Raw genomic sequence first — 57671 nt, 5'->3', positions numbered from 1 at the left:
GCTGTTTATTTATTTGTTGCTCTACTCGTTGGATATGTCATTGATCGTAAACATTTAAGAGAGGAAACCGCAAAAAGTGAATTGCAGTTATTTCAAGATAAGTATCAATTGCTTGATGATATTTATACGGAAACCCGGAAAGTAAAGGACGAATTACAAACTCAAATCCTATATTCTGAGGATAGTGTTGGAGAAATATATTCGATTATCAAGAAGATTGATAGTCTTGAACCTGATGATGTATTCAATGGAGTTATTAGTGTACTAGAACAAATTATGAAAACAAAGGAAGCATCTATCTATCTAGTTGGTAAAGGAAATCGTTTTTTACGACTAGTTTCAAAGTCCAATGTTGAGAATTCTCAATTTCCAACATCGATAGAGATCATTCCAAATACTCCTTATGCGAGAGCAGTAGAAGAAAATAAAACTTTTATTAATCGAGAAATGGATCCGAATTTTCCGATGATGATTGCACCAATATGGAAAGATGATCATGCGGTTGCTGTTATATGTACGAATGAAATGAATTTTGACCATCTAACCTTATATTATGAGAATCTATTTCATGTAGTGACCAATCTAATTACTGCATCTGTTGCAAGGGCATATGAGTTTGTCAATGCTACACATCATGAACGCTATATAGAAGGAACAAATATTCTGAAGCCAGACTATTTTAAAATGGCAATAGAGAGTAAGAAGAAAGCAAAAGAACAACTCAATATCCCTTATTACTTATTGCGTATTGTACCTATAGAGAATATGGTAAATGTCATAAATCGAATACATGCTTCATTAAGAGATTCTGACAGCATAGGCAAGGCTGAGGACGGCACCTACTGGATTCTTCTTTCTAATACAGATAAAGAGAATGCGAAATCAGTGATCAATCGTATCCAAAAGGTTATTGAACAACACCATTATAAAGAGGGAGAAGTTCATGTTTAGTGCTTTATTTGTATATTACCTTGCTGCTGTTATTTACTTGATGGTTGAATATCGGAAAAGTAAAAGAAATTTTCCTGTCAAGTTAGTGATGACGTTTTTCAGTCCTTTTGTCGGCTTCATCATTTTGTATTTTATGTTTCATCAATTAAGAAATGAAGGTCAAGTTATTCCAGATAGCTTGATAATAAAAAATAAAGAACAAGTGAAAATTTTACAAAAGGTTGATTTTGAAAAAGAGACTAGCATTGTTCCAATGAAGGATGCTTTGTTATTGAATGATAATCAGACGAAGCGCAGAATGCTAATGGATCTATTAAAAAATGATACATTTAATCATATTGGAATATTGCAAACAGCACTACAAAATGACGATACAGAGACATCGCACTATGCTGCTACAGCGATACAGGATATAAAGGGAAAGCTGTTAAATACTATTGGACAGATGGAATATCAATTAGAGGAAAATCCGAATGACTTGGAGCTTTTGATTGCATTTGGACAAGTGATTAAAAACTATTTAAATACAGGATTCTTGGATGATCGAACAGTGAAACAGTATTCCTATCGATATTCACAAATTCTAGAAAAAATAATTGAAATCATGCCAATTGAAAAAGAGTTTTATATTGAAAAGATTAATTGTGACCTTCAGCTAGGAGAGCTCGAAACAGCTGAAAAATACAGTCAAATCTTTTTACAGCACTGTTCAAATGAAGAGGAAGCCTATTTTATGTCAATGAAACTCTACTATTCAGTTAAAAATCAAAAGAAGTTTCATGAAATTTTACAGGTGCTTAGACAATCATCTGTTAGACTTACTCCCCAAGGATTAAATAAAATAAGATTTTGGTTATATGGTGAGACAAATGGATTATAAATTTAAATTGGAAAAAACAATATACCTTCTTATCTTGTTTGTATTAATTATTGGAGTGTTTCTAGGGGTATTTAACTCAAATTATATTCTTAAATACTTGCCTAATAAGGCAATCATCGGTGTAAATGACAACGTATCAAGTATTTCAAGACTTTCAGATGAAACGTTAAAAGGATTAAAAGAAGAAGAGTACTTACTCCTCTATAATGAAAAGGATTCTTCAAGTATTCATTTGAAGGATAATATTGCGCAAACACTCAGCTATATGAAGAAAAAATCAACGGCTGTCACACTTTCAAATATTCCAGCTTCATTCGATCAATATAAGAATGTTGTTGTTACATTTGAAGAAATTAGTGCACTGCCAAATATGAAGATGCTTGAAGAATACACGGCTGAAGGCGGGAAAGTGTTTTTCGCAATTCGTCCTGAAATAAAAGGTTCTTTGCAAAATTTATATCGAAAATTAGGCATCTATGAGATTGGAGAATTTATCATTCCTAATGGGTTGAAACTTACTTCCAATCTATTAATTAAACAGGACAACCTAGTCATGAAGAACGGGGAGATACCAGAGAATTCCTCTTTATCTGTCGGCCTAGATGAGCGATCTACTATTTATGCTGAATCGATTGATCATGTTCCTTTGTTATGGGATACAACTTATAAAAAAGGAAAATTTATGGTCTTCAATGGGACGATGCTCGAAACAAAAGAAAATAGAGGGATAATCACAGGTGCCTTTAGTTTGTTAAATGAAGACTTTATTTATCCAATTATGGATATGAAGGTCGTGTATATTGATGATTTCCCTGCACCTATTCCGGAAGGAAAGAACAAGATTATCTATGATGAGTATCGAAGAGATACCCCGAGTTTTTACGAGGATATATGGTGGCCAGAAATGCAAAAAAGTGCCGCTAATTATGATGTGAAATATACGGGGCTTGTGATTCAAACATATACTGATAAGGTCACCCCTCCCTTTAAAGTAGAAGAACATGACCGGAATACATATGTTCAATTCGGTCGTGAGTTGTTAAAGATGGGAGGAGAAATTGGCATCCATGGCTATAACCATCAATCTTTAACAGTGGACCCTAAAGCTGTAGAAGATTTAGGGTATCATGAATGGGAAAATCAGGAAGACATGGAGGCATCACTGAACACAGTGGAAAACTATGTAAAGTCTTTATTTCCTAATTATGAAATAAAGACTTATGTCCCTCCTTCTAATCGGATTGACGAAGTAGGGGAAGCAGCACTTAACAATGCGATTCCATCAATAAGTATTCTGTCATCCATATATATTCCAGATAGCGTAGAATATACAACTGTACATGAATTTAGCAAAGGAGATCCCTTTATTTACTTTCCAAGAATCACATCTGGCTATGAATACACGAAGAAAAAGAAATGGGCCATGGCAAATGCTATGACATCGCTTGGCGTATTTTCTCATTTTATCCATCCTGATGATATTTTAGATGATGACCGTTCAGCGAAGAAAAAATGGAGCAAGCTTGGGAAGGAATATTACCAATTCATGAGTGAAGTTCATACAGATTATCCTTGGCTAAGGAGTATTACGGCAAGTAATGCAGGAAAACAGCTTACTAACTATTTACAAGCTGATGTATATATTGAAGAGAAAAAAGATCGATTAACTATCCAAATAGATAAATTCTCTGGTGAGTTACATTTTATCCTTCGAACGAAGAAGAAAATTGGGAAGCTGGAAAATTGCGAGGTACAAAGAATTGATGATGATGTGTACTTCGTGAAAGCAAAAAAACCAACGATTGAGTTAGGGTTGATTGAGTAAATGAAAATATGCATCATTGCGGAAGGCTCCTATCCATATGTAACGGGAGGGGTGTCAAGTTGGGTTCAAACGATATTAACAAATATGTCAGAGCATGAATTTATTATTTATGCGATTGGCGCAGAAAAAAAATCAAAGGGGAAATTTAAGTATCAGCTTCCCCCTAATGTCAGTCATGTGGAGGAAGTATTCTTAGATGACTTTACTGAGGAAGAAGACAAGTGGGGCCGTGACTATAAATTAACAGAAAAAGAGAAAAAGGCACTTAAATCGTTGTTAGATAGCAGAAAGCCTGATTGGGACACACTGTTATCTATGTTTTCAGGGGAAAGAATTGATTCAGCGGTCAATTTTTTAAAGAGCAAGGATTTCTTTGATATTGTTCATGAAATATGTTTAGAAAAATATGACCAGATCCCGTTTACAGATATGTTTTGGTCGATGCGATCCATGGTTTTGCCGTTGTTAATATGTATTAAGCACCCCCTTCCAGAGGCAGACCTCTATCATAGTGTTTCAACTGGCTATGCGGGAGTCCTTGGCAGCCTAGGGAAATACATGTACCAAAAGCCTTTTCTAATGACTGAACATGGGATCTATACAAGAGAAAGAGAAGAAGAGATCATTAAAGCCCAATGGGTAAAAGGGTACTTTAAAGATTTATGGATTCAATATTTCTACAATATGTCAACTTGTGCATATGATACTGCGGATAAAGTCATCACATTATTTCAAAAGAATATGGAGATACAAGAAGAACTCGGATGTTCTCCAAGCAAAATATCCATCATCCCAAATGGGGTGAATTCCGAAGATTATCATCAGCTGCCAACTGGGAATGCAATTAATCAGAATGGATTAAACATTGGTGCAATTGTACGTGTGGTGCAGATAAAGGATATTAAAACGATGATACAAAGTTTTGCCATCGTAAAACAAGAACTGCCAAGCTCAAAATTCTTTATTATGGGTCCAACCGATGAGGACGAAGAATACTATGAGGAATGCATCCAATTAGCCGAAAATTTGCAAGTAGAAGATGTGATATTCACGGGTGAGGTGAATGTTCGTGAATATATTAACCGAATGGATGTTCTCGTGCTATCAAGTATTAGTGAAGGACAGCCACTTGTGCTTCTCGAAGGCATGGCCAGTGGAAAGCCTTTTGTAGCAACAGATGTAGGAAATTGCAGAGGTATATTGATGGGAGAACGTGATGATTTAGGACAAGCGGGGATCGTCGTTCCAGTCATGCAATATGTTGAAATGGCTAGGGCTATTATTCAATTATGTAAAGATGATCAGAAAAGGCAAAGTATGGGGGCAATAGGAAGGGAACGAGCGATTCTTTTTTATTCGAAAAAAAGCTTTATTGCTCAATACAAACAACTCTACAAAGATATGGTGGATAGCATATGGCAGGGATAGGTTTTCAATTAAAAAAAATGTTTAATGAACGAGGGCTTTTGGCTAATGTCCGTGCATATAGCTATTCTGCAATCGTTACAGTCGGACCGCTTGCATTATGCATTTTACTCATGACTGTCGCACAGCAGCTGCTTATTTCTGTGAATACCCCATATGCTGAAAGAGAATTGTTTTTGGCTGCAACCCAGTATGCCTTGATTTTTTCTCAAATAATTACTGGCGGCTTTAACTTAATTGTATCAAGGTATATAGCAGATCAACTATTCTTAGAAAAATACGAGAATATATTAGCTTCGATGTTTGGTGTGATTGCCATATGCGTGTTCCTTGGCGGTATGAGTGCATTCGTATTTTTTTCCTTTTCTCCATTGGACATAACGTTTAAAATTGTTTCCTACATTCTTTTTGTTGAATTGATTATCGTCTGGATCCAATGCATGTATGTGTCTGCATTGAAGGATTATATGAAAATTGTTAAAAGTTTTTTAATCGGTGTGATTATTTCAGGTTTGGCTGTTTATATCTGTATTAAGTTTCTTCATATTTATAGTGCGACAGCGATGATGATTTGTTTGGATATTGGATTCTTTTTCATGCTGATAAAGTTTACGCAGTATATTCGAGATTTCTTTAAGGTGAATAATTTCAAATACTTTCTTTTCCTATCGTATATGAAGAAGTATCCTTTGCTGTTTATATGCGGCTTTTGCTATACATTAGGGCTATATGGTCATAATTTTATTGTCTGGCAGGGGAAGCATCAGCATATCGTTGAAGATACATTCGTGATTGCACCTTTTTATGATGTACCCGTGTTCTTTGCATACTTAAGTGTCCTTCCCGCGATGGTATTATTTGTTGTTTCTGTTGAAACGAACTTTTATACAGCATATAAAACCTACTATAATCGTATATTAAACTCATTTCCTCTAAAGGATATCTTATCTGCAAAGAGAGATATGTTTAAGGTTTTATCGCTTGAACTGTCTTTTATTGCAGAAATTCAATTATTTGTAGCGATATGCTCTATTGCATTAGGGTTAAAATTTCTTCCCTTATTAGGACTAACCTATGACCAAATTCAATTATTTATCTTTTTCGTTTTAGGATTTCTCTTTTTTATTATAATGTATACCGTTGTTTTATTACTTCTCTACTATGATGATCAAAAAGGGGCAAGCTGGACAACGATTATTTATACAGTAGGGAGTATGCTTTTAACTTTCATTTTCTTGAATATTGGAAATTATGGCTTTTCGATATTTATCACTGCATTTATTGGTTTATCGTTTGCATTATGGAAATTATCCAAATACTTAAATAGAATTGATTATTACACGTTTTGCTCACAACCGCTTATACCGAAGAAAAAAATAAAACAATTCTAGTTTGGCAAATAAGAGTTGTGAGTTGGAGGAATTAGGAAAATGAAAAAATATATTTTATGGTTCTCTTTGATCGCTTCCATACTGATGATTTCTGGATGTACGGACGATATTGGAATGAATAAGGAAGATAAAAATGAGATCCCGCCAGTTCAAACAGAGGATAGTGAAGAAAAAGTTTTTGGTGAGGATCCACGACTGTACGAATTTGAGAAAAAGGATTCTGTCGTTACTTTTTACATTACGATTGGGAAAGAAAATGAAGCATCATTTTATGAACTGAATAATTGGTATAGTATTCATAATAGTGAGACTACCTCACCTAAACTAGATATTATGATTCAGGAGGGGACAGCTAAGGGGATAAAAGAGGGCTTGTTCGGATTCGATGAAACAGAAATGAATGCATCGATTCAATTAAGGGGAAAGTCAACACGTGTCGCTGCTCAAAAATCCTTTAAAATAAAATTGTATGATAGTGCTGGCCTTTGGAGAGGACAAAAAACGTTAAATTTAAATAAACACCCGTATGATGCGACCAGAGTCCGCAATAAACTATCATTTGATTATTTTACGAAAATTCCTGGTTTGACAAGCATGCGTACACAGTTTGTACATTTATATGTAAAGGATTTAACGAAAAAAGATTCAAACGGTAAATTTGAAGACTATGGGTTATACACACAAATTGAGCAGGCGAATGAACGCTTTCTTGCAGCACATGGGCTGGATTCAAATGGGAATCTCTATAAAGCAACAAATTTTGAGTTTTTCCGCTATCATGACCAATTGAAGCTAGAAACGGATTCATTATTTAACAAAGATGAATTTGAAATGGTACTAGAAAGCAAGGGGAGTAATGATCATCGTAAATTACTCACTATGTTAGATGATGTTAACAACCAAAAATTAAATATTAATGAGGTAGTTGAGCGTCATTTTGATAAAGAAAATTATTTAACATGGATAGCAACCAACATACTTATGGGAAATAGTGATGTAACCACACAGAACTTTTATTTGTATTGTCCATCTAATTCAGAAAAATGGTACTTCCTCCCTTGGGATTATGATGGCGCTTGGAGGTCTTCACCTACAGCAGAAAAACATTCAGAACTGGCAGATTGGCAGGATGGATTATCAAATTACTGGGGCTCTGTCCTTCATAAGCGCTTCTTCAAGGATCCAAAAAATGTGGAAGTGTTAACGAAGAAAATCGAAGAACTAACAGCAATTATTAATCCCGAAACCACAAAGAAATTATTAGATCAATACTACCAAACAGTTAGTCAATTTGTGAAAAAGTCACCTGATAAAGATTACTTAGATGTAGAAATTGCTGATTTTGATGATGTATATTACGGAATTGTAAATGAATCACTGCTTAATAAGGAAGTTTACTACAAAAACCTTGAGAAACCCATGCCATTTTTCTTAGATGATTACAAAAATGAGAAAAATCAACATGTATTTACATGGGACCCATCCTACGATATCCAAGGAGATGATTTATTCTATACGCTGCAAATAAGTACAGATCCAGCATTTTCACATATCGTTCACGAGAAAAAAGATATGATAGAAACGCAATACGCTTATCAGCTATCAAAAGGGACTTATTATTGGCGAGTTGTTGCAAAAGATGCAAAAAATAATGTTCAAACAGCCTTTGATCTTTATGAGGATGAGGATGGATCAAAATATTTTGGGGTCAAAAAAATGATCGTTAATTAATTTATTAATGACTAAAGGGAAGTAAAGAATGAAAAAGTTACGACATGAATTGAAGTTTTATATTAATGTCAGAGAGTATGAGCTTTTAAGAAAAAAATTACAAATAGTACTTAAAAGAGACGTGAACATGGTGAATGAAGAGGGATATCACATTCGCAGTCTTTATTTTGACAATGTGTATGATAGTGACTTGTTTGAAAAAAATTATGGCATTTATAAGAGGAAAAAGTTGCGGGTCCGTATATATAATCAAAGTGATCACATCATCAAGCTTGAAAAAAAGAATCGGTATGGAGAGATGATTAACAAAGAATCCATATCTATATCAAGAGATGAATATGAGCGGTTATTAATGTGGGATTATGATTTTTTACTTGATAAAAATAACAGTGTTGCAAAGGATTTTTATCTATTTATGAGAACCCAGCATATGTCGCCCAAAATCATTGTCGATTATGTGAGAGAGGCTTATAAGGAAGATATCGAGGATGTACGAATCACCTTTGATAAGTATTTAAGTGCGGGTATTAATTCGATCGATATCTTTGAAAAGGATATCGTTACAATTGAAGCGCTACACGAACCTTTAATGATTATGGAAGTAAAATTTAATACTTATTTGCCAGACTACATTCGAGATATTCTGCAGCTCGATAGCCATCAGCGCTCAGCCATTTCCAAGTATGTGATTTGCCGGGAAGCAGGCATGACCTATTATAAGCAATAGTGTAGAGAGAGGACATATTTATATGAGTGATCGGATAAATTTTGATGACATTATCAAAAAAAGTATTTTAAATTCAGATACATTTACAAGTGTATCGGTTCTAGAAATTTTCTTTGGAACACTTGCTTCATTCATTGTTGGACTATTTATTTATTATGTGTATAAGAAAACGTTTCGAAGTGTTGTTTATAGTCATAATTTCAATGTAACACTCGTTTTAATGACGATGATTACTTCTCTTGTCATTATGACAATAAGCACGAATATCGTTCTGTCCTTAGGGATGGTTGGAGCATTAAGTATCGTACGTTTTCGGACAGCACTGAAGGACCCGCTGGATATCGTGTTTTTGTTTTGGGCGATTACAGCAGGTATTGCGATTGGAGCAAACGTATATCCAGTAGCGATTTTTGGATCCATTTTTATTTCCATCGCTGTCTTCTTCCTTTCAAAAAAGAAATGGAAGGACGAAACGTATTTATTAGTGATTCATTATGACGAAATGGCCTACGATGAGATTAAAGCACAGGTTGTTAAGTTCAATTATGATCTGAAATCGAAAATTGTTCGAAATAATTGGACAGAGCTAACATTAAAAATCAAGCTTAAGGTGGATAATACCGCATTTGTTCATAAATTATCGAATCTAGAAGGGGTTAAAGATGTATCGCTTGTTCAATACAGCGGTGATTATGCATCTTAATTTCATAATATGAAAGGTCAGCCTCGGGAAAAAAGGCAGACCTTTTATTAATTATAGATACTATTTTTGTTCTCGTATGAAACGAAGCCTTGCTTTTTACTGTAATTTGCACTGCTTTTATTAGGTGCCACAGTAAATACTGCAATATTATCTTCCTTTTGCAGGGTTTGGAAATATTTGATCCAATTTTGTCCCCATCTGCTATTCGTTAAACGCTCTTTATTAAAGCCTTCCCACATAATCGCATCCACGTAATCCTTTGAAGCAGTTTTCAAAGTTTCGAATCCCCAATTTTGCAGTAACAGCAATTCTTTATGTTTACTTGTTATGACTTGAAGAAGCTCGACATACCCATTACGGAGGTCTGCGGCCAATTCCTCGTTATCGCTGTAAAAATCATCAATATCGCCAACAGTGTCTAAAATGATCCCGTCAAACTGCTTTTGAATAATTTCTTCTTCAATTTCTTCAAGCAATAATTGTTGATAATGCTTATTAGTGATATCCATTAGATAGGTATCCCAATCCTCAACATAGACCTTTTGACCGTTAACTTTTAAATAGTCATCTTCCTGTATTTTGGCTACAAACGCCTCATCCCAGTCCTGCAATTCCATAATGCTAATATAACCGAGTGTTATTGTGCCGCTTTTTTTCAATTCAGCCACTTGTTCTTTTGTTGTTTCGTGAGGCTCAATAACAACCAGATCATTTTTGCCAAGCTGTTTGGTTTTTACATCATTTACATGACCATAGTAAATTTGATAATTATTAACGTCCAATAAAGGGTTTTGTGCTTGTCCCATTGCAGGAAAGCATTGGGTTAATAGAAGTGGAAAAATAAACTGAAGAGCGAGAAAGGTTTTCTTAAACATAGGGTAGAGCTCCTTTACGATTTATCTTATGTAAGAGTAAATACGGCAACCCAGCCATCATAGTATGACTACCTTAGATCTGTGGTTTTGCGTCTCAATTTTTCAATTGATTTGCTATTGCTTTTATTATAGTTCAAAAGTCTTTTTCATTAAAGTGACTTTTGACATCTTTACTCAAAGATTGTTGTTAAGCAATTTCGTATAAAGTTGTATGGAGAAGAATTTTGGTCATACTAAAAATGAAGGAAATTGATTCACTTACTCAATAGATGAAAAAATGGGGTATGCAAAATGGCTGAAGATATGACTAAAAAACAGGATAGCAAAGTGAAGAACACGAAAAAACCAAATATGGGTGACATGATACAAATTATTAAAGGGGAGGCAAAAGGGAAAAAAGGAAAAGTAATTGTCCTTCGGGATAACTCAGTCATTGTAGAAATCGGAGTAAATACAAAAACGGACGAACCGATAAAAACGGTTGTCAATCACAAGAACTATAAATTGATTTAGTAAGAAGCAACAAAAAATAATGTTAAAGGTCTACACATTATTTTTGTTGCGTAGAAAATGATACAAAATAGTTTATTGTTAATGATTTCCCATCATCCCCTAATCTATCTATTTTTGTATCAAGTTTTACTGTAAGATAAGAGAGTGTGCAGATGGTCTATTCAATGATTAAGATTTTCTGTACCGTAAGAAAATAGAAAAATAATTACGAATAGGGGAAAATGTTCATGCAAGGTTTGCCAAAATGTCCACAATGTCATTCTGAATATACATATGAGGATGGGAGTCTTTTCGTTTGTCCCGAGTGTGCTCATGAGTGGAGTTTAAACACTGAAAATGACCATACCGAGGAAAATAAATTGATTAAAGATGTAAATGGAAATGTCTTAAATGATGGCGATTCAATAACTATTATTAAAGACCTAAAGGTAAAAGGGAGCTCATCCATTTTAAAAATAGGTACAAAAGTAAAAAATATTCGTTTAGTCGATGGAGCTCATAATATTGACTGCAAAATTGATGGATTTGGTGCAATGAAGTTAAAATCAGAATTTGTTAAAAAGCTATAAAATCGGTACAGCTAGGTGAAATAAAAATAACAGCTAGAATGGCAGTATTTGAAGCAACATATCATTCAACTGGCAATCAGCGGGGATGGTGGAGAACCCTCGCTGATTATGTTTCACTTTATAGATCAAGAAATGCACTCTCTACACTGTGATATCCTTTTAGATCTGTTTTTTGCGGTTCATCTGATTCGATCGTCCATTCGTTTATTATGGGAGAAAGCCCACCGTGTGTGTCTTTTTTATACGGGCTATGAATATGATGCGTTTTCCCATCCTTTTTAATTGTGTAGCCAAAATAGTAAAGATCATCCTGGCCTTCTTCTTCAAAAACTCCAATATCATCCAATCCATATTGATTTATATACATCTGAAACGATTTTTGCATATTATTAATAAGCTGTTCACGGGATAAAGATTCCATCAAATTGACTCCTTTCCAAACACTAAACTCTATCTATAATATGGCTTTCTTTTCTTTTTATAAACACACGTTTCTTGATGAACTCGTTATTCTTCAATAATAAAATCTGCTTTTCCAATGCCCAATTCTGCGTTGACATTGATTTTTATCTTGGCATTTTCATAAGCCTCGTTCACATAGACATCATCTCCCATTGAAATAAATCCTCTAAATTCAGAATGACCGATTCCCTTGGAAGATTTAACTTGAACGCCGACATCTTTAGGTAAAATAATGGTTGATTTTCCAACACCCATTGATAATTGAACATCGAAATCCTGCTCCCAATCACCTGACAGATCAATGGTTGTATCTCCTACACCTACATTCACATTCAAATCACTTAATTGTAGTCCCTGCAAATCAAGGTGTGTTTCAGATGCACCTGTATTTACATTTAAATCAATTGGAACTTTGTTTGAAAGTTGAAGATCCCAGTTACTCTTCATATTTGGACCTTTAAGATCAGAAAATTTTTTATTAGTATGTTCGATTACGATCTTTCCTTTTTTGCCTGACTGTTTGTAGGAAACATTAGGTCTCAATATATCAGTAGTATATTCAAGCTCCCCTTCGACCCATTCTTTTGCACCTTCCGAAACATGTAATTTTCCAGCAGCGATGTTCAAGGACACATCTAATTGTTCAGCCTTGTCCTTTTCTATAAGAACGTTGGCGTGATCTTCTTTTGTAATCACATTAGTGCTGCAGCCAGCTAGTACGAATGAACTAACAAGTATTGATCCAGTGAAAAATAAGCTTTTCATTTTAAGTCCTCCTCTAAATACATTCCTTACTTAAATAGTAAATGAAATAGAGGATGGGCTAAAAAGGCTCTGGAATGATTTTCCACTAAGGCTTAAGACTTAGATGCAGGAATCCAGTGCATAAGAAAGTGAACTTCAACTGTATGTTGAAAAAAAAAATTTATATGTTTGTTATGCGATTAACTCGCTCCTCTAATGAACTTTAGTTTTCTGAATGGAATGTTCTATCAGAAATACTAGCCAAAACTAAAAAGCAAATGATAAGCCTATCTGGTTTTATCATTTGCCTTTTATTTATTTGGTATATAAGCGATAACATATTAAATAGGGGAACCCTTACTGTCAGAGTAGTATCACATTATGCTGGACAATAATCTATTTCAAATCCAAGATCTGTCAACATCTGATGGTCGGCAGTTTCTTCTTGCCCAGCTGTTGTAAGATAATCACCAACAAAGATTGAATTGGCAGGGAATAGTCCAAGTGGCTGCAAGCTTCGCAGGTTAACTTCTCGACCGCCTGAAATTCTTATTTCTTTCGTTGGATTGATAAAGCGCATAAAGCAAAGGACCTTTAAACAGTATCTTGGATTTAATTCGTTCGTTCCTTCCAGCGGTGTTCCATCGATTGCATGCAGAAAGTTAACAGGAATGGAGTCAGCATCCAGTACTTTTAAGCTTCTTGCCATTGCTATTACATCATCCTTCGTTTCCTTCATTCCTATGATAACGCCAGAGCAGGGAGATATCCCAGCTTGCTTAATTAATTCAACAGTTTTCACACGGTCTTGGTATGTATGAGAGGTAGTAATGTTCTCGTGATGGTTTGCTGAGGTATTGATATTATGGTTATACCGATCAACTCCAGCTTCTTTTAATTTCGCTGCTTGCTCTGGTTTTAGCAAACCTAAGCAAGCACAAACCTTCATTTGATATTGTGCTTTTATGTCTTTAACTGCCGAAGCCACTTCATCAATTTCTTTGTTAAAAGGGCCTCTGCCACTAGCAACAATGCAATAGGTGCCAACATTTAAGTCATGGGCCTGGGCGGCACCTTTTATAATAGATGCTTTATCCATCATTCGGTATTTGTCAATCGGTGCGTTTGAGACACTTGATTGTGAGCAATAGCCGCAATTTTCGGGGCAAAGACCAGATTTCGTATTGATAATCATATTTAGTTTTACCTTATTCCCGTAATAGTGATTGCGAATCTTATAAGCACTTTGCAGGAGAGATAATAGCTCCTCGTCGGGGCAGTCTAATATATTCAATGCTTCAACATCTGTTAACTCGTATCCTTGAAGTACTCTTTCCGCAAGATCATCCCAATTTTTCATTTTTTACTCCCCCATTCAAATTAGTACTCTGAAGCTTTCTGAGTTGACTCCGCGACAGTACACGTTTTTCCAATCGATACGCCATTAAACCGGCACATACAGCCAGAATGATATCCTTTGGCAGCGGCGGAATCATCCATAGCCAAGCCATTTGATAGGTAAAGCCATCAGGAGCAGAAGCCCATAGCTTATAAGCAAAAAACATCCAATTGGTTCCAAATAAATAATTAACTGTCATCCCAACTAAAGCAGCTATTATGTAGATTGAAACACTTTTATTCCGCTCAATTAATTTTCCAGTTATATAAGCAGTAAAAATAAATGAAATAATAAATCCAAAAGTTGGACTTAGAAAATGGCTAACTCCTCCGCCGAATTTAGCAAAAACCGGTGCTCCAGCTAATCCGATAAAGGAGTAGACAAGCATGGAAATTGCACCTAAACGACTCCCTAGAATGGCTCCAGCTAAAATGGCAAAGAACGTCTGCAGTGTAATAGGCACACCTCCAACGACCATAAACGGCACGATGGAGGTAATATTTGCACCAATACACATTAGTGCTACAAACATCCCCGCAATGGTTAATTCAAAAGTACTTAAATTTTTTTTCATAAACTACCTCCATATGAAGAATATAAAAAAAGAGTAATAGATTTATAGTTACATTGTCAACTTAAAATCATGAATGGTTAACATAAATTGTGCCATTAGAAATCAAATAAGGGTTTCCTAAAGTGTCTTTAAGGAATTTGTCATGTATTTAAGTAGGGGATTGAAGCAGAAAATTACTTATTGATTGATAGTTTTGTTTTGGGGGTTCAATTTATTCTCTTTAGTTGGTTCACAAGGTGGACAGGGCGATATGAGCATAAAAGAAAGAAAGCCATAAAAAAGTATTACTAACTTGCGTATTTACTAAGCAATGGATTTAGAAACCTGAGTAAAAAGAAACATTACAATTCAAAAAGGTATGTGTTTTTAACTAAATTATGTTATATTTGTAGGTATTAAACATTAATTTCAATTGTACTCATGTGGTTTTATGTGGGAGGAGACGTATGTATGCAACATTTAAGTGTGGGTAAAAAAATAATGACTGGTTTTGGGATTGTACTTATTTTACTCGTTGTATTTGCTGTTGTAACAATAAATAGGATGTTTCATATGCAAGATAAAACAACTTCCATTGTTGATGAGTGGATGCCTTCAGTGGAGCTAATCAACTCGATAGGCTTCCAAACTGAGCATGTTATTACACTTTCATTAAGATATATCCAGTCAGATGATGGACAAGAAAAAGAAATGCTCAATAAAGAAAGAACGATTTTCATAGATGAAGCGGAAAAAACGATGGCTTCCTATGAAAAGCTTATAAACTCAAAAGAAACAAGAGAAAACTTCGATAAATTGACATACAAATGGGCATTCTTTCTAAAGGTAAATGAGGAGACACTAAAGCTTAGTGACAAAGGAAAATCAGAATTCGCCTATCTATATTTTAAGAAAAGTGCGAAAGCCTTTGATTCCATGAAACAAAATATGGATCATCTCGTTTCCATTAATAAAATGGGTGCGGAGCAAGCTGGGGAGGATTCTAAAAAGGTATTTGACCAAACGGTTATTACGATTATAACTTGTATCATCATCTCTTTGATATTAGGAATTGGTGCTGCTCTATTTATAACTAGAATGATAGCGAAGCCTTTACGATTAGTTACAAAAAGAATCGATGAAATATCGAAAGGAAACTTATCCATACCATCTATTGAAATAAACAGCAAAGATGAAATTGGGATTTTAGCAAAATCTGTAAATGAAATGAAAAACAGTCTACATAAAATCGTTACAGAGGTTGTCAATGTTTCTGGATTTGTTAATAAGCAAAGTGATGAGCTTACTGTGTCGTCAGAGGAAGTGAAACTAGGCAGTCAACAAATCGCAACAACCATGCATGAATTATCTTATGGAGCCGAGGAACAAGCAAACTCTGCATCTGAATCGGCTAGGGCGGTTGAGGATGTGAATGTTCAGATTAAACAAGCTGATTTCGCGGGGAAAAACTTGAAGGAAGCTTCAAATGAAGTTCTGGAAAAAGCACAAGAAGGAACAAAATTAATGAATCAATCTGTTCACCAAATTGAGACAATCAGTCAAATTGTATCTGAATCAATGGAAAAAGTAGTTAATTTAGATTTGAAAAATGAAAATATTTACCAGTTGGTCCACGTGATACAAGATGTTGCTGCACAAACCAACTTATTGGCGCTGAATGCGGCAATTGAGGCAGCGAGAGCAGGGGAGTATGGGAAAGGCTTTGCGGTTGTAGCTGATGAAGTGAGAAAATTAGCAGAGCAAGTTTCAAACTCAGTTCAAGATATTACTCATATTACACAAGATATCCAAAGTGATTCCAAACAAGTTGTAGAAACACTTCAAAATGGTGTTTTACAGTCAGAGATTGGAAATAAGCAAATAAAAACTACTGGTGAAACGTTCCATGCGATTTCTAATCTAGTTTTACTTATGGTTGAAAAAATTGACCAAGTAGCTGCCAACTTAGACCAGATTCAACAAGGCAGTGAACAATTAAGCGCGTTCAGTGAAGAAATTTCGGCGGTAACTGAGCAATCTGCTGCTGGGGTACAGCAAGTGTCAGCATCAGCAGAACAACAAGTTGCTTCAATGGAAACAATTTCAGCGAGCACTCAATCACTTAAAGTCCTATCTGTTCAATTGGAGAGCTTAGTTAAGCATTTTAAAATCCAATAAGAAATCTAACTTTAAAAATGGATACGTCAAATTCAAATCGACTGTTAGAAACTATTATTGGTTGAAAAGGGAGATAAGAAAAGATGAAGGAAGGCAGAATAAGATTTATAACCATTAGTTTTATTGCATTAATCATGCTTTTAACTGGATGTGCAAGCAAGAGTGATAAAGTAGTCACGAAAGAAGCAAGTAATCAAGATGGTGTGGGATCACTGGAAAATATTCCTGAAAAGTTTAAAAGTGGTGATAAAATTAAAATCAAGGTTATTCGTAAAATTGGCGGAGATGATCATACAAAACAATTTCTTGCAGGGGCCAAAGAAGAGGGCGAGGCAATGGGGTTGCAGGTAGATGTTTTTTCTGCTGATGGGGATAACCAAAAATTTCATAATGAGATCAAGAAAGCTTTGGATGAAGGATACGATGGATTTATCATTTCCCATGGGGATGATCCTGAAACAATAGATAGTGTGAAAAATTTAGTAGAAAAAGGCAAGAGTGTTGTAACGTTCGATTCAAATATGGAATTAGAAAAAATAGATAGTGTTACGTCTACCTCTCAAAACGATGAGGTATTAGCTACATTTGCGATGGAGCAATTAATTGAGGATTATGATGGACAAGCAAATATTGCTTATTTATGGGTAGATGGATTTCCGCCAATGATCAGACGTAATGCTGTCTACATTGAAAAACTGAAAAATAATCCAGGGATTAAAGAAGTAGCAAGATTTGGGGTTGCATCAGCAGATACATCAGGGGAAACGAAAGCAGCTGTTGCTGAAATGCTAAAAAAGCACCCTAAAGGAGAGCTTGATGCTATATTTGCCACATGGGATGCTTTTGCAATAGGCGCAGTTGAGGCTATTAAAGAAGCAGGTAGAGATGAAGTGAAAATTTATGGCATAGATGTATCGAATTCAGATTTAAAATTGATGAAAGAAAATGGGAGTCCTTGGGAATATACAGCTGCGGTAGATCCGAAATTAATTGGCGCATTAAATATGAGACTTGTTGCCAAAAAAATAGCTGGAGAAGAAACGCCCAAAAATTATAATCTTGAAGCTTATTTGATTGGACAAGATGAACTACAAGTTTCTAAAAAAGATGTAACTATGGATAATCTAGGTGAAGTACTGCCTGGCTGGGGTTTGTCAACCGAATTAGAAGAAGACTGGATGAAAGCTTTAAAAATGATGAACGAGTAGGTCCGGATAAAATACCGATATTCTTTCTAGAATATCGGTATTTTTTTATTATAAGGAAAACATGTTGGTTTTAAAGGGATTTTTGTTGTTTTGACTACAATAATGACTAATAAGGGAAGTGTTATATTGAATATTAAATAGAATTATCATTAAACAAATAAGATATAGGGGTAATTTCCGGTTCGTAATATAAGAATTACGTATAAAACCAAAAAAACTATGAATAATTCAAAATAAATATTGTATAAGATTTGCTCACATGATAAAATTTAGTTAATTTAGAAATGAAAGCGCTATACAATTTCTATCCGCCTATTATTCTATCGGAAAATAAGGAGGATGGACATACTATCAAAGAAGGAGAATTATAGAATGAAAAACTTTTTAAAGAGTGCATTAGTCCTATTGTTAGCTGTTTCACTTCTTTTAACGGGCTGTGCTTCGGGTGAAGAAAGCTCTAAGCCTAAAGAAGGAAACAAGAATGTTTCACTTGATAATGTGCCTGATCGCTTCAAAGATGGCAAAGAAGTAAAAATTAAAGTAGTAAGAAAAATTGGTGGAGACGATCATACTGCTCAATTCTTAGCTGGTGCAAAAGAAGAGGGAGAAGCACTTGGATTTAAAGTAGATGTTTTCACTGCTAACGGAGACACTGCAAAATTCCATGATGCGATTGCTCAAGCATTACAAGAGGATTTTGATGGATTTATTATTTCGCATGGCGATGATGCTGCTACAGTAGAAGATGTAAAGAAAATTGTAGAAGCTGGAAAGAGTGTAGTAACATTTGATTCCAATGGAGATATTGCCTCAATAAATGGAGTGACATTAACTTCACAGGATGATGAAGCATTGGCAACATTATCATTAGACCAATTAATTAAGGATACAAATGGGGAAGCGAATATTGTTTATTTATGGGTAGACGGTTTCCCGCCGATGGTAAGACGTAATGCAGTTTATCAAGAAAAACTAAAAAGCAACCCTGGTATTAAAGAAATTGAGAGATTTGGTGTAGCGGCAGCTGATACATCTGTTCAGACACAAAACGCTGTGGCTGCGATGTTAAACAAACATAAAAAAGGTGAAATTGATGCGATTTTTGCTACTTGGGATGCATTTGCGATTGGTGCGGCACGAGCAATTAAAGAGGCAGGAAGAGATGAAATTGCCCTTTATGGTATTGATGTATCGAATGCAGACCTTCAAATAATGCAAGAAGAAAAAAGCCCGTGGAAATATACGGCGGCTGTTGATCCAAAACTAATTGGTTCTGTAAACATGAGAATTCTTGCTAAGAAAATTGCTGGTGAGGAAACGCCTGCGACATTCGATTTAGAGGCATCTATAATTTCACAAGAAGCGCTGCAAAAATCAAGCTCTCCTGTAAATATGGTAAACCTTGCAGAGGTTGTTGAAGGCTGGGGAGTATCAAGTGCATTTGAAGAAGAATGGATGAAGACTTTAAAAGAATACTATAAATAATAAAATTTGAAACCTTATATCAGAGATAAACAGCTGGTATAGGGTTTCAAAACCATTATAGGCCTTAAATTGTTGAGAATACTGATTGAAATAGAAGGAGGCTTATGTGCGTGACAATATTATTAGAAATGAAAAATATATCTATAGAGTTCCCTGGGGTAAAAGCGCTTAATGAAGTCTATTTTTCTACTAAAACGGGAATGACTCATGCATTGATTGGTGCAAATGGGGCTGGTAAATCAACATTAATGAAAGTTCTTTCCGGAGCCTATGGACACTATACGGGTGAAATCTATATTGATGGAAAGAAAATCGACATACGTACACCGAAGGATGCCCAGGATAATGGGATACAAATCGTTTATCAAGAAGTGGATACAGCATTAATTCCATACTTAACGGTTGGAGAAAATATTATGTTAAATGAAACCGTTAATGATATGGGAAAAAGACAGTTTGTCAAATGGAACCAAATTCACAAAAGAGCTACAGAGATACTTACGCGAATGAATGTGAATATCTCTTCGAAAACACTTGTAAGTGAATTAACTTTAGCTCAAAAACAAATGGTCCTTATTGCTAGATCCATCTCTAAGCAATGTAAATTTTTGATTTTGGATGAACCAACTGCGCCTCTCAGTCATTCTGAAACGACTGAACTATTTAGAATCGTTCGTGAGCTGGTAAAAGAAGATGTAGGCATAATCTTTATTTCTCACCGATTACCGGAGTTATTTGATATTTGCGAAGAGATCACCGTTATGAAAAACGGCGAATTTGTCATTAAGGAAACGATTGCTGAAACAAATCAAAACAGAATCGTGGAGTATATGCTTGGTGAAAAGCTTGAGGAACAATTTCCGAAGTACCACGTTGAAATCGGAGAAACTGTCCTTTCTGTTGAAGGGCTTCATGATATAGGATTAGTGAAAAATTTTAGTATGCATGTAAATGAAGGAGAAATCGTTGGAATTGCCGGTTTAGTCGGGGCTGGAAAAACAGAGATATGTAAAGCGTTATTTGGTGCCTCTAAGGTAACTAAAGGTGAAATAAAAATTAAAGGAAAAAATGTAAAAATTAAGGATCCAAGTGATGCGGTAAGGAAAGGCGTTGCTCTCGTGCCGGAAGAGCGGAGAAAAGAAGGGATTCTCGTTCAAGAATCTGTTTCTACAAATCTTACATCAGCTAGTCTAAGTAAATTCTCGAAGTTTCTCAGCTTTGTAAATACAAAGGAAGAAAAGAAAATCTCAATAGAAATGATAAAAGATTTAGGAATAAAGACACCATCGGAAGAAGCCAAAGTGCAAAATCTTTCGGGGGGGAATCAACAAAAAGTGGCTATTGGAAAATGGCTGATTTCGGATGCTGAGGTGTACATTTTTGATGAACCTACAAAGGGCGTAGACGTAGGGGCAAAAAAAGATATTTTCGAATTGATTTCGGGCTTGGCAAAGCGTGGGAAGTCTGTCATTTACGCATCTTGTGAACTTTCAGAAATTCTCGGGATTACAGACCGTGTATATGTTGTATATGACGGGGAAGTGGCAAAAGAGCTTGAAACAAAAACAACAAATGAAGAAGAATTATTATTCTATTCAACAGGAGGTAAATGAGGATGAACACGGCAAATCCTGTTACAAACACTAAGCCTGTAAAAAAAGGGTTTGAACTTTTTGAGTTCTTATATAAATATGGAACGATTATTACAATTTTTGTTTTGATAGCTATCTTTGCGATCGCTAATCCAAGTTTCATTCAAGGAGCAAACATTGTTAATATTTTAAGGTCTATTTCCATTGTTACTATTATAGCTATAGGGATTACGATTTCGCTTTCAGTAGATGGATTTGATTTATCAGTAGGTTCTACTGTTTCTCTTTCAAATGCGGTTGTAGTTTCTATGTTTGTGTGGTTTTCGCAAAATATATTTATTGCCATTCTTGCAGCTATTGGAGCGGCGCTTCTTGTTGGAGCTTTTAACTCTTTTATGATCGTTAAAGTGAAAATTCCAGACATGCTTATGACACTTGCAACAATGTTTATTATTCAAGGGATCGCTCTTACATATACGAAAGGGGCAACTGTGTCACAAAATATGATCATGCCTGATGGAAGTTTCTCAACAGGTGTGATTCCGCCGTTTTTTGCAAAAATTGGTCAAGTGCCATGGATAATTATTATCATGGTTGTAGTAGTTGCACTTGTTCATATCTTTTTAAATTATACAAAACATGGCCGTTATATGTATGTGATTGGTGGAAATAAGGAAGCTGCAAGACTTTCAGGTATTCCTGTTAATAAATACAAAGTGCTTGCTTACTTATTGTCTGCAACCTTCGCGGCAATTGGAGGAATTGTTCTTGCCTCTCGAGTCATGACAGCTGAGATTAACTCCGGTGCTCCTTACTTAATGGATGCTGTAGCTGCGGCATTTATTGGACTATCTGTTTTAGGTGCTGGAAAGCCAAATGCTTTTGGTACCTTTGTTGGTGCAGTTTTAATCGGAATATTATCGAATGGATTAGTCATGATGTCCGTACCGTACTATGCCATGGATATTGTTAAGGGAACAGTCTTAGCACTTGCGCTGGCATTGACTTATTATCGACAAAAATAAGGTGGAGGGATTTATAATGAAGGATTTTACGAAAGAATATTTTACGATGACTGAAGAAGATGCGATTGATTATGCAAAAGCTAACCTTGATCTTTTTGATGAGGATGCAAAGCTTCAATGTGAGGAAATCGGGGACGGGAATTTAAACTATGTTTTTAAAGTAGTTGATTCAAAAACAAACCGGTCAGTGATCATTAAACAGGCTGGTCCAGTTGCTCGTATTTCTGATGAATTTAAATTATCTCCAGATCGGAATAGAATTGAAAGTGAAATCTTACAATTGCAATATAAATTAGCTCCAGGTTCTGTACCAGAAGTATATAAATATGATCCAATTATGAATTGCTGTGCGATGGAAGATTTGTCTGATCATGAGATGATGCGTGCAGCTCTAATTGCGCACAAGAAATTTCCGCTTTTTGCTGAACATATTTCTACCTTTTTAGTCAATACGTTATTATTAACTTCTGATGTCGTAATGGAACATAAGGAAAAGAAAGCCTTAGTAAAGAGTTTTATCAACCCTGAGCTTTGTGAAATTTCTGAGGACCTTGTGTATTCTGAGCCATTTTATGACTGCCCGCGTAATGATGTTTATCCAGGGACAAGAGAATTTGTACAAAATACAATTTGGAACGATGATGCATTGTTACTCGAGACAGCTAAATTAAAATTTGAATTTATGACGAATGCACAATCCTTAATACATGGTGATTTACATACGGGGTCCATATTTATAAAAGAAGACTCTACTAAAGTTTTTGATCCGGAGTTTGCTTTTTATGGACCGGCAGGCTATGATATCGGAAATGTTATCGCAAATCTGATATTTGCTTATGCGAATGCGAACTTTACAATTGAAGATGAATTAAAGCGAAAAGATTATCTTGATTATCTAGGGAATACAATCAAGGATGTAATCGATTTATTTAATGAGAAATTTATCAGAACTTGGGAAAATCATGTAACAGAATCTGTTGCGAAGTATGCTGGATTTAAAGAATATTATCTAGGCAATGTTATTAGAGATACTGCTGCTGTTGCTGGTCATGAACTTATTAGAAGAATAATAGGGTTAGCACATGTTAAAGACATTACGTCTATTTCAAACGCAGAAGCTCGAGTGCGCGCGGAGAAAATATGTTTGACAATCGGAAAAACCTTTATACTTAATAGAGAAAATATGAAAACAGGTGCTGAGTTTATTGATGTCATTCAATCAGCCGAAGAACAGCTTCTAAAGGAGGCAGAATAAATGGGAAATCCAGTAGAAGTAATACAGTCAGTTAAATTAGATGATGAAAACAGTACATTAATTCTTTTAGACCAAACAGTATTGCCGAATGAAACGGTATTTCTAGAATTGAAAGAAATGGAAGATGTTTGGGATGCAATCTATCAATTAAAGGTAAGAGGAGCACCTGCAATTGGGATTGCAGCAGGATACGGTGTCTACCTAGGTACGAAGAAATCAACAGCAGACACATATGAGGAGCTTTATAGTGATTTTTTAAAGGTGAAAGAATACTTAGCTTCTTCAAGGCCTACTGCAGTTAACCTTTTCTGGGCATTAAATCGAATGGATAATAGATTTAAAAAAGAGGTAGGCAAAAGTGTACCTGAAGTAAAAGCTGCTCTAAAGGAAGAAGCTGAATTAATCCGAGCAGAAGATGAAAAAATTTGTGAATCAATTGGACAGTATGCACTTTCATTGTTAGAGCCAGGCTGGGGCATACTCACTCACTGTAACGCGGGAACAATTGCAACAGCCAAATACGGTACTGCTTTGGCTCCGATTTATTTGGGACAAGAAAAAGGCTATGACTTTAAAGTATATGCTGATGAAACTAGACCCTTGCTTCAAGGTGCTCGCCTAACAGCTTGGGAACTGCAGCAAGCAGGAGTAGATGTAACATTAATTTGTGATAATATGGCTTCAATTGTAATGAAGGAAGGGAAAATTCAAGCGGTTCTTGTTGGTTGTGATCGGGTAGCCGAAAATGGAGATACAGCGAATAAAATCGGGACTTCCGGTGTAGCAATTTTAGCTAAGCATTATAATATACCATTCTATGTATGTGCACCACTATCCACTGTGGACTTAGAATGTAAAACAGGGGACGATATACACATTGAATTAAGGCAGTCTGAGGAAATTACAAGTAAATGGTATGAAAAACCAATGGCGCCTAAAGAAGTGAAGACGTATAATCCTTGTTTTGATGTGACAGATCATTCTTTAATTACAGGGATTATTACTGAAAACGGCATTGCGTATGCGCCTTTTAATGAGTCTCTGCCGAAAATGTTCAAAAGCACGAAGTAAAAAGTAAAAGGGCTGAGGTAATTACCTCAGCCCTTTTAGATTATTTTTATTTAGTTTATTCACATTCATGAAGGGTGACATTTTGTTCTTTTAAAAATTGCTTCCATTCTGTAGAAAGTGTTTTGTCTACTACAACATGATTAATTTTGTCAAAGTCACATATTCTTGCAAAGGATGTTTTATCAAATTTCGTGTAATCAGCAATAAGATAAACGTTGTTGGCGTGTTCGGCAGCTAGTTTTCGGATCCCTGCTTGTTGCTCGTTCGAATCTGTTATGCCGTGCTGCATGCTAACAGAACGGCATGAAATGAAGGCTGTATCAAAGAAGTAATGATTTAACGTGTATTCTGAGCTTCTTCCTGTATTAGACAGTGAAGTGGGAGATAAAGTACCTCCGATGACAACAATATTAATATTCGGTTTTTCAACAAGAGAGTTGATCACTTTAAGAGAATTCGTCACAACTGTTAATTTTTTGTCTTCGAGCATACTAGCAATGACCAAAGAAGTTGTGGAGGCGTCCAAGAAAATCGAATCTCCATTTTTAATAGAGGAAATACACTCTGCTGCAATTTTCTTTTTCCCTTCTACATGGATATGTTCTCTTAAATTAACATTGACATCGTTTTGAACGCCTTCAGATATGTATGCTCCGCCATAAGTACGGTTTAATACGCCTTCTTCCTCAAGTTGTTTCAAGTCCCTTCGAATCGTCTCTTCCGTCACATTAAATTGACTTGTAAGATCAGCAACAGTCACGCTCTTTTTTTCTAGAATGATTTCTTTTATCTTTTTCTTTCGTGCGATTGGAAGCATGATTTTCTCCTTAATTTTATTAGTTTGTAAAAAAATTATACCATATTATGTGGTATTTAATAAGTTCACTCCAAGAAAATAATGGATTAATTTCAGCTAAATACCCATAAAAAAAAGTATTTATTACACGTGTGATTTGGTTTCTTGTGTAACTACAATAAAATACAACAAGAAATAACTATAAAACCAAAATAATATTTGACAAAACCACAAATTAGTAAGAAAATTATAAGTAGTAAAAGAACATAAATATGACTGTTTCAAGAGCTCTTAAACGTACCTAAACGGATTAGGTGAATGATGAAATAGACCGTATGTAAGATTAAGGAGTTGTAACGTATGATAGATAAACAAAAATACTATTCAGATTTTGAAGCGAAAAAGCTAATCTGTGAGATTGGTAGAAGAATATATAATAAGAATTTTGTAGCTGCTAATGATGGGAATATATCTGTTAAGGTAGGTCCAAATACAATTTGGACTACTCCTACAGGGGTTAGCAAAGGGTTCATGACGCCAGATATGATGGTGAAGATGGACCTTTCAGGGAAGGTTATTTCTGGAAAGATGAAGCCCTCTTCAGAAGTGAAAATGCACTTAAGAGTATACAATGAAAATCCAGAAGTGAATGCAGTTGTCCATGCCCATCCGCCAGTAGCGACATCGTTTGCAATTGCTGGGATAAACCTTGATAAACCGGTATCACCAGAAGCTGTTGTTCTTCTAGGAACTGTGCCAGTTGCTCCGTATGCAACTCCGGGTACACAAGAAGTCCCTGATTCAATTGCACCATATTGCAAGGATTATAATGCAGTGCTATTAGCCAATCATGGGGCACTTACATGGGGTGCGGATTTAATTCAAGCTTATTACCGCATGGAATCTCTTGAGCACTACGCACTAATGCTTATGTATTCTAATAATATTATCAATAAAGCGAATGAATTAAGTTGTTCGCAAATCTCAGATTTAATCAACATTCGAGAATCAATGGGTATTAAAACTGGCGGGGTCCCACAATGTGAAATCGAAACGCAAAAATCTGAGCCGGTAAACAATAAAGATGCAGTAATAGAGAGTATTGTACGAAAGGTAACTGAAGAAATCCTAAATAATTATATGAAATAGTATAAGGAGGAGGAACAATGGGAGTAAATATGTCGGAGCAGGATATTCAGAAAATTATCCAATCTGTTCTGCAAAATATAGAATCTGTATCCGAACAGAATTCAGGACATCAAGTACTTCATTCCAATGACAATACAAATACACCGAAACCAATACAGATGAAGAGAGTTCTGCCATTATCGCAACAAATAAATCCGGCAGAACTACCACATCAGGTTCATGAATCAGGTGCTAATGGTGTTTTTGATCGTATAGAGGATGCAATCGAAGCAGGTTACATAGCGCAATTGAACTATGTTAAACAGTTCCAACTAAAAGATAGAGAAAAAATAATCACTGCCATTAGGGAAGCTGTTATTGAAAATAAGGAAAAACTAGCTCAAATGGTTTTTGAAGAAACGAAGCTAGGCCGTTACGAAGATAAGATTGCGAAGCATGAACTTGTTGCCCGCAAGACGCCAGGCACAGAAGATATAACTACAGCTGCTTTTTCAGGAGATGAGGGCTTAACAATTATAGAACAGGCTCCATTTGGATTAGTGGGTGCAGTAACACCAGTAACGAATCCAACTGAAACAATCATTAATAATTCGATTAGTTTATTAGCAGCCGGCAATGCAGTTGTTTTAAACGTTCATCCGTCTTCTAAAGTATCCTGTGCGTTTGTTGTGAACCTTATTAATCAAGCAATAAAAGATACTGGTGGTCCAGAGAATCTAGTATCGATGGTTAAAGACCCAACATTAGAAACTCTCAATAGAATCATAGAAAGTCCAAAAGTTAAATTGCTAGTCGGCACTGGCGGACCTGGAATGGTCAAGACTTTATTAAAGTCAGGGAAGAAGGCAATTGGTGCAGGAGCTGGAAATCCGCCAGTCATTGTGGATGAAACTGCTGACCTAAAACAAGCTGCCAAGAGTATTATCGAAGGTGCATCATTTGATAATAACCTTTTATGTATCGCGGAAAAAGAATTATTTGTTATTGACTCCGTAGCAGATGATTTAATTTTCCATATGTTAAATGAAGGCGCATACATGCTTGATCAGCAGCAGCTATCAAAATTAATGAGTTTTGCACTTGAAGAAAATGTTCATCAAGAAGCGGGTGGATGTTCACTTGATAATAAACGTGAATACCATGTTTCGAAAGATTGGGTTGGCAAGGATGCAGTTTCTTTTCTTCGACAATTAGGAATAGCTCACGAAGAAGATATTAAGCTATTAATTTGTGAAGTGGATTTTGATCATCCGTTTGTCCAGCTAGAACAAATGATGCCAGTCTTCCCTATCGTTAGAGTCGGGAATCTTGATGAAGCTATAGAAATGGCACTTCTAGCGGAACATGGAAATAGACACACAGCTATTATGCATTCAAAAAATGTGGATCATTTAACTAAGTTTGCTAGAGCAATCGAAACGACCATATTTGTCAAGAATGCTTCTTCCTTGGCGGGTGTAGGATTCGGAGGAGAGGGACATACAACCATGACAATTGCGGGTCCTACGGGTGAAGGAATAACATCCGCAAAGACATTTACAAGACAAAGAAGATGTGTACTAGCAGAAGGTGGATTCCGAATCATAGGGTAGGTGAGCATATTGTCAAAAGCAGTTGGTTTTTTAGAGGTTCAAGGCTATAGTATCGCACTTGCTTCAATGGATAAAGCCTGTAAAGCAGCAAATGTAACGATTGAAGGAATTGATGTAAATAATCCCAAAAACGGTGACCAAGCTGCCATTCCTGTTGTCGTACAGGTGAAATTTAGCGGGGAAATCTCCGATGTAAAAGTAGCTCTTGAGGTCGCAGAATACGAGGCAAGGAAATATATCGGTGAAGGAGATATTCTTACTCATCTAATCCCTTCTTCAATGGAAGAAATAGCGAAGTTACTTACAATTGGAAAAGTAAAACGCAAGTAAAGAGGTGTAGGGGAATGTATCGATCTTTCGGTCTAATCGAAGTCATTGGCTTTGTAACAGCTACAGCTTGTATAGATGCTATGGTTAAATCGGCTTTTGTTGAACTTCATGATATGAAGCGTACCGGCTCAGGAATGATTACGATCATTATCAAGGGAGATCTTGCCTCTGTTAAGGAAGCTTTAGAACTTGGGGCAGAAATAGCTCATCGACATGGTGAAGTAATAGCAATGAAGGTAATAGCGAGACCTTACCCGGGTCTTGAAAGACTGCTTGATCCCGAAGAAAAGGGTGAGAAAGAATGAAAAATTACGAAGCATTAGGGGTAGTTGAAACACAGTATTTTACCGTCGCAATGGAATTGTTGGATCAGATGTGTAAGTCTTCAGATGTAGAATTGCTTGCAAGTGAAAATTACTTAGGTGGTAGACTTGTTACTTTGATTGTTGGCGGAAGTTTTTCTGATGTGGATGTAGCTGTTCAAGCAGCTAAGCAAGCAGCAGAACATAAAGCAAATAACCCTTTGAAAATGGCGCTTGTCATTTCCAATCCTCATTCAGAAATTATGAAATACATTGTTTCTTCACAACCAAATATGGTAGTGGAGGACACTGAATTAGAATCTGTGAAAACAGAAAATTCAAAAGGTAAAAAAAAGACAGCTAAAAAATAATAAAAATTTGATTTGGAGGATATTATCATGAATGGATCTTTAGGAATTATTGAAACAAGAGGTTTAACAGCAGCGATTGAGGCAGCAGATGCCATGCTTAAGGCAGCAAATGTTGAAATTGTTGGCAGTGAAAAAATTGGTTCAGGGCTAGTTTCTGTTATTATTCAAGGTGATGTTGGTGCGGTAAAAGCTGCAACAGAGGTTGGAGCTGAAGCAGCTGGAAGAGTTGGAGAACTTGTTGCAGTTCATGTTATTCCAAGACCACATGGGGATGTCTCTAAATTGCTACCAAGTTTAAAATAAATTACTAGTAGAAAGAAAACAAAAAACAAACATTAGGAGGATTTAAAATGAGCAAATCTTTAGGAATCATTGAAACAAAAGGATTAACAGCAGCAATTGAAGCAGCGGATGCCATGCTTAAAGCAGCAAATGTTGAGATTGTCGGCAGTGAAAAAATTGGTTCTGGATTAGTGTCTGTAATCGTTCAAGGTGAAGTTGGAGCAGTTAAAGCTGCAACTGAAGTTGGTGCAGAGGCGGCACAAAGAGTAGGTGAACTGGTAGCGGTTCATGTTATTCCAAGACCACATGCAGATGTTGAAAAATTACTTCCGTTTTTAAAGTAAGCTGGTGATGAACTTTGAATAACACGAATCAATCTGAACTGATCGAAAACATTACTAGATTAGTAGTAAGAGAGCTTGAAAGTCATCGACTGATCGAAAGGGAGAGAAGAACTCATGTGCCGGTAAGCATTTCGGCAAGACATCTTCATCTTCAACAAGAGCATGTTGAGTTATTATTTGGCAAAGGACATGAACTAACAAAATATAAAGAAATATCCCAGCCTGGCCAATTTGCATGCAATGAAAAAGTAACTTTAAAAGGCCCAAAAGGAACAATCGAGAATGTTCGTGTGCTTGGCCCTTTAAGAAAACATACCCAAGTAGAAATATCACGTACAGATGCAAGAAAAATAGGCGTAGCCCCGCCTGTAAGAAATTCTGGGAATATTGCAGGCTCTGCAAGTATTACATTGATTGGTCCAAAAGGTTCCATCTCCATTCAAGAGGGATGTATTATTGCTGACCGGCACATTCATATGACTCCAAAAGATGCGGATGAATTTGCAGTAAAGGACAAGCAAAGGGTGTCTGTCCTTATTGAAGGAGCAAAAGGCGGTGTGATGGGGCAGGTAACAATCAGAGTGAACGATCGTTATGCATTGGACATGCATATTGATACGGATGATGCGAATGCTTTTGATTTAAAAGGAAATGAGTGGCTAAAAATAATAGCTGATTAATGGAGGTTCACAAGGATGATTATCGGCGAGGTAATTAGCAGGGTGGTTTCTACAAGAAAATATGATAGCTTGCAAGGATTCAAGCTTTTAGTTATTCAGCCTTGCTTTGGCAGTAAGGATGACTGCTTTGTTGCAGCGGATGAACTTGGAGCAGGAGAAGGAGAACTCGTTTTAGTTGCTAGAGGACAAGCTGCTCAACATGCCTTAATTAAAGAAACGCCTATTGATGCTCTTGTTGTGGGACTCATTGATGAGAAACCGGCTATTACTATGAGTAATATAGATAGTAAAAATGAATAATAAACCAAGGTCCTAGCTGTTAGTGATCCTGACGTATTCGCCTACACGGACCCAAGAGATGTAAAAATCGATCATTTTGGAAACGTAGAGAGTGCAAATTGACCGTAGGAGATGCGAACATATGAAGTTATTAGTCATTGGAGGGGTAGCAGCCGGTATGTCTGCTGCCTCTAAACTTAAAAGATTAAATAAAGACGCGCAAATTGTTGTTTATGAAAAAGGCAAATTTTTGTCTTATGGTGCATGTGGACTCCCTTACTATGTATCGGGAGAAAACGATGATTATACAAAAATGATTGCCAGAACAAAGGAACAATTTGAGGAAATGGGTATGGAGATTTTTCTTAAGCACGAGGTTGTTAAGGTTGTACCTGAAAAGAATCAGGTGATGATAAAGGATCTTGTCAAGAACAAGCTTTTTATTGATACCTATGACAAACTGATGATTGCTACTGGAACAGTCCCTATAATACCGCCATTTCCAGGTGTCGGTATGAAGAATATATACGGGTTGAAAACCTTAGAAGATGGCATTCGCTTAAAGGAAATTACAGAGCAGCCCGGGATTCAAGATGTAGTAATTGTCGGCGGCGGATATATCGGAATTGAAGTGGTTGAAGCGATGATTAGACAGGGGAAAAGAGTCAGAGTGATCGAGCTTTCAGACAGGATATTGAAAACGTTTGATAAGGAATTGACTGATCTTGCCGAAGAAGAGTTAGTTAAACATGGGGTTGAGTTAAATCTCGAAGAAAAGGTTGAAGCCTTTATTGGTTCGGAACAAGTTGAGGCTGTACAAACAGATAAGGGTACCTATCAAGCTGATCTAGTCCTCCTATCTATAGGTGTTAAGCCAGCAACAAAGTTTTTAGAAGGTTCTGGCATTGCTATAAGCGAAAACGGTGCAGTCATTATTGATAGAGAGATGAGAACGAATATTCGAGATGTGTATTCTGCTGGGGATTGTGCACAGGTCTATCATAAAGTAATGGAGGAAAATACACATATTCCTCTTGGAACTAATGCCAATAAGTGTGGACGAATCGCTGGTTCAAATATAGCAGGACAGCATAATAAATATGTTGGGACACTTGGCAGTGCAGCGATCAAAGTATGTGACTTAGAAATGGGACGAACGGGTCTATCAGAAGAAGAAGCCAAGAAATTAGCAATAGACTACACAACTGTTTTTGTGAAAAGTGCTGACCATCCAAGCTATTACCCAAATCAAACCCCGATATGGATTAAGCTAATCTGCGAAAAGAGATCAAGAAGGATACTTGGTGCTCAAGCAATAGGAAATAAGGGAGCAGTCCTCCGAATCGATATATTTGCTGTTGCTATTCATAATCAAATGACTGCTGATGAATTAGGTATGACTGATTTAGTGTATGCGCCTCCATTTGCGGGTGTATGGGATGCAGTTCATATCGCTTGTAATGCGGTAAAGTAATACATTGCTTTTTAAAAATTAAAAATAGACTACTAAAATGACACCTGAAAGATGGAGGTGGCCAATATGAAAAAGGTTAAAAGCTTAAAGGATGCGGTGAACCTCATTAATGATGGGGATACAATTTCATTCGGAGGAAATGTTCTTCATCGTGCACCAATGGCAGCCGTTCGAGAAATAGCTCGGCAAAATAAAAAATCTCTAAAGCTAGTGAAAACGGCGGGAGCTCAGGATATCGATTTATTATGTGCCATGGATTGCGTGGAATCAGTAGATGCAGGATTTGTCAGCTATGAGACGAAATATGGATTAGCTAACCATTATCGCCAAGGGGTACAATCAGGAAAAATTAAAGGAAACGAACATGCTTGCTATACGGTCATTTGCGCCCTCAGAGGAGCTTCGATGAATGTGCCCTTTATGCCTGTGAAGGGGCTAAATGCTGGTGATCTATTAGTTAAGAATGATTATTTTGTAGTTGTAGAGGATCCGTTTAGTGGAGAACCAATTACCCTTGTAAAATCAATTGTCCCTGATGTTGCGATTATTCATGTACAAGAGTGCGATGAAAATGGGAATGCAATCATTTATGGACCTAAATTTGAAGATATACTCTTAAGCCGAGCTGCAAATAAAGTCATTATTACAACTGAACAAATCGTTCCAGTGAGCAGGATCAAATTAAATGCAGAACGAATAGATATTCCAGGATTTTTGGTTCACTCTATTGTTCATGTTCCGAATGGAGCAGCTCCTGCCTCATGTTACAAAAAGTATGAAGTCGATGATAAATCGGTTGCAGCATTTATAAAAATGAGTAGTAAGGATGAGATTAGGGCCTACTTGAAAGCGTATGAAACAAAAGATTACTTAGGAGAGAGGATGGGAAGACGACTATGAGGACTGAAGGATATAGGGTTAGTGACATCATGACATGCTGTATTTCCAATATGCTTCAAGACAATGAAACCGTCTTTCACGGAGTCTCCTCTCATTTGCCAATGGTTGCTATGAAGTTAGCTAAATCGATGCATGCACCAGATTTAGTACATTTAAACATTCCTGGCGGTGTAAATCCAAGTTCAATCAAACATGCATCCTATTCATCTGCAGGTGCTGATTTATTGGGTACAGCTGAGGCATATTTTCCTTTAGAAGAAGTATTTGACCTTTCTATGCGTGGAAAGCTAGATGTTGCATTTCTTGGAGGAATCCAATTCGATTTGAATGGGAATGTGAATGCATCGGTTATTGGTGATTATCATAAACCTAAAGTTAGACTCCCTGGCGGGGCAGGCAGTGCAGTTCTTATTCCCACTGCCAAAAAAGCAATCATTTGGAGAGTCAAGCATGACAAAAGGACGTTTGTAGAGAAGGTTGACTTTACAACAACAAGAGGGAATTTGTGGAAAATCGTCACTCCTCTTTGTATTTTTGAATATCGCAAAGGAAAACTGCATCTTGAAAGCATCCATCCGACATCAAGTCTAGAAGAAGTAAGGGACAATACTGGTTTTGATCTGATATATGATGAGATCAAATATACGGCTTCTCCAACTAATCATGAGCTTGCTATGTTGAAGAAAATAGACCCATATGATTTTCGTTCAATTGAATTTTAGTATGCAGAGATCTTCATGTTTTCTAACGATCATGAAGGTCTTTTTATTTTTTATTAATCAAGCAGGTTACTTTAACATTCAATATATAAAAAATAATTTGTTCACGTTATAATTGTAATAAAACATTAACTTCAAGGAGTAAGGTTCTAATGAACCCAAGAAATGTCCTAGATGTGGTGCGGGGTTGGTTATGAGTTGGTGTAAGCAGCCATTCCAATTACATGATCGTTCTTTAAACGAAGTGAAGTAGCAACAGCAATCAGAAAAATGTTTGAAGAAAGCAATGTAAACTTATGAATCTTTATTCGAATTTGGAGGTGAGGAAATGGGAATCATTCAAATAACGAAAAGTACAATTGAAACCGAACACATCTGCTGTGCCTTAGGGGCAAAACAATATGAACATGCAGTAAAAGAAAAGAAAAAGTGGCTAAGAGAACGAATGGATGAGGGGCTAGTATTTAGTCGACTAGATGAACGTGCAAAAGTATTTATTGAATATTTGCCAGCTGAAATGGCATGGGTTCCTATACAAGCACAAAATTACATGTATATTAACTGTTTGTGGGTTTCGGGCAGGTATAAAAATAATGGGTATGCAAAGCAATTGTTAAGTGAATGCAAAGAAGATGCAATGAATCGTGGAATGGATGGGATTGTACATATCGTTGGCCAGAAAAAATACCCGTATTTAAGTGATAAAACGTTCTTAGAACATATGGGGTTTGAGACAGTTGACCGAGGAGAACCATATTTTCAATTAATGGCATTAAAATGGAATGACCAAGGTGTGATCCCATCATTTAGCAAACAATTAAAGACAGTATCAGATGATAAAGGGATAGCCATTTATTACACTGCGCAATGCCCATTTGCAGTTGGTATCATAGAAGAGTTAAGAAAAATAGCGGAGAATAAAAATGTAACTTTTAAATCTTTCCAGATTACATCTAAAGAAGAAGCACAAAACTCACCAACCATTTGGACAACGTTTGGGTTATTTTATAACGGAGAATTCATTACCCACGAAATAATCAGTCCAAACAAATTTGAGAAATTATTAACGAAAATTTTAACAGAAGATTCTATTCAAATATAGATGAAGAAATGGGTATGGGGCTTCAGTCAGTTGAAGTCCTTTTTTTATATTATAGAAAGGGGTCATCTTTTACATAGAAGGGTATAATAAATGGAAATGAAAATTGAAAGAGGATGTGAGTTCATTCCAATGGAAGAACAATATAAATTAAATGAAGCTGGCTGGAATTTTGATAATAGTTATGCTGGGCTGCCGAATTCATTTTACTCTAGCATGAGTCCAAATCCTGTTCATGAACCAAAGCTCGTCATTCTTAATGGTTCATTAGCTGCATCATTAGGGCTCGATTTACAGGAACTACAATCAGAAGAAAACGTTTCTGTGTTTGCCGGAAATCAGTTTCCTAAAAGTGCCTCACCACTTGCACAAGCATATGCGGGTCATCAATTTGGTCATTTTACCATGTTAGGGGATGGGCGAGCTATCCTTATAGGAGAGCAGATTACTCCTAATGGTGAACGGTACGATATTCAGCTCAAGGGTTCAGGCAGAACACCATATTCCCGAGGAGGGGATGGCCGTGCTGCACTTGCACCTATGCTTAGAGAATACATTATTAGTGAGGCTATGTACGGGCTTGGAATCCCAACTACCCGCAGTTTGGCAGTGGTAACAACAGGTGAGTCCATTATTCGTGAAACCTATTTACCGGGTGCTATTCTAACGAGAGTGGCAGCCAGCCATATTCGGGTTGGAACTTTTCAATACGCTTCAAAATTGAGCACAGAGGAAAATCTTAAGATTCTTGCAGATTATACAATTGATCGCCATTTTTCGGAAATTGATTCAAGTGATAAACGTTACCTTTCCCTTCTAAAGGAAGTGATCAACCGTCAGGCAAAGCTGGTTGCCAAGTGGCAGCTAGTAGGTTTTATTCATGGGGTGATGAACACTGATAATATGAGCATTTGCGGGGAAACGATTGATTATGGCCCATGTGCTTTCATGGATACGTATAATCCTGCAACGGTATTCAGTTCAATCGATACAAGAGGGCGCTATGCTTATGGCAACCAGCCGTATATCGCTTCATGGAATCTCGCACGATTAGCTGAAACCCTTTTACCGCTTTTGCATGAAAATGAGGAAAAGGCTCTTGAAATGGCGCAGGATGCGATAGGACAATTTACTGAATTATATCAAGCAAACTGGCTAGCAGGAATGAGAGCAAAACTAGGAATCTTTAATACGGAAGAGCAAGATGAAGACCTAGTTAAAGACCTTCTTAAAATGATGGAGATATATCAAGCAGACTTTACTAATACATTCCGTTCCTTAACATTTGATAGGCATGAGGATTTAGTTTTATTTGGCAAGGATGAATTTAGTCAATGGGTAGAGTTGTGGAAGGCAAGACTGCAAAGGCAGCAGGAATCAATAGAAGCCTCTAAACAATTGATGCGGGACTCTAATCCAGCAGTGATTCCTCGTAATCACCGGGTGGAGGAAGCATTGGATGCCGCAGTAGATGAGGGAGATTATAGTGTCATGGAACGTCTTGTTGAAGTTCTATCAAAACCATATGCGCACACAGAAAAACAAGCAGAATATTGTACACAGCCTTTACCGTCTGATCGCCCATACCGAACTTTTTGCGGAACTTAATAAGGGGTTCTATTTATTGATAATGATGATTATTTAAGTTTTTAAAATGGAGGGCATACTTTTGGAAAATAAAATCCAGAAAATCTCTGCGAACCTATGGTTTGATACACAGGCTGAAGAAGCGGCGGAATTTTACACGACTATTTTTAATCATTCCAAAATAGAGAGAATCATCCGTTATGGGAAAGAAAGACATAATATAGATGGAATAACTGAAGGCACCGCTATGACTGTAGAATTTGAATTAGAGGGACAAACCTTTGTCGCATTAAATGGAGGACCACAATTCAAATTCAATGAAGCAATTTCTTTTATTGTTAACTGTGAAACCCAGGAAGAAATTGACTATTATTGGAACAACCTCTCTGAAGATGGAAACGAAAAAGCACAAGTATGCGGCTGGCTGAAAGATAAATACGGTGTCTCTTGGCAAATCGTTCCTTCTAATCTGAATCAATTGTTAAGTGATCCCAGTCCTGAAAAAACAGAAAAAGTGATGAAAGCACTCCTTCAAACGGAGAAAAAAATTGATATGAACGCATTAATGAAGGCGTATGAAGAGGAATAATTGAAAGCTATGCTAATTCATGAAATCATAAAAATCATCTAACTGGCCCCGATTCCGGCAAAAAAGATCAATCTCTCCAGATAAACAATCAAGGGGATTGATCTTTTTCATTTCGGCTCTCTTTTTTTTAATATACTTAAATATTCTATCCAAGGACCAACATCTTTTGTGTACCTTTTTGCCATGACTCGTACGATTTGTGCGATATGGGTTAAATCATGAGCAACCCAAGTGGAAATCACTTCTCTTAACTTCACTGAACCAAATACGGGGTGTGTACCCGATAATTCAAGGCGCTTTTCAGGGTCTATCAAACTTTTTAGTTTCGAAATATTTTGTGATCTTAAAGTGTTAAATTCCTGCAGCTGTTGTTCTAACGCAACTTCGGTATTATTATTTAAATGTGCAAACCGATCATATGGGGGAAAGGTTTTATGACTATCATCAGAAATGATCAATTCTAATCTTTGTATCCAATTATTTTTCTCTCCCTCAATGAGATGTTCAACGACTTCAATAGCATTCCACGTTTCTTCGCCCTCATTACAATGCAGCCATCCATCTGATAAACCAGTTAAAAAATACGTTAATGTTTGTGGGGTTCTTTCCAAAACCTCAATTGCGTCTTTCATATTAAAATTCATAGTATTACTCCTTTCCAATATAAATTCTCTAAATATTAAACCCTAAGTTTATAGTAATGGATGAATGTTGTTATAAATGCTTTTTTCTTGCTAAAAATAAATTAAAACAACACTATTAAGTAAGTACTTTATTTACGTATAAATTATACTAGATTAATCAGTTAAGTATGCTAACCTTTGGTATAAAAAAGTAAATAGTTTCAGAAGGAGGAATTCAAATGGAAATTGGAATAAGCACATTTGTCGAAACAACACCAGATGTTAAAACAGGTGAGGTCATTAGTCACGCACAGCGTATTCGTGAGGTTGTGGAAGAGATTGTCCTAGCAGATAGGGTTGGCTTGGATGTGTTTGGAGTAGGTGAACATCACCGCATCGATTATGCCGCATCATCACCTGCTGTCATCCTAGCTGCAGCTGCGTCTCGTACAGAGAAGATCAGACTTACTAGTGCAGTAACTGTCCTATCTTCAGCTGATCCAGTTCGAGTATTTCAGGATTTTGCAACCGTTGATGCCATCTCAAATGGTCGTGCAGAAATCATGGCAGGAAGGGGCTCTTTTATCGAATCGTTTCCATTGTTTGGCTATGATTTAAATGACTATGACGAGTTGTTCGAAGAGAAGCTTGAATTGTTGTTAAAAATTGTGGCGTCTGAGAAGGTGAATTGGAAAGGCGGACATCGACCAGCCATTCAAAATCTTGGTGTGTATCCACGTCCGGTTCAGGACCCGCTTCCCGTATGGATTGGAAGCGGCGGAAATTCAGAGTCTGTTGTTCGTGCTGGAATATTAGGTCTTCCGCTCGTACTTGCTATAATTGGCGGCCGTCCTCTCCAGTTTGCCGCACTTGTAAAGCTATATAAAAGAGCAGCAGCCCATGCTGGACATGATTTATCAAAGCTAACTGTTGCTTCTCATTCACACGGGTTTATTGATGAAGATACGGAAACAGCAGCAAATAAATTTTTCCCTTCCACTCAGTATGTAATGAATACATTAGGGAGAGAGCGTGGCTGGGGATCGTATACTCGTTCTAGTTTCGATGATGCCCGCAGCATAGAGGGTGCCTTATACGTTGGTGATCCGCAAACCGTAGCAGAAAAAATCATATACTTACGAAAGAATGTAGGGATTACTCGTTTCATGCTTCATGTACCAGTTGGAACAATGCCGCATGAGGAAGTCATGGGGGCCATTGAGTTGTTAGGGAAAGAAGTGGCGCCTTTAGTTCGTGAAGAGATAGCTAGATGGGAAAGTGAAGGAGTAGAAAGTTAATATTCTTCCTTTATAGGTAAAACTAAAGGCCTTCATATATAAATATAAGAAAATATATCCATTTTTCAGACAAATCAAATAACTATTAGAACAAACGTTCTTGTTGTGCTATAATTATAATAGCAATAGTATAGGAGACTCAAGGGTGGTTAGCATTCCCTAGTGAAAGGGGGTGCTGCCTATGTCGATTTTTCAGACAATCATGATCATGATTGCGTTTGCAAGTTTGATTGTATCGATCATCGCTTTAACACAGAAAAAGTAATCCACCCTTGAGCTCGCCCAGCAAGAGAGATGGATTACTTTTTTAATCTGCTGATCCCCTTAAGGGACCTGGCTATTGCATCGACCGTTCAGTGTAACCAGCACTGGCGGTCATTTTTTATTATATGACTGTTCTATATTTTTATTATACTTAAAGTACTTGAAAAAGCAAACAACAGCATTTGAAAAATATTGTATATTTCCTATTTTCCAAACAGATAATATAAAAGTTAGCATAGCGAGGAAGAATTAAAAACATATTAGGAGATGGGAAAAATGAAAACAAAGGATAATTTTCTAGAGGGCGCTAAGGTGACTAAAGATAATCAAATATTTGGTACACCGAATAGTAAGAGTAAGAATGGAACTGGTGATTCTCCAAATGATCATACAGGTAAAAAGAATTTAAAGTGAAACATCTGGAATACAGCCAAGAAATTCTTGGTTGTTTTTTATTTGTCGTGGAAAATACAGGTCTATATTTTTCTTTCAGGGTGACTGATAGTTTAGTATTCTAATATGGATAAAGTTTTATTATGGCTAGCCAAAGAATATAAGTGAGTAGGTGGAATAAACATGCAAACATTTGAGAAAATCAGTGACCGGTTTTGGTATCAAACACCCGTATCCAAGACGGATCGACCTATTTTGGGAGTAGTTATTGGGGATAAACGGTCATTAATGATCGATGCTGGCAATTCAGAAGACCATGCGAAATATTTTCTTAGTGAGTTAGAAAAGAATAATATTCCGGTCCCGAGTATAGTAGTACTTACTCATTGGCATTGGGATCATACTTTTGGATTATCCGGTTTAGACATGATTTCAGTTTCTTCTAGACGAACAAAAGCTGAGCTTGAAAAGCTGGTCACGTTTGAATGGACTGATGCTGCCTTGGATGAGCGAGTTCAGTCTGGTGTGGAGATAGAATTTTGCGCAAATGCCATTAAAGAAGAGTATGGAAGAGAAAGGAATATTACAATCACACTTCCAGAGATAACTTTCGAAACGAAGATGGAGATCGATCTTGGAGGAGTCACTTGCCAGCTCCAGCATGTTGGCGGAGATCATGCTCAAGACTCTGTCATTGTTTATGTAAAGGAAGAAAAAATATTGTTTTTAGCAGATGCAATATACGCTAACCTTTATTCTAGTAAAAGAAATCACACTGTGAAAAGTACACTACAGCTATTAGATATGATCGACCAATTTGATGCGGAAACCTATATTCTCTCTCATTGGAAGCCAGTATCTAAGCAAGAGTATCAGCAAGAAGCTAATTTGTTGAGGGGAATCGCAAGGTTAACTGAACAATTTGCAGGGCGAAAAGAAGAGATTGTGAGTGCTTATCAGGCACATATTAAACGAGATTTAAATGAAGATGAGCTTGAAACGATTGAGTATTTTATTAATGGTTTTGAACTTGAAGGATAAAGGAAAGAATGCAGATTAACTCCCCTTTTCTTTATTTTTATACTCAATCCGCGTATCCTAGATGTAATGTAGAAAATGGAGGATTTAATCATGAAAAAAGTATTTGCAGATGTCATACCATTTCGTGGCACACATTATGATTTTGGTCTTTTTCAAGGAGAAGGGCTTAAAGATTCATTATTGATCAAGAATAGGGAGCGGCAATGGAAAGTAAGAAAACCGCTCTTTAAGATTAATCTTGAAGAAACTGAACGAGTATTCCAGAGGCTGGCACCCATGATTTGGGATGAGCTGCTAGGATTGCGGGATGCTTTGGGATGGCCAATGGAAAGGGTATTGCAGGAATTTGGCGGGTACAGAGTAAATTTTAATCCTTCTGGGTGTTCTATTTATGTGGGTGACCATTATATGATTCGCAATTATGATTATCATCCCAAAACGTACGACGGCCGATGCGTTATTTTCCAACCAATAGATAAGGGATATGCGACGATTGGCTTGAGTCAGAAAATCACAGGAAGATGTGATGGGATGAATGAAAAAGGTCTAATTATGGGTTATACCTTTATGAATAGGAAACGTCCGGGCGATGGCTTTGTTTGTCACATGATCGGCAGGCTTATTCTCGAATTGTGCGCAAATACCGAAGAAGCGGTTGATTTATTGAAAGAGATTCCACATCGTGGTTCTTTTAGCTATGTATTATACGATTCAAGAGGGGAGCTACCGTTTATTGTGGAGACTTCGCCTAGAAGAGTAGAGGTGCGACAGGGAAATTCTTGCACGAATCATTTTAAAATCATGACGGAAGAAAATCGTCATGTCCTTGATGATTCAAAAAAGAGATTGCAAATAATTGAAGATCACCAAGGATATCCGTTAAGTGGATATGAGGCATTCCAGCTATTAAACGAAACTGATAGAGGGATTTTTTCCAAACTTTATGGAAGCTGGGCAGGAACAATTCATACTTCTGCTTATTTTCCACAAGAATTGGAAGCTTGGATTGCACTAGGTGGAAATCAAGAACCAACAAAAATTGACTTTTCTAACTGGTTAAATAAAGAAGACCTCCCTTTTAAGCGGATAGAGGGGATGGTAGAAACGGATATTCCTTTTGTAAATATGGAGCAGGCAGACTGGTATCGATAATCTATAGCAATGAGTAATTAATGATACTAACAAACTTATTTGTTTTAATATTCATTCTATACTTCGATAAACAAAGTGCCAATTTCTATTAATAGAAATTGGCACTTTGTTTATCTTGATGTTTTTGGCGGCTGGCACACATCACATTTCCGTTGATGATTATTTTTAAATTTCGTAAATGTTTTTTCGAAATTGCTGCCACATGCACATTTAAATAGTAGCTTTTGAGAAAAGCCGAGATATTCTGTCGTTAGCAACTTACTTTCCGAATTCTTCTCAACAAATTCTTTAATTTTATCGATTGTCCATCGCTTATTCATTTTTCTTACCCCTCCAGATTTTATCACTAGGCGGAGGCTACTCTGGCTCCGTTCTAAATTCGTAATTATCCTAAGTTTTTAATTATAGCATGCGTATCCCCATATTTAAAGAGATCATTAGTTGAATCGATAGGCGTCATTCTATTAGGAAAATTTTAAAGGGAATTCGTTAAAATTAGGTAATTTCAGCTAGTGACAGCAAATAAATGTTATGTTATTATTTTAATAACAATTAACGAATTGTTAATTAAAAAATAAAAGGTGTGAAGCAGATGAGTGATACTATTTTCCCTAATTATGATGTAAGCAACTATCGAACACCTGACGGATATACGAGTGATATTGCCGTATTCACAATTATTTCAACCGAAGTTGGTCCATATAAGCCGCCTGAAAAAACATTAAAAATTATGTTGATTAAAAGAACTGAGAAAACAAAAGAAGGCGACCTCAATATAGAAGGGGGAAAATGGGCATTGCCGGGCGGTTTTATAAAACCGGAAGAAACCGCATATGATGCGGCAGGTAGAGAATTAAGTGAGGAAACAGGAATCACAGGGTTAAAAATCAAGCATTTTGGTGTGTACGATCAATTTGGCCGTGATAAACGGGGATGGATTATATCAAATGCCCACTATGCGATTGTTCCAGAAAATAAGCTAGTTAATAGGAGAGCGGCAGATGATGCAGCGGAGGTAGAACTTTTCACTATGGACGAAGTGTTTAAGCTGGACTTGGCTTTCGATCACAGAAATATTATTGAAGAAGCCTTATGGTTCATTAAGAAGGATTTATCCTTAACTACAGTTGCGAAAAATTTTTTACCAAAACAATTTGTTCTTTCGGAACTGCAAGGGGTCTTGTTAACTGTTATGGATGAGCCCTGGCTTAAACTTGATGCCCAATTTTTCCGTAAAGCACCGTCTTTACCTTTTATCGAAAAAGTCGTAAAGGATGGAGAACCGCAAAAGACCAATCGCTGGTCTAAAAATAAAGCACAGCTGTATCGTTTTAATGATTATGAGCCATATGTTTCCATATACAATGCAAAATATTAATTTTTTTGGATATTACAATTAACAAATTGTTAATTAACGATTGATTTGGAGGGATGAAAATGAAGATCATGAAAGATTGGACTGTTTTTGAAAGGATATGGCTTTTAACCTTTACGCTAATCAATATTTACTTGTTTTTTGCTTGGGATGATACGATTCTTGGTCTGATCACCTCCATTTCTGGCATGTTGTGTGTAGTGTTAGTTGCGAAAGGGAAAGTGAGTAACTATTATTTTGGCATTATCCAAACAGGAACCTATGCCTACATCGCTTACGGTTATGGTCTTTATGGTGAGGTGATGCTCAATGCTCTGTTTTATTTCCCGCTCCAATTTGTCGGTATTTATTTATGGAAGCGGCATACAACTGACCGCAAAATAAAAGGGGAAGATATTCAAATCAATGTGTTAACGAAAAGAGGATGGATCGGAACGATCGTGTCATTTCTGGCAATCTTTATACTGTATGCGCTCTTCTTGAAACAACTAGGAGGAAATGTGGTATGGATTGATTCTGCTACCACAACCTTATCTGTCATTGCTCAAATCCTCATGTTAAAACGATACACACAACAATGGTTATTCTGGATCGCTGTAAACGTGTTATCGATTGTACTCTGGCTGAAGGCATTGATCGTACAAGGTGGCAACGATGTATCCATGCTTGTGATGTGGTCAGCGTTTTTAATAAACAGTGTATACGGATATTACAACTGGTCTAAAGTTTATAAGAAACAGAAGGGAGAACGGATGTAAATGAAAAAGGTTGGATTCTTTGGAGGTAAATTTCTGCCATTGCATCAAGGCCATGTGTATTCAATCATAAAAGCTTCCACGATGGTAGATGAGTTATATGTTGTACTTTCACACAGTGAAAAAAGGGATCAGGAATTATGTGCTGGAAGCAGTCTATCCTCCATCCCATGTCACATTAGGCTGCGCTGGCTCTCTCAATTGACAAAGGAAATGGACAATGTAAAGGTCGTGGAAGTAGAGGACCAGGAAGGCAATGATGATTATAATTGGAAGGAAGGATCCTTAAAAATTCGGGAAGCGATTGGGAGAAAAATCGATGTTGTTTTCAGTTCTGAGATCGAATACGCACCTACTTTTAAGGAACTGTATCCTGAAGCAAAACACATATTAATTGATGAAAATAGAGAGCAGGTCCCCATTTCAGCAACCAAGATTCGGGAAAAAGGAGTGTTTGCATATTGGGGTTATATTCCTGAGGTGGCCAAACCCTATTTTATTAAAAAGGTTGTTATTTTAGGGACGGAAAGCTGCGGGAAATCCACTCTAACTAGAAATCTAGCACTTATCTATAACACAACCTATGTCAAAGAGTACGGAAGAGAATATTGCGAAATGTTAGGGGGCTGTGATGGGATTATTTTAGAGGAAGATTACCCGATGATTGCGTACGGCCATAAACTGAAAGAATATGAAGCGATTAGGAATGCAAATAAAATTGTCTTTATTGACACCGAAGCAGTAGTTACTCAATTTTACTCTGAGCTGTACAATCAAAAACATCAAACGGTCCTAGATGAAATCGCTCAGATTCAAAAATATGATCTATGCCTATATCTAGAGCCTGATGTTAAATGGGTCGATGATGGATTAAGAGTACATGGGGATAAAAAGGTGCGTGAAGATAATAATCACCGCTTGAAGGAATTGTTGAAGGAAAATGGGGTTAAGTTTGTTAGCATTGGCGGAACGTATCAAGAACGTTTGGAAAAATCGGTAGAGCTGATAGGCAGAACATTTAAGGAAATATAAAGGTGCAGGGGATGAGATGAGAATGTTAAAAGACGCTGTTTATGGATTTGCAGTAGGCGATGCATTGGGGGTGCCTTTTGAATTTCAAAGAAGAGGGTCGTTTCAATGTACGGATATGGTTGGGTATGGGACTTGGAATCAGATAGCCGGGACATGGTCAGATGATACCTCTATGCTTTTAGCAACTTGCGATTCCCTTAAAGTACATGGTGCAACCATTCATTTAGACGATATGATGGATAAATTCGCTCGATGGTATTCAAAAGCGGACTATACAGCCCACTGTGAGCGATTCGATATTGGAAATACAACCGCTGCTGCCCTTGAACAATATCAACTAGGTTCAAACCCAGTAAAATGTGGTCAAACTGACATTTTTTCAAATGGGAATGGCTCGCTCATGCGAATATTACCCCTCACTTTTATTCAATGTGAAGAGAGTGAAATTATGAATGTATCCAGCCTTACCCATGCCCACTACTTATCGAAAGAAGCATGTGTCATTTATGTGAAAATAGCAAAGCAATTATCACAGGGAGAAGCGATTCAATCCATTCTTTCGAGCGGTTCATGGAAAGAACCGTTTGAAAGAATGGGGAAGCTGTCAGAGTTCTCCGTATCTGAGATCAAGTCATCTGGCTATGTCATAGATACATTGGAAGCAGCTCTTTGGTGTGTTTGTACAACAAATAATTATAAAGATTGTGTGTTGAAAGCTGTGAATCTTGGTGAAGATACAGACACTGTAGCCGCAGTAGCTGGAGGTCTTGCAGGCATCATGTACGGATATGAACAGATCCCTATTGATTGGGTAGACAAATTGGCAAATAAGGCATTGATTGATAGTTGTTTGTTTTAAGAGTGATTGAGTCATTGTCCAAAATTTTTGAAAGGAAATTCTAGGAGGATGGCAACTTTTTGAAGCTGGTAAAGAAACAATTTGAACACTGCAAATAGAATCAGGAGGAGCAACATAAAGGCTCAGGCTAGCAACTTAAAAGATTTTAAGATATCTTTTTAGTAGTAAATAATTTTAACTAGAGGATGAGTAATGAAGAGATATCGTTTAATTAATGAATTTAAAAGCTATGAGAGAGGGACTAAATTTTATGTAGTTGCTGAATCTGAATTTATCGGAGTAAAAGAATATGTATTGCGTACCAGAGATTTAAAGCGCAGGTTAATCATAACTGAAGTTGAATTAAATAGAAATTTCTTAAGAATATATGATGAACATTTGTGATAAATGGAAAAGCCTAATATAGTTTCTTGAGGAGCCCATTTCATGTAAAATAGGATAAGGAAATAAAAATTATTGCAAATAGGCTTGGAGGAAAAATAGTGTCATACATACTTAAGAAGAATTTCAAAATGTTTGCACTTAATTCGAATCGAGGGCTCGCTGAAGAAATGGCGCAGCTTTTAGGCTGTGAACTTGGGAAAAGCTCAAGTACACAATTTAGTGATGGGGAGCTGCAAATTCATATTGAAGAAAGTGTTCGCGGAAGTGAAGTTTTTTTAGTGCAATCTACATCAGAGCCGACTAATGAATATATCATGGAGCTCCTTATTATGATTGATGCCTTGAAAAGAGCTTCAGCAAAGATGATAAATGTTGTCATGCCTTATTTCAGCTATGCCCGTCAGGATCGAAAAGCCCGTTCTCGGGAGCCGATCACAGCGAGGCTCATTGCCAACCTTTTGGAGACGGCTGGAGCTTCTAGAATTTTAACAATAGATTTCCATTCACCGCAAGCTCAAGGATTTTTTGACATACCGGTGGATCATTTAACTGGGATTCCCATTCTTGCGGATTATTTTAAGAAAAAGTCATTAACAGATCTTGTTATTGTTGCCCCGCATAATGGGGGAGTAGTTCGTGCCAGAAAGATAGCTAATATCTTAAATGTGCCCCTTGCCCTGATTGATCGTCGGCGTCCGGAACATGATGAAACAGAAATCATGCACATTATCGGAAATATTGAAGGGAAAAACGCCATTATTGTCGATGATTTAATTGATACAGCTGGCACCATTACGACTGGTGCAAACGCATTGATCGAAAATGGGGCAAAAGCGGTTTATGCTTGCTGCACACATGCGGTGCTATCAGGACCAGCAATCGATCGTATTAAGTCCTCATCCATTGAAGAATTAGTGATAACAAATACGATTAGAGTGCCTGAAGAAAAACGGATTGATAAAATGACAGTGTTATCTGTCGCTCCATTACTTGTAGAAGCAATTGATCGAATTCATAATCAAAAAGCGGTAAGCCCATTATTTGAATAGAAATAATTCAGACCGGACATGCATACAGCATGTTCGGCCTTTTTAATTTCTGAGGAATTTCATCATTTTATAGAGTAGTTACTTTTTGTTTTTTGATAGAACAGCATGGGGGCACTAGAAGAATTATTAAAAAATGGCATAAAAAATGCATCTAAAACCTATATAAGTATAAAACTATTATTTCAGGAGGAATCAATCATGGAAAAAGTTAAAAACAGTGTGCAGGAATTAATGGAGTTAGATAAGAAATATTTTCTTCATCCGACCTCTCCGATTAAACAACAGCAGGATCAAGGACCCTCTTTTATTTTTACTGAGGGAAAAGGTGTCATGCTTACAGATATCCTCGGAAATACGGTTATTGATGGAATGTCCTCATTATGGAATGTGAATGTTGGTCACGGGAGAGAGGAATTAGGAAAAGTGGCGATGGAACAAATGTCAAAGCTTGCATTCTCTTCGTGTTTTGCGACGTATAGCAATGAGCCAGCGATTCGATTAGCTGCAAAACTTGCAGAAATTGCTCCGGGAAATTTAAATGCCACGTTTTTTACTTCTGGCGGTTCCGAGGCAAACGATACGGCATATAAATTAGCGCGGCATTATTGGATATTAAAAGGGCAGCCGAATCGAAAGAAAATTATTTCTCGAACGAAGTCCTATCATGGCGTTGCGATGGGTTCAACAAACGCGACTGGTTTAAAGCCGTTTCGTGAGTTTACAAACGCTTTTGATCCAGATTTTTGCTATGCGGATCACTTTTCGAGTGAAGACTTACGGAGAGTTATTGAAGCGGAAGGACCTGAAACAATTGCCGCTTTTATTGCCGAGCCGGTACAAGGAGCAGGTGGACTCCATGTTGCCCCTGACGACTATTTTAAAGAAGTTAAAAGCATTTGTAATGAATATGGCATTTTATTGATTACAGATGAAGTAATTACAGGGTTTGGTCGGACAGGAAAATACTTTGGGATTGAACATTATGGTGTAGTACCTGATATGATGTGCTTTGCAAAGGGAATAACGAGTGGGTATGCCCAATTAGGCGGTGTAATGCTATCGGAGACTATTCATCAAGATTATATGGAACTTTCGACAGGTACTCTTTTGCATGGATACACGTACAGCGGGCACCCAATGGCTTGTGCGGTTGCATTAAAGAATATAGAATTAATTGAGGAAGAAGGTTTAATTGCAAATGCTGAAAAAATGGGAGCTGAGATGCATAAAGGCTTTCAATGGATAGAAGGAGAACGAAAAATCATTGGCAAGGTAAAAGGTCTAGGGCTAATGGGCGGTTTAGAATTAGTAAAGGATCGCAATACAAATGAAAAGTTCCAAAATCCTGTTGCGCCTTTAGTTGTGACGGAAGCGGCTAAACGAGGACTTATTTGCCGATCGGTTGTTTTCGATGGGCAGGATACAGTTGTATTTGCTCCTCCTTTAATTATTTCTAAGGAAGAGATGGCCAAAATGATTGATATTCTTCATGACGCAATTGCTGCAGTTGAAGCAGAGGTTTTACAATAATTATAGATTTGCCAATGTAAAAGTTTTTATAAAGGAGAGGTTCACGAATGAAAAAGAAGTTATTCATTAATGGAGAGTGGGTGGAAGGGAGCCAATATGCCACTCTTCGATCTCCATATAGTGAAGAGGTAGTAGCAGAGATTCCGACAGCGACGATGGAAGAGGTAGAGAAGGGTCTCCAAGCCGCTTATCATGCGCGAAAAACGATGGCAGTTATGCCGAGTCATCAGCGTGCATCCATTTTAGAAAAAGTAGCCGTTCTATTAGAAAAGCAAGCAGAGGAAGCGGCTGAGATAATTGCCACTGAGGCGGCCAAACCAATTACAGCTGCACGTGCGGAGGTTGCTCGAACCATTCAAACGTATAAATTTGCTGCAGAGGAAGCGAAACGGATTCATGGGGAAACGATTCCGCTAGATGCAGCACCAGGCGGAGAAGGTAGAATCGCTTACACAGTACGAGAGCCGATCGGTGTGATCGGGGCGATTACCCCTTTTAATTTCCCAATGAATTTAGTTGCTCATAAGGTTGGTCCTGCAATTGCTTCTGGTAATTCTGTCATTCTCAAGCCTGCAGGGCAAACACCTTTATCGGCTTTATTTATCGCCGAATTATTTCAGGAAGCTGGACTGCCTGCAGGAGCTTTAAATGTCGTTACAGGAAGTGGCTCCCTGATTGGAGATAAGCTTGTAAAGGATGATCGTGTCCAAAAGATCTCGTTTACAGGCAGTCCAGCGGTAGGGATTGGCATCCGGAATAAAGCGGGTTTAAAGCGTGTCACCTTGGAGCTAGGCTCGAATGCGGCAGTTATTGTTGATAAAGATACGAACTTAGATAAATTCATTTCGCGCTGTGTAGCGGGGGCATTTGGCTTTCAAGGTCAAGTATGCATTTCCTTGCAGCGCATCTATGTACATGAACAACAATATGAAGACTTTGTGGATAAATTTGTAACTGCAGCGAAGGGGCTCACAATCGGTGATCCGCTTAATGCGAAAACAGACGTTTCCGCATTAATTACCCCAAAAGATGTAAGCCGAACCCTTGAATGGATTGAGGAAGCAAGGGCGCAAGGAGCGAAAGTCGTTATTGGAGGTAGAGCTGAAGGAAATGTTTTACTGCCTACTGTGATTGTCGAGGCTGAACCGACAATGAAGGTTTCATGCCAGGAGGTTTTTGCACCAATTGTCTTGATTAATAAGGTGAAAACGGTTGAAGAGGCTATTGAACGAGTAAATGATTCAAACTACGGACTTCAGGCAGGTATATATACTGAAAATATTCATACTGCTTTAGCTGCAGCCGAGCAGCTTCATGTTGGAGGAGTCTTAATTAATGACATTCCTACCTTCCGTGTAGATCATATGCCATATGGAGGGGTAAAAGAAAGTGGTGTTGGCAGGGAAGGCATAAAGTATGCAATCGAAGAAATGACTGAGTTGAAGCTCGTTGTGTTCAATAAGAATGAATAAGCGAGGGACTGCAAAATCTTTAGAACAAAGATTTTGCAGTCCTAATTCAAATCATATTAAAACTAATAATCTATTTATCTGCATTTTCTACCTCTATCTCCTAATTCTATGCTTCGTAAATATATTGCAAGCTAAAATATCATCAACCCAACAAACGTGGATAGGATCAACCCAATAATAACTGGCAAGAAGCTCTTCCGAACAAGCTCCATTACTGGCACTTTTGCAAACCCTGCCACAGCAACAAGAGAGGACCAGGCGATTAATGTACCGCCGCCAACCCATACGGAGCCCATTTGTCCAATAGCTGATAATGTAGCAGCATCCACTCCAACACTATCCCCTAATGCCCCTGATAATGAGCCTACTAATGGCAAGCCGGAAAAACCTGAACCATCTAAGCCAGTAATGGCACCAATTAAAAGGATGCCAAACCCTGCAATAAAGGAGCTTTCTGGAATGTATTGCTGACCAGCCACGACTAAGTCGAATAAGAAGGATGGTGCTTCTTCAGTACCAGTGTTTAAAATCTTTGCAGATAAGTCCCCACTACCTATAAAAAAGAACCCTGCAATAGGGATGACAGGTCCCATTGCTTTAAAGGCAAATACAAACCCCTTCACGAGATGATCGCTAACATTATTCAGTGAAGATCGGACACTTCGGAAGGTAGAAGTCACAATAAGGAGGATTGCCGAAGCACCACCTATTAAAGCGGCCCCTGTTCCTCCTTCGATGACAGGAATTGCATCAGAGAATTTTGCGAGAGCCATATAGACTACGATGATTAAAAATGTTACAGGAACAAGGATAGCGAAGAGGAGACTGTATTTTCTTTTCCTTCCTTGATTATTCCCTGCTTCGTCCTGAAGGTCTTCATTGATTTGACCACTATTTTCCCAAGCAGTAAGGTGTTTGCTAGAAGGCTTTAAAATGTCCTTTTTTAGCATGAAGTAAGCGATAATAATAGCTGCGGCACCAGTGATGATTGACAATACAAAAGCACGGTCAGCTACTGGGCCAACATCTATTCCCGCAGCTGTGGCTGTTAAGGTTGGAGCAATTTGAATGACATAATCTGACGATAAGGCCATACCTTGCCCAGCCAGTGAAATGGCAATAGCCGCGCCAATTGGCGGCAGTCCTGACCGAACAGCTACTGGTATAAGCAAAGCTCCGACAAGTGGGACAGCAGGCGTCGGCCAAAAGAACAGAGAAATGGCATACGTGACAAAAATAATCACCCAGTATGAAATATGCCCATTTTTCATGACCTTCTGAAATGGTGTAATCATTTGCTGATCAGCCCCTATTGATTTCAAAGAATGCAGCAAGGCGGTCATAATGGCAATTATGAGGAAAATATTAAACAACTCGCCAGCCGCTACCAAGCTGCCATTAAATATCGTTTGCAGCCCAGCTGTAAATGAACCAGTAAAAATCCAGCCAACTAAAAAGGTGACAATAATGGAAGGGACAACAACATTTTGCCTAAATAACATCGTGATAATGATGATACATGTTCCAATCAAATACATCCAATGAGCGGCTGTTAAATCCATACGCAAGTAACACTCCCTTCAAGATGAATTACATGATAACTACTTGTAAAGTAGGGTATGCGTACATTTGGGCTTTGGTGAAAGGGGGTGCTAGTGTATGAAGGAAGAAATTCACAAAAGTGTTACAATCTTAAATTTAATTCAAGAAAATGAATTTTCTTATAGATATCAGCATTTTCCAAATGAACCATAAATGCTATAATAGTGCCATTCGTCTTACTAGAATATTCATTTCATGAGGAGGATTATGTAGAATATGTTATTGAGACATAGATCTTTAGCTTTCATTTTTTCAGCATTGCTGGTTCTATTCAGCCTGGCTGGATGTGGAACACAAGCAGATAATGGGACTTCAAAAGATAGCAGCGGTGGAAAATCAGAAAACCAAGCAAGAGAAAAATCAGGATATCCGTCCGATGTAACTGAAAATCCTGTTGTTACGATTACGATGGAAAATAATGATGAGATTAAGCTTGAATTATATCCGGACATTGCACCGAATACAGTAGCAAATTTTGTTACTTTAATAAACAAAGGTTTTTATGATGGATTAATTTTCCATCGAGTCATCCCGGATTTTATGATTCAAGGCGGGGATCCGGCAGGAAATGGGACAGGCGGTCCGGATTATTCAATTTTTGGCGAATTTGCAGCAAATGGGTTTGAAAATAATTTAAAGCATGAACGTGGGGTCCTATCAATGGCACGGACGAATGATCCAAATTCGGCAGGGTCCCAATTTTTTATTATGGTTAACGAATCCTCTCAACTTGATGGGCAATATGCTGCTTTTGGCAAGGTGATAGAAGGTATGGAGGTAGTGGACTCCATTGTTTCTGCGGAAAGGAACGGGGCAGATCTGCCATTAAAGGAACAAAAGATGAAAACGGTGAAGGTCGATACAAAGGGATATAATTATCCAGAGCCTGAGGTTCAATAAACTTATCAAACATATAAAAAGAACGCTCCTTTTGTTGGTTAATAGGAACGTTCTTTTTGTATATAAAATGTTGCATAAATTTTTATTCTATTCCTCTTTATTATCTAATTCGTCTTTCTTTTCTCCATCATCGATGCCATTATCTTGATCCACGCCATCTCCAACTCCCTTTTCCTTTAATGTTTCTTCAATATTTTTTTTCGCTTCAGCCATATTTTCCTTTGCTTCTTGCATAGCATCCTTTGCATCCTGTTCTGTATCGTTATCTACTGCATCTTTTTGCTCTCCATCACTGATGCCATTATCCTGATCAACACCATCTCCACATCCTGTTAGCCCTCCTAATATAAGAAGTGCAGCTAATCCGCCTGTTAAGAATGTTTTCCTATTCATTTCTAAACTCCTCCTTCTATTAATCGAACTGTTGATTGTATTCCCAGCACCAAACAAGATGAAACATGGTATTTTCGAGTGAGAATTCCAATGTTTTGAAATAAATGGACAGGGTATTACATAATCCGACCTACCAATTCAATTTGAAAAAGGGAGAGATGTTTATGAAAGTAGAAGAAATTACGGCTGGATGGTATAGATATACTGATCTGATTCCGAATCTATTATTAGCACTTCTCGTTTTATTAATTGGCTATTTCGTGTCTAAAGGAATTGGAAAAGCAGTGGAAGGGTCATTAAAGAAAACAAGTTTAGATAATCGTTTATTTTCAAATGTAGGTAATCGAAAATACCCATCAGAAGTGATTATTGGAAAAATAGTTTTCTATATTTTATTCGTCTTTGTGTGGATTATCTTTTTTAATATGCTTAATTTGAGCCTGATCGCAACACCACTCGTGAGTATGGTTTCAACATTAACTTCGGCTATTCCCAATCTATTAAAAGCTGCTCTTATTCTGCTATTTGCTTGGATCATCGCATACCTCGTACGCATATTCATTGAAAAGGGTGCAAAATTAAGTCATATCAATCGTCGCCTAGTCAATTGGAAAATGGCAAAGAGTGAACAAGATGCTGCGAGCAAAGTGAATAGTTTGGCAAAGGCAATCTTTTATTTTATCATTTTTTTATTTTTACCTGGGGTACTTGGGGCTTTGCAAATGGAAGGCATTTCTGAACCATTTTCAAAAATGTTGTCTACGATTCTTGCTTTTCTCCCTAAGTTATTTGCGGCCACAATCATTGTGTTAATCGGTTGGCTAGTAGCAAAATTTGTTCGAGATTTATTAACGAACTTTTTAAGCAGTATTGGAACAGATCGTATCGGGCAGCGAATGGGTATAATCAAAAGTGCAGGAGGAACCAATTTTTCAAGCATCCTTGGGAATATTGCGTATATATTCATTTTAATACCGACAATCATTACAGCATTAGAAAAATTAGAACTAAAAGGTATTTCTGAGCCTGCCATTGCGATGCTGCATGATGTATTAACGATGATTCCGAATTTACTAGTAGCTGTAATCTTCATATTAATTGGTATGTGGCTAGGAAAATGGGTTGAAAAAATGGTCGTGCAGATGCTGTGGCGTTTAAAATTTGATCAAGTATTTCACCAGATAGGGATCGGGGCACTAACACCGCAGCAATCAAAGAATTCCTTGTCACAGTTAGTAGGATTACTAGCAAAAATAGTAGTTGTTTTCTTATTTATTGCTGAAGCATTACAAGTTGTCCATTTAGACTTTTTAGTCAATATTGCATCAGGTATCATTGCCTATTTGCCAATGCTGTTCACTGCCATATTAATCTTAGGAATTGGATTATATGCAGGGCATTTAGTAGAGCGTATCCTACAAAATCTATTAAAACTAAAATATTCCCGTACACTCGCAGCTGTTGCAAAGTATTCTATCTTTGCGATGACCCTATTCATGGCATTAGACCAGCTAGGTGTTGCTCATTCGATTGTAAATGCTGCCTTTATTCTGATTCTTGGCAGTTTGGCATTAGCATTTGGCCTAGCGTTTGGGTTAGGAGGAAAATCGTTTGCTGCAAAATATTTAGGGAAATTAGATGAGAAGTTAGAAGAGAAAACAGAGGAACTTTAAGTTTGAACGTTTACAATCCGAAATCTATTCACGATTTCGGATTGTAAATGTTTGATAGAAATGGATTAAAGGGGGTAGTCACATTGCTTTTATTTAATGTATTGTTGATTATTCTATTAATAGCATTAACTGCCTTTTTCGTAGCAGTTGAATTTGCCATTGTTAAGGTACGGAGATCAAGAATTGAACAATTGATGGCTGAAGGGAAAAAGGGTGCTTTTTCTGCTAGAAAAGTAGTTACCCGCTTAGATGAATACCTATCCGCTTGTCAACTAGGGATTACGGTGACAGCCTTAGGACTAGGCTGGTTGGGAGAACCTACGGTGGAAAAGCTTTTTCATCCTTTATTAGCGGCATTCCAAATGAGCGAAACGATTACCCATTTTATTTCCTTCCTTCTCTCATTTGTTTTGGTCACATTTATCCATGTTGTTATAGGAGAGTTAGCTCCTAAATCAATTGCCATTCAAAAAGCGGAAGAAATTACACTGCTCTTCGCAAAACCAATCATCATTTTTTATAAGATAATGTATCCGTTTATATGGCTATTAAACAGCTCAGCACGATTACTTGTTGGTCTATTCGGAGTAAAGCCTGCTTCTGAACATGAATTAGCGCATTCTGAGGAAGAACTGAGAATTCTCCTAGCAGAAAGCTATAAAAGTGGGGAAATTAATCACAATGAATGGACATATGTGAACAATATTTTTGAGTTTGACGAACGTATTGCTAAAGAAATAATGGTTCCGCGTACGGAAATGAGCTGTATATCGGTTCATGATTCAATACAAGAGATTGTTCAGAAATTAAAGACAGAAAGCTATACTCGTTATCCAGTTGTTGAAGAAGATAAAGATCATATCATTGGTATGATAAACATTAAAATGCTCTTAACCGCTACATTCCTGAAAAAAGGTTCTGATCAAGATTGGAATATCAAAACTTTTATACAGCCGATCGGTCAGGTTATTGAATCCATTCCCATTCATGACTTACTAATAAAAATGCAAAAGGAAGGAACCCATATGGCGATTTTGATAGATGAATATGGCGGTACTTCTGGATTAGTAACGGTTGAAGATATTATTGAAGAGATTGTTGGCGATGTAAGGGATGAATTTGATACAGATGAGGTCCCGGATATTCGTAAAATTTCAGATTCTCATTATATTTTGGATGGTAAGGTCTTAATTAGTGCAGTTAACCAATTGCTTCAAATTCATTTATCTTATGAAGAAGTAGATACGATTGGCGGCTGGTTCCTCACACAAAATACTACTGCCAAAATAAGTGAAGGGGCAGTAGTGGAAGAAGAGGGATATGTATTTACAATTAAGGAAGTAGATGGCTATCACATCTCCTTTTTGGATGTAAAAAAGAGTTAAGCCTCAAAATGGGGCTTTTTTCTTTGTAGAAAAATAGTGATTTCTTCCGTCAGGTTTGAAATATGACATTTATTTTTTCTTCAATTCTTTATTTAAAAACTTAGTTAATATCTTTTGAATGGCTGAAAGCTTCAACAAACAAAAAATAAAAATGACTGTTCCAGCTATCGTTATAATTTCTGTCATTCGTATATCCTGTGCTAGGAATTGACTTATGGATGAAATGATTACAGCAAGAGAAAAGGCTCCGAATAATATAAGAAAGGTGGCTAATTTACGGCGAACGGGATGACCCAAAATAAGCTCGGATTCATCAGTTGTAAATCCTGTTCCAGTCATCATTGAAATAACCTGAAACCTAGAAACTTCTACTTTTAACCCAGTTAAGCGAAATAAAATGACAAATATTTCAATTACAACCAAGATAATAATTAGATAAATGAATAAAAATAATATATTCATAGGTCACCTCATAGAATTCTCAAATAATCGTGCCTCAACAGTAATATAAACCTTTAAATACCCATGATTATTTGTACTAAAACATACAGGTTCAAGTTTGGCTTAATGAAGGGAGGGGGAAGAATAATAAAAGGTTACGATAAGGGGTGGATTACTTGCAGGAATATATCGGTGTAAATCAATGGAAATGGGTTCAGGTGAAACAAACTGAAATAGATAATCCCCAATTACAAATGGAAGAGGACGAGTCCATAGACTCATGGCTGAAGGATGTTGACAAAAATAATAAGAATTGCATACGAGTGGACTACTTAAAGAATGGGGAAAAAGCGATGAAAGGTTCACTCATTTATAAACAAAATTTTGAAGTAGAGGAAGACTTTAAAATCTTTCATTTTTATCTGACGTCTGCTCGTTTGATCACGATCAATCTTGATTTCCACATACTAAAACAATTCAATCTCGAAACTTTTCATAAAAGAATAGAATTGACAGAGAATGCAGTTGATGGGTTTTTACTATTTCTTGGTGATCTGATGAATGAAATGTTAGTGGAGATTGATCAGTTTGAAGAAGCGCTAAAACAACTTATTTGGAGTATACGAATAAGGAATGGAACAGGAATTCTTGAACGAGTATTTAAATGCAGACATGAACTATTCATTTGGAAGAATTTATTCATTCCAATTAATGAATTGAAAATGGCTATCGACGAAATGAACTTTCAAGATAGTAAGAAAGGGGAGATCTTAACCTGTACATGTAAGAGGATTGAGCGAGCGATGGTACTATTAGATGGATACGAACGGGAAATCGATTCGATTATTAATCTTGAAGAAGTTATTTCCTCACATCGAGGGAACGAAATTATGAAAACGCTAACTGTTATAACGACGATTTTCACTCCTATTATGGCATTAGGGGCATTATGGGGAATGAATTTTAAGCATATGCCAGAGCTAGAGTGGAAATTC

Annotated in this window: 60 protein-coding genes and 1 riboswitch (2 of these 61 running past the window's edge); of the genes, 49 read left to right on the top strand and 11 right to left on the bottom strand. The window is 37.0% G+C overall.

The window, feature by feature from the left end:
- The 8 genes in view from AN957_RS15815 to AN957_RS15780 are tightly spaced (at most 39 nt apart) and all read left to right on the top strand, a layout consistent with a single transcriptional unit that may run on beyond the window.
- A protein-coding gene (locus AN957_RS15815; protein WP_056685069.1) for an NAD-dependent epimerase/dehydratase family protein crosses the window boundary here: on the top strand, window positions 1-951 show its end. It extends 1239 nt beyond the left edge of the window; the window shows 951 of its 2190 coding nt (coding positions 1240-2190); its start codon lies off the left edge, out of view; the stop codon is at window positions 949-951.
- On the top strand, window positions 944-1831 hold the full coding sequence (locus AN957_RS15810; RefSeq protein ID WP_056685066.1) for a hypothetical protein: 888 nt from the start codon (window positions 944-946) through the stop codon (window positions 1829-1831). The genes AN957_RS15815 and AN957_RS15810 overlap by 8 nt, the downstream gene beginning before the upstream one ends.
- Window positions 1821-3656: a DUF2194 domain-containing protein gene (locus AN957_RS15805; protein WP_056685063.1), complete on the top strand. Its 1836-nt coding sequence runs from the start codon at window positions 1821-1823 to the stop codon at window positions 3654-3656. Before AN957_RS15810 ends, AN957_RS15805 begins: the two co-directional genes overlap by 11 nt.
- On the top strand, window positions 3657-5084 hold the full coding sequence (gene pelF, locus AN957_RS15800) for a GT4 family glycosyltransferase PelF (protein ID WP_056685060.1): 1428 nt from the start codon (window positions 3657-3659) through the stop codon (window positions 5082-5084). It begins immediately after the preceding gene.
- On the top strand, window positions 5072-6472 hold the full coding sequence (gene pelG / locus AN957_RS15795; RefSeq protein ID WP_056685057.1) for an exopolysaccharide Pel transporter PelG: 1401 nt from the start codon (window positions 5072-5074) through the stop codon (window positions 6470-6472). The genes pelF and pelG overlap by 13 nt, the downstream gene beginning before the upstream one ends.
- A 39-nt stretch (window positions 6473-6511) precedes the next feature.
- On the top strand, window positions 6512-8203 hold the full coding sequence (locus AN957_RS15790) for a CotH kinase family protein (RefSeq protein WP_056685054.1): 1692 nt from the start codon (window positions 6512-6514) through the stop codon (window positions 8201-8203).
- Between the two features lie 28 nt (window positions 8204-8231).
- Window positions 8232-8930, top strand: a complete 699-nt coding sequence (locus tag AN957_RS15785; RefSeq protein WP_056685051.1) for a polyphosphate polymerase domain-containing protein — start codon at window positions 8232-8234, stop codon at window positions 8928-8930.
- Between the two features lie 22 nt (window positions 8931-8952).
- On the top strand, window positions 8953-9633 hold the full coding sequence (locus AN957_RS15780; protein ID WP_056685048.1) for a DUF4956 domain-containing protein: 681 nt from the start codon (window positions 8953-8955) through the stop codon (window positions 9631-9633).
- Between the two features lie 47 nt (window positions 9634-9680).
- Here AN957_RS15780 and AN957_RS15775 read toward each other — a convergent pair whose 3' ends face one another.
- A complete protein-coding gene (locus AN957_RS15775) occupies window positions 9681-10508 on the bottom strand; it encodes an endo alpha-1,4 polygalactosaminidase (RefSeq protein WP_056685045.1) in 828 nt (275 codons plus the stop codon).
- 41 nt (window positions 10509-10549) lie between these two features.
- A riboswitch (cyclic di-GMP riboswitch) is annotated at window positions 10550-10634 on the bottom strand.
- 165 nt (window positions 10635-10799) lie between these two features.
- Between AN957_RS15775 and AN957_RS15770 the strand changes: the two genes are divergently transcribed.
- The gene (locus AN957_RS15770) at window positions 10800-11021 is read left to right on the top strand and encodes a DUF2187 family protein (RefSeq protein WP_379998650.1); all 222 of its coding nucleotides are present in this window, start codon (window positions 10800-10802) and stop codon (window positions 11019-11021) included.
- Window positions 11022-11248: 227 nt separating this feature from the next.
- Window positions 11249-11590, top strand: a complete 342-nt coding sequence (locus AN957_RS15765) for a zinc ribbon domain-containing protein YjdM (protein WP_056685042.1) — start codon at window positions 11249-11251, stop codon at window positions 11588-11590.
- 118 nt (window positions 11591-11708) lie between these two features.
- On the opposite strand, the gene AN957_RS15760 is transcribed toward AN957_RS15765, so the two are convergent.
- The 4 genes from AN957_RS15760 to AN957_RS15745 all read right to left on the bottom strand — a co-directional run bounded on the left by AN957_RS15760 (window position 11709) and on the right by AN957_RS15745 (window position 14769).
- Window positions 11709-12011 carry a DUF5634 family protein gene (locus AN957_RS15760; protein WP_056685039.1) on the bottom strand — a complete coding sequence of 101 codons (303 nt, stop codon included), beginning with the start codon at window positions 12009-12011 and terminating at the stop codon, window positions 11709-11711.
- 86 nt (window positions 12012-12097) lie between these two features.
- Entirely contained in the window at window positions 12098-12817 is a 720-nt protein-coding gene (locus AN957_RS15755) for a toast rack family protein (RefSeq protein ID WP_056685036.1), read from the bottom strand.
- Between the two features lie 358 nt (window positions 12818-13175).
- Entirely contained in the window at window positions 13176-14156 is a 981-nt protein-coding gene (gene bioB / locus AN957_RS15750; protein ID WP_056685033.1) for a biotin synthase BioB, read from the bottom strand.
- A complete protein-coding gene (locus tag AN957_RS15745) occupies window positions 14140-14769 on the bottom strand; it encodes a biotin transporter BioY (RefSeq protein WP_056685030.1) in 630 nt (209 codons plus the stop codon). Before AN957_RS15745 ends, bioB begins: the two co-directional genes overlap by 17 nt.
- Before the next feature lie 450 nt (window positions 14770-15219).
- On the opposite strand from AN957_RS15745, the gene AN957_RS15740 reads away from it, so the two are divergent.
- The 7 genes from AN957_RS15740 to mtnA all read left to right on the top strand — a co-directional run bounded on the left by AN957_RS15740 (window position 15220) and on the right by mtnA (window position 24562).
- Window positions 15220-16926 carry a HAMP domain-containing methyl-accepting chemotaxis protein gene (locus AN957_RS15740; protein WP_056685026.1) on the top strand — a complete coding sequence of 569 codons (1707 nt, stop codon included), beginning with the start codon at window positions 15220-15222 and terminating at the stop codon, window positions 16924-16926.
- An 83-nt stretch (window positions 16927-17009) separates the two neighbouring features.
- Complete coding sequence (locus AN957_RS15735; protein ID WP_056685022.1) at window positions 17010-18134, top strand: sugar ABC transporter substrate-binding protein; 1125 nt, start codon at window positions 17010-17012, stop codon at window positions 18132-18134.
- A 372-nt stretch (window positions 18135-18506) separates the two neighbouring features.
- Window positions 18507-19619, top strand: a complete 1113-nt coding sequence (locus AN957_RS15730; RefSeq protein ID WP_056685019.1) for a sugar ABC transporter substrate-binding protein — start codon at window positions 18507-18509, stop codon at window positions 19617-19619.
- Window positions 19620-19723: 104 nt separating this feature from the next.
- Window positions 19724-21232, top strand: a complete 1509-nt coding sequence (locus tag AN957_RS15725; RefSeq protein ID WP_056685016.1) for a sugar ABC transporter ATP-binding protein — start codon at window positions 19724-19726, stop codon at window positions 21230-21232.
- Between the two features lie 2 nt (window positions 21233-21234).
- The gene (locus AN957_RS15720; RefSeq protein WP_053476399.1) at window positions 21235-22236 is read left to right on the top strand and encodes an ABC transporter permease; all 1002 of its coding nucleotides are present in this window, start codon (window positions 21235-21237) and stop codon (window positions 22234-22236) included.
- A 16-nt stretch (window positions 22237-22252) separates the two neighbouring features.
- Window positions 22253-23491 (top strand): S-methyl-5-thioribose kinase, encoded by a 1239-nt coding sequence (mtnK, locus tag AN957_RS15715; protein ID WP_056685014.1) that lies wholly within the window; start codon window positions 22253-22255, stop codon window positions 23489-23491.
- Entirely contained in the window at window positions 23492-24562 is a 1071-nt protein-coding gene (mtnA, locus tag AN957_RS15710; RefSeq protein ID WP_056685011.1) for an S-methyl-5-thioribose-1-phosphate isomerase, read from the top strand.
- Between the two features lie 55 nt (window positions 24563-24617).
- Here mtnA and AN957_RS15705 read toward each other — a convergent pair whose 3' ends face one another.
- Window positions 24618-25379, bottom strand: coding sequence for a DeoR/GlpR family DNA-binding transcription regulator (locus AN957_RS15705; RefSeq protein ID WP_053476396.1), 762 nt, complete (start codon window positions 25377-25379; stop codon window positions 24618-24620).
- Between the two features lie 339 nt (window positions 25380-25718).
- Between AN957_RS15705 and AN957_RS15700 the strand changes: the two genes are divergently transcribed.
- From AN957_RS15700 to AN957_RS15630, 15 genes are all read left to right on the top strand, one after another.
- On the top strand, window positions 25719-26507 hold the full coding sequence (locus AN957_RS15700; protein WP_056685008.1) for a class II aldolase/adducin family protein: 789 nt from the start codon (window positions 25719-25721) through the stop codon (window positions 26505-26507).
- 17 nt (window positions 26508-26524) lie between these two features.
- A complete protein-coding gene (locus tag AN957_RS15695) occupies window positions 26525-28099 on the top strand; it encodes an aldehyde dehydrogenase family protein (RefSeq protein WP_056685005.1) in 1575 nt (524 codons plus the stop codon).
- A gap of 9 nt (window positions 28100-28108) precedes the next feature.
- Window positions 28109-28429 carry a BMC domain-containing protein gene (locus tag AN957_RS15690; protein ID WP_053476393.1) on the top strand — a complete coding sequence of 107 codons (321 nt, stop codon included), beginning with the start codon at window positions 28109-28111 and terminating at the stop codon, window positions 28427-28429.
- A 14-nt stretch (window positions 28430-28443) separates the two neighbouring features.
- Complete coding sequence (locus AN957_RS15685; protein WP_053476392.1) at window positions 28444-28734, top strand: BMC domain-containing protein; 291 nt, start codon at window positions 28444-28446, stop codon at window positions 28732-28734.
- A complete protein-coding gene (locus AN957_RS15680; protein ID WP_075209162.1) occupies window positions 28731-29102 on the top strand; it encodes a BMC domain-containing protein in 372 nt (123 codons plus the stop codon). The genes AN957_RS15685 and AN957_RS15680 overlap by 4 nt, the downstream gene beginning before the upstream one ends.
- 27 nt (window positions 29103-29129) lie before the next feature.
- Window positions 29130-29405, top strand: a complete 276-nt coding sequence (locus tag AN957_RS15675) for a BMC domain-containing protein (protein ID WP_053476391.1) — start codon at window positions 29130-29132, stop codon at window positions 29403-29405.
- 47 nt (window positions 29406-29452) lie between these two features.
- The gene (locus AN957_RS15670; RefSeq protein WP_053476390.1) at window positions 29453-29728 is read left to right on the top strand and encodes a BMC domain-containing protein; all 276 of its coding nucleotides are present in this window, start codon (window positions 29453-29455) and stop codon (window positions 29726-29728) included.
- 14 nt (window positions 29729-29742) lie between these two features.
- Window positions 29743-30408: a phosphate propanoyltransferase gene (gene pduL / locus AN957_RS15665; RefSeq protein WP_082446605.1), complete on the top strand. Its 666-nt coding sequence runs from the start codon at window positions 29743-29745 to the stop codon at window positions 30406-30408.
- 15 nt (window positions 30409-30423) lie between these two features.
- Window positions 30424-30708, top strand: coding sequence for a EutN/CcmL family microcompartment protein (locus AN957_RS15660; protein ID WP_053476389.1), 285 nt, complete (start codon window positions 30424-30426; stop codon window positions 30706-30708).
- 121 nt (window positions 30709-30829) lie between these two features.
- Window positions 30830-32161 carry a CoA-disulfide reductase gene (locus tag AN957_RS15655; RefSeq protein ID WP_053476388.1) on the top strand — a complete coding sequence of 444 codons (1332 nt, stop codon included), beginning with the start codon at window positions 30830-30832 and terminating at the stop codon, window positions 32159-32161.
- 66 nt (window positions 32162-32227) lie between these two features.
- Window positions 32228-33061 (top strand): CoA transferase subunit A, encoded by an 834-nt coding sequence (locus AN957_RS15650; RefSeq protein ID WP_053476387.1) that lies wholly within the window; start codon window positions 32228-32230, stop codon window positions 33059-33061.
- A complete protein-coding gene (locus AN957_RS15645; protein WP_053476386.1) occupies window positions 33058-33783 on the top strand; it encodes a CoA-transferase subunit beta in 726 nt (241 codons plus the stop codon). The genes AN957_RS15650 and AN957_RS15645 overlap by 4 nt, the downstream gene beginning before the upstream one ends.
- A gap of 325 nt (window positions 33784-34108) precedes the next feature.
- Window positions 34109-34882 (top strand): GNAT family N-acetyltransferase, encoded by a 774-nt coding sequence (locus tag AN957_RS15640; protein WP_053476385.1) that lies wholly within the window; start codon window positions 34109-34111, stop codon window positions 34880-34882.
- Between the two features lie 96 nt (window positions 34883-34978).
- Window positions 34979-36487 (top strand): protein adenylyltransferase SelO, encoded by a 1509-nt coding sequence (locus tag AN957_RS15635; protein ID WP_425388944.1) that lies wholly within the window; start codon window positions 34979-34981, stop codon window positions 36485-36487.
- A 61-nt stretch (window positions 36488-36548) separates the two neighbouring features.
- Window positions 36549-37055: a VOC family protein gene (locus AN957_RS15630; protein ID WP_156319125.1), complete on the top strand. Its 507-nt coding sequence runs from the start codon at window positions 36549-36551 to the stop codon at window positions 37053-37055.
- Window positions 37056-37162: 107 nt separating this feature from the next.
- On the opposite strand, the gene AN957_RS15625 is transcribed toward AN957_RS15630, so the two are convergent.
- Entirely contained in the window at window positions 37163-37699 is a 537-nt protein-coding gene (locus AN957_RS15625; RefSeq protein ID WP_056685002.1) for a DinB family protein, read from the bottom strand.
- A gap of 218 nt (window positions 37700-37917) precedes the next feature.
- On the opposite strand from AN957_RS15625, the gene AN957_RS15620 reads away from it, so the two are divergent.
- The 5 genes from AN957_RS15620 to AN957_RS15610 all read left to right on the top strand — a co-directional run bounded on the left by AN957_RS15620 (window position 37918) and on the right by AN957_RS15610 (window position 41826).
- On the top strand, window positions 37918-38976 hold the full coding sequence (locus AN957_RS15620) for an LLM class flavin-dependent oxidoreductase (protein WP_056684998.1): 1059 nt from the start codon (window positions 37918-37920) through the stop codon (window positions 38974-38976).
- Between the two features lie 181 nt (window positions 38977-39157).
- Window positions 39158-39241 (top strand): putative holin-like toxin, encoded by an 84-nt coding sequence (locus tag AN957_RS29200; protein WP_350494552.1) that lies wholly within the window; start codon window positions 39158-39160, stop codon window positions 39239-39241.
- Window positions 39242-39516: 275 nt separating this feature from the next.
- Complete coding sequence (locus AN957_RS28110; protein WP_172797645.1) at window positions 39517-39654, top strand: hypothetical protein; 138 nt, start codon at window positions 39517-39519, stop codon at window positions 39652-39654.
- A 162-nt stretch (window positions 39655-39816) separates the two neighbouring features.
- A complete protein-coding gene (locus AN957_RS15615; RefSeq protein ID WP_056684995.1) occupies window positions 39817-40674 on the top strand; it encodes an MBL fold metallo-hydrolase in 858 nt (285 codons plus the stop codon).
- Window positions 40675-40764: 90 nt separating this feature from the next.
- The gene (locus AN957_RS15610; RefSeq protein WP_056684992.1) at window positions 40765-41826 is read left to right on the top strand and encodes a C45 family autoproteolytic acyltransferase/hydrolase; all 1062 of its coding nucleotides are present in this window, start codon (window positions 40765-40767) and stop codon (window positions 41824-41826) included.
- Between the two features lie 110 nt (window positions 41827-41936).
- Here the strand turns inward: AN957_RS15610 and AN957_RS15605 are convergent, their stop codons facing one another.
- On the bottom strand, window positions 41937-42146 hold the full coding sequence (locus tag AN957_RS15605; RefSeq protein ID WP_053476379.1) for a hypothetical protein: 210 nt from the start codon (window positions 42144-42146) through the stop codon (window positions 41937-41939).
- A 272-nt stretch (window positions 42147-42418) separates the two neighbouring features.
- Here AN957_RS15605 and AN957_RS15600 point away from each other — a divergent pair, with 272 nt between their 5' ends.
- The 8 genes from AN957_RS15600 to AN957_RS15565 all read left to right on the top strand — a co-directional run bounded on the left by AN957_RS15600 (window position 42419) and on the right by AN957_RS15565 (window position 50282).
- A complete protein-coding gene (locus AN957_RS15600; RefSeq protein ID WP_053476378.1) occupies window positions 42419-43204 on the top strand; it encodes an NUDIX domain-containing protein in 786 nt (261 codons plus the stop codon).
- A 59-nt stretch (window positions 43205-43263) separates the two neighbouring features.
- On the top strand, window positions 43264-43959 hold the full coding sequence (pnuC, locus tag AN957_RS15595; RefSeq protein WP_053476377.1) for a nicotinamide riboside transporter PnuC: 696 nt from the start codon (window positions 43264-43266) through the stop codon (window positions 43957-43959).
- The gene (gene nadR / locus AN957_RS15590; RefSeq protein WP_053476376.1) at window positions 43960-44988 is read left to right on the top strand and encodes a multifunctional transcriptional regulator/nicotinamide-nucleotide adenylyltransferase/ribosylnicotinamide kinase NadR; all 1029 of its coding nucleotides are present in this window, start codon (window positions 43960-43962) and stop codon (window positions 44986-44988) included. It begins immediately after the preceding gene.
- Between the two features lie 16 nt (window positions 44989-45004).
- Complete coding sequence (locus tag AN957_RS15585) at window positions 45005-45847, top strand: ADP-ribosylglycohydrolase family protein (RefSeq protein ID WP_053476375.1); 843 nt, start codon at window positions 45005-45007, stop codon at window positions 45845-45847.
- Between the two features lie 192 nt (window positions 45848-46039).
- Window positions 46040-46231 (top strand): hypothetical protein, encoded by a 192-nt coding sequence (locus AN957_RS15580; protein ID WP_053476374.1) that lies wholly within the window; start codon window positions 46040-46042, stop codon window positions 46229-46231.
- A gap of 95 nt (window positions 46232-46326) precedes the next feature.
- Entirely contained in the window at window positions 46327-47280 is a 954-nt protein-coding gene (locus tag AN957_RS15575; RefSeq protein ID WP_281176532.1) for a ribose-phosphate diphosphokinase, read from the top strand.
- Between the two features lie 198 nt (window positions 47281-47478).
- Window positions 47479-48810, top strand: coding sequence for an aminotransferase family protein (locus tag AN957_RS15570; protein WP_053476373.1), 1332 nt, complete (start codon window positions 47479-47481; stop codon window positions 48808-48810).
- A 47-nt stretch (window positions 48811-48857) separates the two neighbouring features.
- Window positions 48858-50282 carry an aldehyde dehydrogenase family protein gene (locus AN957_RS15565; RefSeq protein WP_053476372.1) on the top strand — a complete coding sequence of 475 codons (1425 nt, stop codon included), beginning with the start codon at window positions 48858-48860 and terminating at the stop codon, window positions 50280-50282.
- 131 nt (window positions 50283-50413) lie between these two features.
- Here AN957_RS15565 and AN957_RS15560 read toward each other — a convergent pair whose 3' ends face one another.
- Window positions 50414-51844 (bottom strand): hypothetical protein, encoded by a 1431-nt coding sequence (locus AN957_RS15560; RefSeq protein WP_053476371.1) that lies wholly within the window; start codon window positions 51842-51844, stop codon window positions 50414-50416.
- A 256-nt stretch (window positions 51845-52100) separates the two neighbouring features.
- Between AN957_RS15560 and AN957_RS15555 the strand changes: the two genes are divergently transcribed.
- Entirely contained in the window at window positions 52101-52784 is a 684-nt protein-coding gene (locus tag AN957_RS15555) for a peptidylprolyl isomerase (protein WP_053476370.1), read from the top strand.
- Between the two features lie 87 nt (window positions 52785-52871).
- Here AN957_RS15555 and AN957_RS15550 read toward each other — a convergent pair whose 3' ends face one another.
- Entirely contained in the window at window positions 52872-53177 is a 306-nt protein-coding gene (locus AN957_RS15550; RefSeq protein ID WP_053476369.1) for a hypothetical protein, read from the bottom strand.
- A gap of 164 nt (window positions 53178-53341) precedes the next feature.
- On the opposite strand from AN957_RS15550, the gene AN957_RS15545 reads away from it, so the two are divergent.
- Complete coding sequence (locus AN957_RS15545; protein WP_053476368.1) at window positions 53342-54850, top strand: mechanosensitive ion channel; 1509 nt, start codon at window positions 53342-53344, stop codon at window positions 54848-54850.
- Window positions 54851-54897: 47 nt separating this feature from the next.
- On the top strand, window positions 54898-56235 hold the full coding sequence (locus AN957_RS15540) for a hemolysin family protein (RefSeq protein ID WP_053476367.1): 1338 nt from the start codon (window positions 54898-54900) through the stop codon (window positions 56233-56235).
- Between the two features lie 69 nt (window positions 56236-56304).
- Here AN957_RS15540 and AN957_RS15535 read toward each other — a convergent pair whose 3' ends face one another.
- The gene (locus tag AN957_RS15535) at window positions 56305-56697 is read right to left on the bottom strand and encodes a hypothetical protein (RefSeq protein WP_053476366.1); all 393 of its coding nucleotides are present in this window, start codon (window positions 56695-56697) and stop codon (window positions 56305-56307) included.
- A gap of 155 nt (window positions 56698-56852) precedes the next feature.
- On the opposite strand from AN957_RS15535, the gene AN957_RS15530 reads away from it, so the two are divergent.
- On the top strand, window positions 56853-57671 hold the 5' portion of the coding sequence (locus AN957_RS15530) for a magnesium transporter CorA family protein (protein ID WP_053476365.1). 123 nt of this gene lie beyond the right edge of the window; 819 of the gene's 942 nt are visible here — the first part of the coding sequence; it begins with the start codon at window positions 56853-56855; the stop codon falls past the right edge of the window.

The organism is Cytobacillus solani, assembly GCF_001420595.1.
GTDB classification, from domain to species: domain Bacteria; phylum Bacillota; class Bacilli; order Bacillales; family Cytobacillaceae; genus Cytobacillus; species Cytobacillus solani.
The sequence above is the reverse complement of the archived record's forward strand: the minus strand, read 5'-3'. Positions and strand labels throughout refer to the sequence as shown.

What these genes read in the sequence shown, in the direction of transcription:
- AN957_RS15780 (WP_056685048.1), top strand. Translation starts at nt 8,953, where the DNA reads ATGAGTGATCGGATAAATTTTGATGACATTATCAAAAAAAGTATTTTA.
- AN957_RS15755 (WP_056685036.1), bottom strand. Translation starts at nt 12,817, where the DNA reads ATGAAAAGCTTATTTTTCACTGGATCAATACTTGTTAGTTCATTCGTA.
- AN957_RS15720 (WP_053476399.1), top strand. Translation starts at nt 21,235, where the DNA reads ATGAACACGGCAAATCCTGTTACAAACACTAAGCCTGTAAAAAAAGGG.
- AN957_RS15535 (WP_053476366.1), bottom strand. Translation starts at nt 56,697, where the DNA reads ATGAATATATTATTTTTATTCATTTATCTAATTATTATCTTGGTTGTA.
- AN957_RS15670 (WP_053476390.1), top strand. Translation starts at nt 29,453, where the DNA reads ATGAGCAAATCTTTAGGAATCATTGAAACAAAAGGATTAACAGCAGCA.
- AN957_RS15545 (WP_053476368.1), top strand. Translation starts at nt 53,342, where the DNA reads ATGAAAGTAGAAGAAATTACGGCTGGATGGTATAGATATACTGATCTG.
- AN957_RS15675 (WP_053476391.1), top strand. Translation starts at nt 29,130, where the DNA reads ATGAATGGATCTTTAGGAATTATTGAAACAAGAGGTTTAACAGCAGCG.
- AN957_RS15695 (WP_056685005.1), top strand. Translation starts at nt 26,525, where the DNA reads ATGGGAGTAAATATGTCGGAGCAGGATATTCAGAAAATTATCCAATCT.
- AN957_RS15655 (WP_053476388.1), top strand. Translation starts at nt 30,830, where the DNA reads ATGAAGTTATTAGTCATTGGAGGGGTAGCAGCCGGTATGTCTGCTGCC.
- AN957_RS15650 (WP_053476387.1), top strand. Translation starts at nt 32,228, where the DNA reads ATGAAAAAGGTTAAAAGCTTAAAGGATGCGGTGAACCTCATTAATGAT.
- AN957_RS15760 (WP_056685039.1), bottom strand. Translation starts at nt 12,011, where the DNA reads ATGGAATCTTTATCCCGTGAACAGCTTATTAATAATATGCAAAAATCG.
- bioB (WP_056685033.1), bottom strand. Translation starts at nt 14,156, where the DNA reads ATGAAAAATTGGGATGATCTTGCGGAAAGAGTACTTCAAGGATACGAG.
- AN957_RS15625 (WP_056685002.1), bottom strand. Translation starts at nt 37,699, where the DNA reads ATGAATTTTAATATGAAAGACGCAATTGAGGTTTTGGAAAGAACCCCA.
- AN957_RS15560 (WP_053476371.1), bottom strand. Translation starts at nt 51,844, where the DNA reads ATGGATTTAACAGCCGCTCATTGGATGTATTTGATTGGAACATGTATC.
- AN957_RS15565 (WP_053476372.1), top strand. Translation starts at nt 48,858, where the DNA reads ATGAAAAAGAAGTTATTCATTAATGGAGAGTGGGTGGAAGGGAGCCAA.
- AN957_RS15615 (WP_056684995.1), top strand. Translation starts at nt 39,817, where the DNA reads ATGCAAACATTTGAGAAAATCAGTGACCGGTTTTGGTATCAAACACCC.
- pnuC (WP_053476377.1), top strand. Translation starts at nt 43,264, where the DNA reads ATGAAGATCATGAAAGATTGGACTGTTTTTGAAAGGATATGGCTTTTA.
- AN957_RS28110 (WP_172797645.1), top strand. Translation starts at nt 39,517, where the DNA reads ATGAAAACAAAGGATAATTTTCTAGAGGGCGCTAAGGTGACTAAAGAT.
- AN957_RS15585 (WP_053476375.1), top strand. Translation starts at nt 45,005, where the DNA reads ATGAGAATGTTAAAAGACGCTGTTTATGGATTTGCAGTAGGCGATGCA.
- AN957_RS15620 (WP_056684998.1), top strand. Translation starts at nt 37,918, where the DNA reads ATGGAAATTGGAATAAGCACATTTGTCGAAACAACACCAGATGTTAAA.
- AN957_RS15770 (WP_379998650.1), top strand. Translation starts at nt 10,800, where the DNA reads ATGGCTGAAGATATGACTAAAAAACAGGATAGCAAAGTGAAGAACACG.
- AN957_RS15660 (WP_053476389.1), top strand. Translation starts at nt 30,424, where the DNA reads ATGATTATCGGCGAGGTAATTAGCAGGGTGGTTTCTACAAGAAAATAT.
- AN957_RS15550 (WP_053476369.1), bottom strand. Translation starts at nt 53,177, where the DNA reads ATGAATAGGAAAACATTCTTAACAGGCGGATTAGCTGCACTTCTTATA.
- AN957_RS15740 (WP_056685026.1), top strand. Translation starts at nt 15,220, where the DNA reads ATGCAACATTTAAGTGTGGGTAAAAAAATAATGACTGGTTTTGGGATT.
- AN957_RS15540 (WP_053476367.1), top strand. Translation starts at nt 54,898, where the DNA reads ATGTTTGATAGAAATGGATTAAAGGGGGTAGTCACATTGCTTTTATTT.
- AN957_RS15790 (WP_056685054.1), top strand. Translation starts at nt 6,512, where the DNA reads ATGAAAAAATATATTTTATGGTTCTCTTTGATCGCTTCCATACTGATG.
- AN957_RS15635 (WP_425388944.1), top strand. Translation starts at nt 34,979, where the DNA reads ATGAAAATTGAAAGAGGATGTGAGTTCATTCCAATGGAAGAACAATAT.
- nadR (WP_053476376.1), top strand. Translation starts at nt 43,960, where the DNA reads ATGAAAAAGGTTGGATTCTTTGGAGGTAAATTTCTGCCATTGCATCAA.
- AN957_RS15765 (WP_056685042.1), top strand. Translation starts at nt 11,249, where the DNA reads ATGCAAGGTTTGCCAAAATGTCCACAATGTCATTCTGAATATACATAT.
- AN957_RS15600 (WP_053476378.1), top strand. Translation starts at nt 42,419, where the DNA reads ATGAGTGATACTATTTTCCCTAATTATGATGTAAGCAACTATCGAACA.
- AN957_RS15645 (WP_053476386.1), top strand. Translation starts at nt 33,058, where the DNA reads ATGAGGACTGAAGGATATAGGGTTAGTGACATCATGACATGCTGTATT.
- AN957_RS29200 (WP_350494552.1), top strand. Translation starts at nt 39,158, where the DNA reads ATGTCGATTTTTCAGACAATCATGATCATGATTGCGTTTGCAAGTTTG.
- AN957_RS15640 (WP_053476385.1), top strand. Translation starts at nt 34,109, where the DNA reads ATGGGAATCATTCAAATAACGAAAAGTACAATTGAAACCGAACACATC.
- AN957_RS15705 (WP_053476396.1), bottom strand. Translation starts at nt 25,379, where the DNA reads ATGCTTCCAATCGCACGAAAGAAAAAGATAAAAGAAATCATTCTAGAA.
- pelF (WP_056685060.1), top strand. Translation starts at nt 3,657, where the DNA reads ATGAAAATATGCATCATTGCGGAAGGCTCCTATCCATATGTAACGGGA.
- AN957_RS15725 (WP_056685016.1), top strand. Translation starts at nt 19,724, where the DNA reads ATGTGCGTGACAATATTATTAGAAATGAAAAATATATCTATAGAGTTC.
- AN957_RS15680 (WP_075209162.1), top strand. Translation starts at nt 28,731, where the DNA reads ATGAAAAATTACGAAGCATTAGGGGTAGTTGAAACACAGTATTTTACC.
- pelG (WP_056685057.1), top strand. Translation starts at nt 5,072, where the DNA reads ATGGCAGGGATAGGTTTTCAATTAAAAAAAATGTTTAATGAACGAGGG.
- AN957_RS15610 (WP_056684992.1), top strand. Translation starts at nt 40,765, where the DNA reads ATGAAAAAAGTATTTGCAGATGTCATACCATTTCGTGGCACACATTAT.
- AN957_RS15700 (WP_056685008.1), top strand. Translation starts at nt 25,719, where the DNA reads ATGATAGATAAACAAAAATACTATTCAGATTTTGAAGCGAAAAAGCTA.
- AN957_RS15785 (WP_056685051.1), top strand. Translation starts at nt 8,232, where the DNA reads ATGAAAAAGTTACGACATGAATTGAAGTTTTATATTAATGTCAGAGAG.
- AN957_RS15805 (WP_056685063.1), top strand. Translation starts at nt 1,821, where the DNA reads ATGGATTATAAATTTAAATTGGAAAAAACAATATACCTTCTTATCTTG.
- AN957_RS15730 (WP_056685019.1), top strand. Translation starts at nt 18,507, where the DNA reads ATGAAAAACTTTTTAAAGAGTGCATTAGTCCTATTGTTAGCTGTTTCA.
- AN957_RS15605 (WP_053476379.1), bottom strand. Translation starts at nt 42,146, where the DNA reads ATGAATAAGCGATGGACAATCGATAAAATTAAAGAATTTGTTGAGAAG.
- AN957_RS15685 (WP_053476392.1), top strand. Translation starts at nt 28,444, where the DNA reads ATGTATCGATCTTTCGGTCTAATCGAAGTCATTGGCTTTGTAACAGCT.
- AN957_RS15735 (WP_056685022.1), top strand. Translation starts at nt 17,010, where the DNA reads ATGAAGGAAGGCAGAATAAGATTTATAACCATTAGTTTTATTGCATTA.
- AN957_RS15570 (WP_053476373.1), top strand. Translation starts at nt 47,479, where the DNA reads ATGGAAAAAGTTAAAAACAGTGTGCAGGAATTAATGGAGTTAGATAAG.
- AN957_RS15745 (WP_056685030.1), bottom strand. Translation starts at nt 14,769, where the DNA reads ATGAAAAAAAATTTAAGTACTTTTGAATTAACCATTGCGGGGATGTTT.
- AN957_RS15580 (WP_053476374.1), top strand. Translation starts at nt 46,040, where the DNA reads ATGAAGAGATATCGTTTAATTAATGAATTTAAAAGCTATGAGAGAGGG.
- mtnK (WP_056685014.1), top strand. Translation starts at nt 22,253, where the DNA reads ATGAAGGATTTTACGAAAGAATATTTTACGATGACTGAAGAAGATGCG.
- AN957_RS15810 (WP_056685066.1), top strand. Translation starts at nt 944, where the DNA reads ATGTTTAGTGCTTTATTTGTATATTACCTTGCTGCTGTTATTTACTTG.
- AN957_RS15775 (WP_056685045.1), bottom strand. Translation starts at nt 10,508, where the DNA reads ATGTTTAAGAAAACCTTTCTCGCTCTTCAGTTTATTTTTCCACTTCTA.
- mtnA (WP_056685011.1), top strand. Translation starts at nt 23,492, where the DNA reads ATGGGAAATCCAGTAGAAGTAATACAGTCAGTTAAATTAGATGATGAA.
- AN957_RS15555 (WP_053476370.1), top strand. Translation starts at nt 52,101, where the DNA reads ATGTTATTGAGACATAGATCTTTAGCTTTCATTTTTTCAGCATTGCTG.